The organism is Paenarthrobacter ureafaciens (assembly GCF_004028095.1).
In the GTDB taxonomy this organism is placed as follows: Bacteria; Actinomycetota; Actinomycetes; order Actinomycetales; family Micrococcaceae; genus Arthrobacter; species Arthrobacter ureafaciens.
Genome location: NZ_SBHM01000007.1, coordinates 2275903 through 2333130, shown reverse-complemented (window position 1 = coordinate 2333130; position 57228 = coordinate 2275903). Strand labels below are relative to the sequence as shown.

The following is a 57228-nucleotide window of genomic DNA, read 5'->3' as shown; positions in this document are numbered from 1 at the left end:
CACCGCGTCCTCGGGAGTGCAGGGGTTCTTGCGCTCCCCCAGAATCACTTCCACGAACGCGGCCATTTCGGAGCGGTAGGCCTGGTCGAACCGTTCGGCAAAGGTCTTGTGCGGAGTCCCCGCCGGGAAGGTGATTCCGCGCTCTCCGGAACGCAGCGCCATCTGGTCGTCCATGCCCACCACCACGGATCCTTCCGAGCCCTGCAGCTCCAGCCGGACATCATGCCCGGCCCCGTTGTAGCGGCTGGCCGACACCGTGCCTACAGTGCCGTCGTCGAACGTCACCACTGCCAAAGCGGTATCGACGTCGCCCACCTCACCGATTGCAGGGTCGCCGTTGTTGGAGCCCTTCGCGTAAACCTCCACGATTTCCCGTCCCGTCAACCAGCGGAGGATGTCGAAGTCGTGGACCGAGCAGTCCCGGAAGAGTCCGCCTGAGGTTGCGAGGAAGGACACGGGCGGCGGCGCCATGTCGCAGGTGACCGCTCGCAGGGAATGGATCCAGCCGAGTTCGCCGGCGTCATAGGCCCGCTTGGCCTCGAGGTAGCCGGAATCGAAGCGGCGCTGGTGTCCGATTTGGACCGTGCCGCCCTTTTCCCGGATGTAGTCCAGGACCGGGAGGGACTCTACCACGTTGACGGCCACCGGCTTCTCGCAGAAGACCGGAATACCGGCATCAACGCCCGCCATGATCAGATCCGGATGGGTTGCTGTCCCGGTGGCCACGACCAACCCGTCAATGCCGGCGGCGATCAAGGCTTCCACGGACGGCAAGTACTCCGCGCCGAAGTCCCGGGCCACCGATCGTGCGTGTTCCTCGGCAACGTCCGTCAGTTTGAGCCTGACGTTGACTCCTTCAGGATTGAGTTGCTCGTTCAACGCACTGATGTTCCGGGCATGCATCACACCGATGCGGCCCACACCCACCAGGCCGAGCGTTATTTCCTTCATGCCTTCTCCGGTGCTGCGTCGGCTACGTCTGCTACTTCGGCCTTGACCTCATTGAGCGCTTCGGTGTGTCCGCCGAGTTGTTCGAGTTCGTGGGCGAGTTCGGCCAGTTCGGCGCCGCCGGCCATTTGGGCCGTGAGTTCCTCGACCGTGATGTCCTTCTTCTCGTAGTAACCAATCGATTTGCCGCGCTTGAGCAGCAGGAACCGGTCGCCCACGGGGTACGCGTGGTGCGGGTTGTGGGTGATGAAGATGACGCCGAGGCCGCGGTCGCGGGCCTGCAGGATGTAGCGAAGTACGACGCCGGACTGCTTGACTCCCAGCGCGGCTGTCGGCTCGTCGAGGATCAGGACCTTTGCCCCGAAGTACACGGCGCGGGCGATCGCGACACATTGTCGTTCACCGCCCGAGAGCTGGCCAATGGGCTGCTCCACATCGCGCAGGTCGATGCCCATGTCCGCGAGTTCCTTCTTGGTGATGTCCTTCATCTTCTGGACATCCATGCGCTTGAACGGGCCTACGCCGGTTGTGAGTTCGGAACCGAGGAAGAAGTTCCGCCAAATCGGCATGAGCGACACGACGGCGAGGTCCTGGTACACGGCCGCGATCCCGGCGTCGAGGGCTTCACGGGGTGAGCCGAGCTTGCGCTCCTCGCCCATGATCTTGAAGCTGCCCTCGTCGTGCTGGTGCAGGCCGGCGATGATCTTGATCAGCGTGGACTTGCCGGCGCCGTTGTCGCCCAGGACGCAGGTGACCCTGCCGTTGTCCACGGCCATGGTGACATCCCGCAGCGCGATGATGTTGCCGTAGTGCTTTCCGACCGCTTCGAGGGAGAGCAGATGCACGGGCGTGTGGGTCAAAGGATCTTTCTCGTCTCTTAGCAGGGTTTGCTGGTCGATTCGTTGTGCGTTCATTGGTCCGGCCCCTTACTTCAGCTCTGCCCGGCGTTTGACGATGAGGTTGACGATGGTAGCCAGCAGCAGCATCAAGCCCAGGAAGAACTTGAACCAGTCCGGATTCCATTGTGCGTACACGATGCCCTTGTTGGCCATGCCGAAGATGAAGGCACCGATGGCCCCGCCGATCGCCGATCCGTAACCGCCGGTGAGGAGGCAGCCGCCGATGACCGCGGCGATGATGTAGAGGAACTCGTTGCCGACGCCTTCGCCGGATTGGACGGCGTCGAAGGCGAAGAGGTTGTGCATGCCGAGGATCCAGCCGCAGAAGCCGACGGCCATGAAGAGGCCGATCTTCGTCTTGGTCACCGGCACGCCAACTGCGCGGGCAGCGTTCGCGTCACCGCCGACGGCGAAGATCCAGTTGCCGATCCGGGTCCGGAGCAGGATCCAGGAGGCCACGGCAACCAGGACGATCCAGAAGAAGACGGTGATCTTCACTTCCACCCCGCCGATGCTGATGGACGAGGCGAAGACTGCGCGGGCAGATTCGAAGCCGTCAAGCTTGGAGATCGACGGCGAGGAAACGGAACCGCCCACAAGCCGGGTGAGTGCCAGGTTCAGGCCGGTCAGCATGAGGAAGGTCGCCAGGGTGACGATGAAGCTGGGCAGTTTGGTCTTGATGAGGATCCAGCCGTTGATGAATCCGATGGCAAGGGAAACCACCAGTGCCAGCAGGACACCGACCCAGGCGTTCATGGAGAAGTACCAGCTGAACAACGAGGCTGTCAGGGCCGAGGAAATGACGGCGACGCCGGTGGAAAGGTCGAACTCGCCGCCGATCATCAGCAGGGAAACACCGACGGCCATGATGCCGATGGTTGAGGACCCGTAGAGCACTGTGGCCAGGGCATTGGGCTGGGTGAAGGTTTGCGATACGGAGGCGAAGAAGATGAAGAGGACTACTGCGCCAACGAGGGCGCCGACCTCCGGGCGGGCGAGGAATTTCTGGAACGGGTTGCGGCGTCCTACCCGTTCGTCACCGGACGCCGGGGCTGGTGCCGGTGGCAGGGTTGCTGTGCTTGCCATGGGGATGACTCCTTGTTGTTTCAGGCTTCGCGGTTGTTCAGGCTTCGCGGTTGGTCAGGCTGCGCGGTGTGGGCCGCGCAGCCTGATGCCTGGATTAGCGGACGCCCTGCTGGGCGAACTTGAGGACGTCAGAGGCGTTGGCCTTGTCCACGATGGTGGGACCGGTCAGGACGGGCTGGCCGCCACCGATCTTGAAGCCGCCGCGCTTGGCCTGCCACAGGGCGTCAACGGACATGTAGCCCTGGAGCCAGGGCTGCTGGTCCACGGTGAAGATGACGTTGCCATCAACGATCTTCTGGGCAAGTTCAGCATTGAGGTCGAAGCTGGCTACCTTGGAGGAGCTTCCCGCATCCGTGACGGACTTCAGGAGGGTCAGCGTGATCGGAGCACCGAGGCCGATGATGACGTCTGCGTCCTTGGAAGCCTGGAGCTTGGCGGTGGCGGTGGACTGAACCGCTGTCATGTCCTTGCCGTCCACGTAGAGGATCTCAGTGGCGGGGACCTTGGCCTTCACGCCTGCGCAGCGCGCTTCCAGGCCGACGTGGCCCTGCTGCTGGATGACGCAGACCGGGTGCTTGTACCCTTCAGCGGCGAGGCGGGTGCCCACGGCTTCGCCGGCCAACTGTTCGTTGGAACCGAAGTGGGTGAATGCTCCGAGCTTGGCGGATACGGACTCACCGGCGTTGAGGCTGACTACGGGGATGCCGGCGTCGGTTGCCTTCTTCAGGACGTCCTTCAGGGCGTCAGGGGTGGCGACCGTTACTGCGATGCCGTCAACCTTCTGGTCAATGGCCTGCTGCACCAACTGGGCTTGCCGCCCGGCTTCGGGATCGCTCGTGTAAAGCAGTTCGACGTTGTCCTTGGCTGAGGCTTCCTCGGCACCCTTACGGACGATGTCCCAGAAGGTGTCACCTGCTGCGGCGTGCGTGATGAGGGCTACCTTGATGCGGTCGGTGGAGGCCACCTGGCCGGCGGCAGCTCCACCACCGGAATCGGACGGCCTGCCGCCCTGGCTCGAACAGGCGCTCAGTGCTATGAGGGGAACCACTGCTGCGGCGAGGGCCGCTTTGCGCCACGAGAATTTTGCCACCGTTATCTCCTTTGATGTCAGCTTGGGGTGTCCGGAGACTCGTATCCGAACCATCCACTACTCAGATCATGGTGACTGACCTCACACTTTGTCAATACTTTGTCCTGACATTAGGATGTTTTTACGTTTCAACCCCTCGTACCAGTCAAGGAACACGTCCCTCAAGGCCACTTCCTTGACGGCGGAAACCCGGCTGCTATGATCAGGAAAAGGCAGTATGTCCTATCAAGAGAACATGAACGGACAAATACATCCTTCCGGCAGAGGAGCCGAAACCCTGCTCCCGCCGGTCATGCACAGCCGTCCAGGAGGAAACCAGTGGCGAACCAACTCAGCCTCAGCATCGATCGTTCGTCCCCGGTGCCGCTCTACCACCAAGTTGTCCAAGGCATTGAAGCTGCCATCCACAGCGGCGTCCTGGAACCGGGCAGCCGCTTGGACAACGAGATCGACCTCGCGGCGCAGCTCAACCTGTCACGACCCACGATGCGCAAGGCCATGGACGAACTGGTCCGCGCCGGACTCCTTGTCCGCAAGCGCGGCGTGGGAACGCAGGTTGTTGCCAGTCAGGTCCGCCGTCCTCTGGAGCTCTCCAGCCTCTACGACGACCTCAGCAACAACGGCAAAAAGCCCACTACGGATGTGCTGAGCTTCGCCCACGACGAAGCGGATGCGGCCACCCTCGCCGCGCTGCAGCTGCCTGCCGGTTCCAAGGTCTACCACTTCACCCGGCTCCGCAAAGTAGGCGGCAAACCGCTGGCCCTCATGGAGAACTGGGTCCGTGATGACATCGTCACCATGGACGAAGCCCAGCTCGCCAGCGAAGGCCTCTACGCCATCCTGCGGCGCGGCGGCGTCAACTTCCGCCTCGCCTCGCAGCGGATCGGCGCCATGATCGCCAACGACTACCAGGCGCCCCTGCTGGAAACCGACGTGGGATCGGCCCTGGTCACCATGGAACGCACCGCGGTGGACGACACCGGACGCATGGTGGAAACCGGCCACCACGTCTACCGCGGCGATTCCTACAGCTTTGAAATGACCCTCGTACAGCGCTAACGCAAGGACATTAACTATGGCCAACTGGGTATACCCTCTTGGATCCGCCGCCGACGGCAAGTGGGACATCTCCCTCGGCACCTCCGATTCCAGCCTCGCCGTTGACGGCTGGGCCCACACCGGACTGAAGGTGGCGACGCTCGCCGCAGGTTCCGCCGTCGAGCTGTCCGCCGCGGGCGAGGAACGCATCGTGGTGCCGCTGAGCGGCTCCTTCACGGTGACGGTCGACGGCGAGCAGTACCGTCTTCAGGGACGGCAGTCTGTCTTCCACGGGCCAAGCGACGTTCTCTACACCGGCATCGAGAAAGCGGTCACCATCAGCTCGAACGACGGCGGCCGCGTCGCCGTCGCGACCGCACCCGCCAAAGCGTCGTACCCCACCAGGCTGATCGCCGCCGCAGAAACCGCGGTTGAACTCCGCGGCGCCGGCAACTGCTCCCGCCAGGTCCACAACTTCGGCACACCCGCAGCACTGGAAGCCGACCGCTTCATCGTCTGCGAAGTCATCACCCCCGCCGGCAACTGGTCCTCCTACCCTCCCCATAAGCACGACGAGGAAAAGGACGGCGAAACCAGCCTCGAGGAGATCTACTACTTTGAAACCCGCGTAGCTCCCGGCTCCCCCGCCCCGGAAGATACGGACGCCATCGGCTACGCCCGCGTCTACGCCTCCGACGAGCGTCCCATCGACGTCTCCGCCGAAGTCCGCACCGGCGACGTTGTCCTGGTGCCCTACGGCTGGCACGGCCCCGCCATGGCAGCACCCGGCTACGACCTCTACTACCTGAACGTCATGGCCGGCCCCGGCCGCGTCCGGGACTGGCTCATCAGCGACGACCCCCACCACGGCTGGATCCGCCAGACCTGGGAAGGCCAGGACGTGGACCCGCGGCTCCCGTTCACGGCCTGACCCCAGACAATAAGCCTGATTCCAAGCACTAAGGAAGCCCCTGTGATTCACAGGGGCTTCCTTGGTGTTCAGCGCTACTAGGCCTGGGCGATGTAATCCGTCATGGTCTTGAGCTGGTAGCGGGAGACTTCCTCGGCGTTCTCGTCCTCGGCAAACACGGAAGAAACCATCACGGTGTTCTCCTTGTCCAGGAAGCCGATCTCCTTGAGGCCACCAAAGAACTCGTTCCAGTTGACGTCCCCGTCACCGATCTTCAGGTGCTGGTGGACGCGTACGGCGTTCCCGGGCGGGTTGGTGATGTACCTCAGGCCGTGGGAGGCGTGGTGGTTCATGGTGTCGGAGATGTGCACCAGACGCAGCTTGTCACCGGCGGCACGCATGATCTCCAACGGTTTGTTGCCCATGTGGAACGTGTGCGAGGCGACGTAGACCATCCCGATGTTCGGCGAATTGACGCCGCGGATGACACGCAGAGCGGCCAGGCCGTCCTCCACGAAGTCGTCCGGGTGCGGGTCAATCAGCACGTCAAGGCCTTCGCGCTCGATGATCGGCAGGAGCTCCTCCATGGAACGGTAGAAGGCACGCTCGGATTCCTCGGCCTTCTCCGGGCGCCCGCTGAACTCGGTGTTCATGGTCTGGACGCCAAGGTCCACGGCAATCCGGATGGCCCGCTTCCAGTAGCGGACAGCGGCCTCACGGGCATCTTCGTCCGGCCCGGACCAGCGAAGCACGGGCAGGACGGAAGCGATTTCCACGCCGGCATCCTTGCACGCTGCTTTCAGCTTGCCTACCAGTTCATCGTCGGCCTTGGGGTGGTTGTAGAAGGGGATGAGGTCCGCGTGCGGCGTCATCTGCAGGTACTTGTACCCGAGGTCGGCAGCAACGCGGGGGAACTCCAGCAGGCTGTGGCTGTGGTGGAAGGGTGTGGGATCAAGTGCGATCTTCATGTTCAGTCCCCTACTTGTACAGATCCGGCTTGGCGTTCAAGTGGACCTTGACCTTCTCGCCGGACTTCTGCGCCTCAACGCCGGCCTCGCAGCAGGCGGCGGTGGCGTAGCCGTCCCATGCCGTTGGTCCGCCGATTTCGCCGCGAAGTGCCGCATCCACCCAAGCCTGCACCTCGACGTCGTACGCGGCTCCAAAACGGTCCTCGAAACCGGGCGTGACGTTGCCGCCCCACTTGCCCGCGGTCTGGACGTACGGGCCGCTGTCACCGCCGATGCTCACGATGCCGTCCTCGAAGGAAGCCTGAGTAGCCACCTGGTAGCCGAACTTGGCGTTGACATAGATTTCGACGTCGGCCAGTACACCGGATTCGGTTTCGATCAGGACCTGCTGGGGATCGTGCTGGCCGTTGGGAGCGTTGCGCGTTGGCTTGCCCAGGCGGACCTGCACGGACGTGATCTCCTCGCCGGTGAAGTAGCGGATGGCGTCGAACTCGTGGACCACGGAGTCGTTGATCAGCATCTCATTGGTGAAGCCCTCCGGCGTGCTCGGGTTCCGGTGCTGGTGGTGCAGCATCAACAGCTCCCCCAATTCGCTGTTGCGGATGATGGAACCCAAAGCCGAGTACTCGGCGTCGAAACGGCGCATGAAACCAACCTGGATGCGCTTGTGGCCCAGGACGAGCTCCGCCTGGACAACCTTCCAGGAGCTCTCGGCGTCCGGGGTCAGGGGCTTCTCGCACAGAATCGGGAAGTCTTTCTCCAGCGCCTTGTACAGGATTTCCTCGTGCAGGAACCCCGGCGTGGCGATCAGGACGGCGTTGACGTCGCCGTTGTTGAGGGCCTCGTCGGCACTGGCCAGGGCCACTGCACCGTCGATGCCTTCAATGGCGGCTTGCGCACGGGCCAGGTCAACGTCGACGACGGCGGCAACTTCAGCACCGTGGATGCGCGTGCTGAGGCGCTTGATGTGGTCAGCACCCATGCGGCCTGCGCCGATGACGGCTACGCGGAGAGTCTTTGTCACAGTTTCTGTCCTTTGGTGAGTGTGGTTTGGCTGCTACTGGACGGTGCTACTGGACACGGGTCCGGGAGCCGCAGGAGAGCAGGTAGTTGCGGGTGCGCTTGGCGATCGGCATCGGTACGTCGAAGGCTGCCGGGTACATGTCCTGTTCCACGATGCCGAAGATGGGGCGGTTCAGGCCCTCCACGGCTTCGATGACGGCACGCAGGTCCGGAAGGCCGTTCGGCGGCTCGGTCATGACGCCGGCCAGGTTTGCCGCTGCCCAGGTCATGTTCTTCTCATTGACTTCGGCCAGGACCTCGGGGTTGATCTGCTTCAGGTGCAGGTAGCCGATGCGCTCCGGGTAGTTCTTGATGAGCTCAAGGCTGGAGGCTCCGCAGTATTCGGCGTGGCCGGTGTCCAGGCACAGGTTCAAGTACTGGGGATCCGTTGCGGCAAGGAGGGTCTCGATGTCCTTCTGCGCCCCCACGTGGGAGTCGGCGTGGGAGTGGAACTGCTGGTGCAGCCCGAAGTCTTCCAGCAGGACCTTCCCCATGCGGTTGTGGCCGGCGAACAGGTCTGCCCACTGTTCGTCCGTCAGTTCGCCGTTCTCCACGGCTTCGCCCGTGACGTCGTCGCGCCACATGGCCGGGATAACCACAATGTGTTCGCCGCCCATGGCTGCAGTGAGTTCGGCTACCTTGCGGGCGGGCTCCCAGGCTTCCTCGTACTGCTTGGCGCCGCGGTGGAAAGCAGTGAAGACTGTACCGGCGCTGACCTTCAGGTCACGCTGCTTGAGTTCCTCCGCGAGGCGGGCGGGGTCGGTCGGCAGGTAGCCATAGGGACCCAGTTCGATCCACTTGTAGCCGGACTCTGCGACCTCGTCCAGGAACCGCTCCCACGGTGTTTGCTGGGGATCGTCCGCGAACCAAACACCCCAGGAATCGGGAGCGGTGCCGATGGTGAGCTTGTTCTCGACGTCAGTCATGACAACGGTGTCTTTCTTGATAGCCTCCACTGCCCCGGCTTTGGTGCCGGGCAGCGGAGGTGGGGGCTAGTTGGAGGGGAAGTTGTAGGAGGCGCCGGAGGCGTGGTGGGTTTCGGGCCAGCGGGAGGTGACGACCTTGCCGCGGGTGTAGAAGGAGACGCCTTCGGGGCCGTAGATGTGCTTGTCGCCGAACAGGGAGGCTTTCCAGCCGCCGAAGGAGTGGTAGGCCACCGGGACGGGCAGGGGCACGTTGATCCCGATCATGCCCACGGTGACCGAGCGCTGGAACTTCCGGGCCGCGGCTCCCGAGGAGGTGAAGATCGCGGTGCCGTTGCCGTACGGGTTGGAGTTGATCAGCTTGATGCCGTCCTCCAGGGTGTCCACGCGGACCACCACCAGGACGGGGCCGAAGATCTCCTCGGTGTAGGCGCTCATTTCGGTTTTGACGTGGTCGATCACGGTCGGGCCCACCCAGAAGCCGTCTTCGTGGCCCGGGACGACCAGGTCCCGGCCGTCCACCACCATCGCAGCACCGGCGGTTTCTGCTTCGGTAACGATCTTCACGATCCGTTCCTTCGAGGCCGGGGTGATCACCGGGCCCATTTCGGCGCCGGGTTCGGTGCCGTTGTTGACCTTCACGGCCAGGGCGCGTTCTTGGACCTTCTTCACCAGCAGGTCAGCGGCGTCCCCGACGGCGACGGCCACCGAGATCGCCATGCACCGCTCCCCTGCCGAGCCGAACGCGGCGGCGGCGAGGTGGTCCGCGGCGTTGTCCAGGTCAGCGTCCGGGAGCACAATGGCGTGGTTCTTCGCCCCACCAAGTGCCTGGACCCGCTTGCCGTGCCTGGTGGCGGTTTCGTGGACGTACTGGGCGATCGGGGTGGACCCGACGAAGGAGATACCGTCCACGTCCGGGTGCGTCAGCAGGCCATCAACGGTTTCCTTGCCGCCGTGCAGGACCTGGAACACACCATCAGGCAGGCCCGCTTCCTGCCACAGCTTGGCCAGCAGCAGCGACGGGGACGGGTCCCGTTCGGAGGGCTTGAGGATGAACGCGTTACCGGTCGCGATGGCCATTGGGGCCATCCACAACGGCACCATCACCGGGAAGTTGAACGGGGTAATACCGGCCACCACGCCCAACGGTTCACGGAAGGAGAACACGTCAATGCCCGTGGAAACCTGGTCCGAGTAGTCACCCTTGAGCAGCGAGGGGATGCCACAGGCGAACTCGATAACTTCCAGGCCACGGCCGATCTCGCCCTTGGCGTCGGAGAGGACCTTGCCGTGCTCGGCCGTGATCAACTCTGCCAGTTCGTCCACGTGGGCTGCGACGAGCTCACGGAACTTGAACAGCACCGCCGTGCGCTTGGCCAGGGAAATATCACCCCAGGAATCGGCCGCTTTCCGGGCTGCGGCGACCGTGGTGTTCAGGTCATTCTCGTTCGCCAGGCGCAGCTCGGCGGTGACCTGGCCCGTGGCCGGGTTGTACACCGGCTGGGTGCGGTCACCTTCACCGGCGGACTCAGCACCGTTGATGAAGTGGTTAATAGTGGTCAAAGTGGTGGTCGTCGTCGACATGCGGACTTCCTCGTCTTCTAGCTTTAGGGGCGGATGTCTGGGGTTCTAGCCGAGCAGTTTGCGCTGGCGGTTCTTGTGGTCGGTGTAGGTCTTGTAGGCCTGCTGCGTGGATTCCAGTTCGGAGACCTGCGAGACGGGCACATCCCACCAGGACTCGGAGGACGGGGCGTCCAGGAGCGGGTCGGATTCGACGTGGATCACGATCGGGCCGGTCTCCTCGGGGGCTGCCTTCGCGTCGCGGATGGCTTGTTCGAGTTCGGCGATGACCTTCTCGCCCGGTTCGATCCGGATGACCTTCGCGCCGAGGGATTCGGCGTTCGTGGCGAGGTCGATGGGCAGGTTCTCGCCGGCGTCGAAGGAGTGCTGTTCCTTGTCCAGCACCCGGTACTGGGTACCGAAACGCTGCGAACCCAGCATCTCAGAAAGGGAGCCGATGGAGGCGTAGCCGTGGTTCTGGATCAGCACCACGATCAGTTTGATGCGTTCGGCGACGGCGGTGACCAGTTCGGTGTGCATCATCAGGTAGGAGCCGTCCCCCACCATGACCACCACATCCCGCTCCGGGCCGCCTGCTGCTGCCTCGGCAAGCGCTGCACGCTTGACGCCCAAACCACCGGGGATCTCGTAGCCCATGCAGGAGTACGCGTATTCCACGTGGTACCCGAACGGGTCCCGGACCCGCCACATCTTGTGCAGGTCACCGGGCAGTGACCCGGCTGCGCAGATCACCACGTCCTGGGCGTCCATGGCCTTGTTCGTGGCACCGATGATTTCGTTCTGAGCCGGCAACGGCGTGAAGCGTGTCTCGAACGCTTCATCCACGGTCGCGTCCCAGCGCTTCTTTTCGGCGGCGACCTTCTGCTCCAGGTCAGCGCCCACGCGGTAGCCACCCAGGGCCTGGTTCAGCTTCACGAGCGCCTTGCGGGCATCGGCCACGATGGGCAGGTGCGTGCCGTGCTTGTACGCGTCGATCGCGGCGACGTTGATATTCACGAACTTCACGTCCGGGTTCTGGAACGCCGTGCGGGACGCGGTAGTGAAGTCCTCGTAGCGGGTGCCGATACCGATGATCAGGTCCGCTTCGGCAGCGATGGCATTCGCCGCCGTCGTTCCCGTGGAACCGATCGCGCCAAGGGAATGCTTGTGATCCCACGGGAGCACGCCGACACCGGCCTGCGTGTTGCCCACCGGAATACCGGTCAGCTCCGCGAACTTCGCCAGTTCCTCATTGGCGTACGCGTAGAGAACACCGCCGCCGGCAATGATCAGCGGACGCTTCGCTGCACGGATCGCTTCCACGGCGCGGCGAATGTCATCATCCTCGGCTTCGGGACGGCGGATGCGCCACTCCCGCTCGGCCAGGAATTCTTCGGGAACATCAAACGCCTCGGCCTGGACATCCTGCGGCAACGAAATAGTCACCGCACCGGTCTCGGCCGGGTCAGTCAGTACCCGCAGGCCGTGGTGGAACGCGGAGAACAACTGCTCCGGACGGTTCACCCGGTCAAAGAACTTCGACAACGGCCGGAACGCATCATTGACCGTGATGTCGTACGCGTATGGCAGCTCGAGCTGCTGCAGCACCGGGTCAGCGGCACGGGTCGCGAACGTATCAGACGGAAGCAGCAACACCGGCAGCCGGTTGGTCGTAGCCAGGGCTGCACCGGTGAGCAGGTTGGAGGACCCCGGACCGATCGAGGTACTGATCGCGAACGTCTGGCGGCGGCGCGTATGCCGGGCATAACCCACAGCCTGGTGGACCTGGGCCTGCTCGTTCCTGCCCTGGTAGTACGGCATGATGGACGGGTCAGCGGCCTGATACTGCTTCAAAGCCTGGCCCACACCGGCAACGTTGCCGTGCCCGAAAATGCCGAAGGTGCCCGGAATCAGGCGCTCACGGAAGTCCACGCCACCCACCGAATCAACGGTGTACTGCTTGGACAGGAACTCGACCACGGCCTGCGCCACGGTCATCCGACGGGTTGCTGTTCCGGTTATGGTCCGCATGGCGAGTTACTCCGATACTTTCACGGGGATACGGTCTGACGAGGTGAGCCCTGCGGCGTCACGTGCCGCGGGCGCAGTGTTGTTCAGCAGCGAGGCGGCCGTCGCGACGGCACCTGCCACATCGCCGTCGTGCGGGTACAGAAGCGTCCGCCCGACGGTGAGGCCCTGCACGCCGGGCAACGCCAGCGCGGCCTGCCACGACGCGAAGACTTCATCAGGGCTGCCGTCGGGGTCACCGCCGAGCAGCACGGTGGGCAGGGTGGTGGAGGCCATGACGCGTTCCATCCCGGCCACCACAGGCAGCTTCATCCAGGTGTAGGCGCTGGTGGAACCGAGGCCCTCGGCGATGCCGACAGACTTGATCACGGCATCGGCGCGGAGATCGTTGCGGACCTTGCCGTTGGCGTCGCGCACGGACAGGAACGGCTCCACCATGGCGATCAGCTTCCGCTCGGCCAGGGAATCGATCGCCTTCGCCGTAGCTTCCAAGGTAGCCACTGTGTCCGGATCGCCCAGGCAGATGCGGGTCAGCATCTTGCCGCCATCGGCACCGAGCGCCTCAAGGGCAGCGGCGGTGTGGCCCGTGAAACGGTCATCGAACTCATTCACCAAGCCGGCAAGGCCGCCGCGGTTCATGGAACCGAAGACGAGCTTGCCTTCGAGGGCGCCGAGCAGCAGCAGATCATCCATGATGTCCGGCGAGGCCAGGATGCCGTCAACGGCCGGGTTCGCCAAAGCGATCTGCAGACGGTCCAGAAGATCGCGGCGGTCGGCCATGGCCATCGGATCGCTGCCGACGGCGAGGGCGCCGCGGGCCGGGTGGTCGGCGGCAACAATGAAGTTCTGCACGCCGTGCTTCAGGCCGGAATGACGACGGCGGGTGGCAGCTGCGCGGGCTACGGCCTGCGGGTCCTCCAGCCGGATCCGGCTCAGGTGTTCGTAACGGCGGGGGTCATCGTTGAGGCTCAACGCACGGCTCCTTCTGCAAGTGCGGCGGATGCGCCGGGGATGGACCGGCCGCGTTCGGCCAGCAGCGAGGTGACCTCGTCCGGCGTCGGCATCGCATCCGCGCAAGAGAGGCGGGATGCGACGATCGCACCGGAAGCGTTTGCGTAGTCCAGAACCTCGGACAGAGGCCAGCCTGACAGCAAGCCGTGGCAGAAGGCTCCCCCGAAGGAGTCACCGGCGCCCAAGCCGTTGACCGTCTCCACCGGCACGGGTGCGGAAACCACGCGCTCGGTGCGGGTCTTGGCCATGACGCCTTCCGCGCCAAGCTTCACGACGGCGATCTCCACGCCGGCGGCCAGGAGGCGGTCCGCCTGCTCATCAGGAGTTCCCTCCCCTACGGCCACGGCGCATTCCTTGTCATTGCCGATCGCGACCGTCACGTGCGGGAGGATCTTGGCGACCTCGGCGCGGGCTTCCTCTTCGGATGCCCAGAACATTGGCCGGTAGTCGAGGTCCAGGATGGTGAACTGGCCCTCTTTCAGGCCGGTCCGGGGGCGTGCCTCGTGCGCCGCGATGTGGGCGCTGCGGGAGGGCTCCTGGCAGAGGCCGGTGACGGTGGACCAGAAGATCCCGGCGTCCCGGATTGCGTCCAGGTCCAGCTCTTGGGCCTTGATCTGCAGGTCCGGGGCCGTGGGGAACCGGCCGTAGAAGTACAGCGGGAATTCGTCGGTGGCCGGCTTGATGGCACAGAAGGTGGCAGGAGTCTGCCCGGCCGCCGGCGTGACAAAGGAATCGTCCACGCCGAACTTGCGCAGTTCGCGGTGCAGGAAGCTGCCGAACGGATCATCGCCGGTGCGGGTGATCACGCCGGTGCGGCGGCCGTGGCGGGCGGCAGCGACGGCCACGTTGGAGGGCGAACCTCCCAGGTACTTGCCGAAGGAGGTTACATCCTCCAGCCCGACTCCAATGTCGTTCGGGTAGATATCAACGCTGATGCGCCCGATTGTGAGCAGTTCGTGGGTCACGGTACTCGTTGACCTTTCTCTTGGAACTCTGAACCTTTGAGCGCTGGGCCCCAATGCCTTGCTACCCCTCAGTGAGCGGGGCCACATGACTACTTTGCACCAGATTTAATGTCCTGTCAAAGGTTTGTACTGACATATTTACAACGTGACACGGGACCCGATTATGTGGCCGGCACAGCCAACTCACCGGTGACATACTGGCTGCGGCCAAAGCCGAACGACCAGTCCCCTGCAGTGTTCTCCACATAGCCCACGAAGACGTCTTCACCAGCTATCCCCACCTCGCCCAAGCCCTTCGCAATCGCCGCAAAGAGGGCGCTCTTTGCATCTTGGCTGCGGCCGCCCTGGGTGAAGATCTGGATCATGACCACCCCGGAACTACGCTCAAAACCGAGACCCGCGTCCTGGGCGACGATCTGACCCTGCGGGTGCTCGGTGAGGATGTGGAAGTAGTCGCGCTCGGGGATTCCATATTCGGCCAGGATGGCGTCATGGACGGTGCGGCTGATGGTTGCCAACTCTTCGCGGGTGCGGCCTTCGTTGACGTCAATGCGTACCAAGGGCATGGAAGTGTCCTTTCCAGAAGTTTGTCCTGACATACTAACAAACATGTGGAACTTTGGGTACACCCCGGTGCCGGTCGTTCGCGGCGGTTCGCTTAAAGCACGACGGCGGCCCGCCACCTTTCGCTGGAAAGGTGACGGGCCGCCGTCGTGGGTCAGCCGTAAAGACTAGAGCGCTGCGTAAACCTCGCGCAGGAGGTTGGCGGTCTCGGACGGCGTCTTGCCGACCTTCACGCCTGCTGCTTCAAGGGCTTCCTTCTTTGCCTGTGCGGTTCCGGCGGAACCGGAGACGATGGCGCCTGCGTGGCCCATGGTCTTGCCTTCGGGAGCCGTGAAGCCTGCCACGTAGCCCACAACAGGCTTGGTGACGTTGGCCTTGATGAAGTCGGCTGCACGCTCTTCAGCGTCGCCACCGATTTCACCGATCATGACGATCGCCTTGGTCTCCGGGTCGGCTTCGAACGCAGCCAGGGCGTCGATGTGGGTGGTGCCGATGATCGGGTCACCGCCGATGCCGATCGCGGTGGAGAAACCGAGGTCGCGGAGTTCGTACATCATCTGGTAGGTCAAGGTACCGGACTTGGAAACCAGGCCGATGGGGCCCTTGCCGGTGATGTTGGCCGGGGTGATACCGACCAATGCCTCACCGGGGGTGATGATGCCGGGGCAGTTCGGTCCGATGATGCGGGTGATCTGCTTGCCGTCGGCGTCAACCTTGGACTGGGCGAGGGCCCAGAACTCGGCAGAATCCTGAACCGGAACGCCTTCGGTGATGACCACGACCAGGCCGATGCCGGCTTCGATGGCTTCAACAACGGCGTCCTTGGTGAATGCCGGCGGAACGAAGACGATGGACACGTCTGCGCCGGTTTCAGCCATGGCTTCCTTGACGGTGCCGAAGACGTTGATTTCCTTGTCGCCGTGCAGGACCGTGGTGCCGGCCTTGCGGGCGTTGACGCCGCCAACAATGTTGGTGCCGGCCTTGAGCATCAGTGCGGTGTGCTTGGTGCCTTCGCCGCCCGTGATGCCCTGAACGATGACCTTGGAGTCTTTGTTGAGGTAGATAGACATTCTCGCGTCCCTTTACTTAGCTGCGTTGGCGAGCTCGGCGGCCTTGTCGGCGCCCTCGTCCATGGTGGCGGCCAGGGTAACCAGCGGGTGGTTGGCCTCGGTCAGGATGCGGCGGCCCTCTTCGACGTTGTTGCCGTCGAGGCGAACAACCAGCGGCTTGTTCGCGGAAGAACCGAGCTCTGCCAGTGCGCCCACAATGCCCTTGGCGACTGCGTCACAAGCGGTGATGCCACCGAAGACGTTGACGAAGACGCTCTTGACCTGGGAGTCGCCCAAGATGACGTCAAGGCCGTTGGCCATGACCTCAGCGGAAGCTCCACCACCGATGTCAAGGAAGTTGGCGGGCTTCACGTTGCCGTGGTTCTCGCCGGCGTAAGCAACGACGTCGAGGGTGGACATCACAAGACCGGCACCATTGCCGATGATGCCGACTTCGCCGTCCAGCTTCACATAGTTGAGGTCCTGCGCCTTTGCCTTGGCCTCAAGCGGGTCAGCTGCTTCCTTGTCCTCCAGCTCAGCGTGGTGGACGTGGCGGAAATCTGCGTTCTCGTCCAGGGAGACCTTGCCGTCCAGGGCAACGATCTCGCCTGCACCCGTGCGGACCAAGGGGTTCACCTCGACCAGGGTGGCGTCTTCCTTCTTGAAGACGTCCCACAGCTTCAGGATCACATCGGAAACCTTGCCGCGGAGTTCTTCGGCAAAGCCTGCGGCTGCAACGATTTCGTCGGCCTTGGCCTGATCGATGCCGACTGCCGGATCAATGGCAACCTTGGCCAGGGCTTCGGGACGCTCGACGGCGAGCTGCTCGATTTCCATGCCGCCCTCAACCGAGCACATGGCCAGGTAGTTGCGGTTTGCACGGTCCAGGAGGACCGAGAAGTAGAATTCTTCGGCGATGTCGGCACCCTGGGCGATCATCACCTTGTTGACGGTGTGGCCCTTGATGTCCATGCCCAGGATGTTGGTTGCGTGCTCAAGCGCCTCATCGGCGGACTTGGCAACCTTCACGCCGCCAGCCTTGCCGCGGCCACCGACCTTAACCTGTGCCTTGACGACAGTAACGCCACCGATCTTCTCAGCAGCTGCCTTCGCTTCTTCAGGAGTGTGCGCCACGATGCCGGCGAGCACGGGTACACCGTGCGCTTCGAACATATCGCGCGCCTGATATTCAAACAGGTCCACGGTTTAGTGTCCTTCTACGTCGAAGTAGTTTCTGTCCAGCCGGAACCGCGATGACGCGAAGCCAGCTGCGGAAAGTACGCAGCGAAAATCCGAATCAACGTCCGGTCACATTGCGTAAGGTCCTCTCGGAACTTTAGCCCTTTGAGGAGTCCCGCCCCTCCCACACTACCGGTTAAGTGAGTAAGCTTACACTTCTATGGAACGTAGAAAATCCCCGTGATAACGGGGATTTTTGGCCCTCCGGAAGCCCCGGCGGTGTTCAGGAAAGTTTCTTGAGGCTCCCGCGGACCGTCTTGCCGCCGTCGGAAACCAGCTGGTAGCCCTCACGGCTGACGAAGAACGCCACCCCGCCGGAAACGTTTCCGCAGGCAACCCCGCTGTTGTAGGCCGAACAACGCAGGCCGTTGCGCTCAATGTTCTGCCCTTCGCTCAACTCCCGAAGCTGCGAGACGGGTCCGTCCTTGCTGCCTTTGGGCCCGAACTCCGCCTCCATCTGTGTTACGCCGGAGCGACACGAGCCGTACACGGCACTGTCCGGAGTCAACAAGACCGTGCCGCCGAGGTACCCCAGGCCGGTGCCGCCACAGTCATCGGCGACGTCATCCACCTCGGGCTTGGGGTACGCCGCCAGCTCGCAATGGACCACCGGAACCACGGCAAACTTGTTGTTGGCCGAGTCCGAGTAGCTGTTCGGCTCGTAGGGCACGTTGAGGTGGCCGCCCCTGGCCGACGTCATGGCACAGACGATGTTGCGGTCCGGCGTCACAAAGGCCGTGACGTCATTGCCTGCAGCCAGGGAGGTCTGCTCCGTGACCGGGACCTGCTTCAACTGCTCCAAGGGAGGCAAAGGCTCCGGCGGAACGTAGTTGGGATCCTTGGTGGAGAAGGAACACGCCGTGCTGCTCAGCAGGAGCAAGGCGGCAAGGATCCCCAATACAGTCCGTCGCATGCGACCAATTATGCCGTGGGTGTCACGCATCAAGCTTGGTCAGCGGCGCGTAACGCAGAAGCAGCCGCTTCTCGCCGACGTCGAACTTCACCTTCGCCACGGTCTTGTCCCCGGCGCCTTCGACGCCCAGCACCACGCCGTTGCCGAAGCTGGTGTGGTTGACCTTGTCCCCCACGGCCACGGAAATGACTTCCTTTTGCGGCTGCACTCGGGTGCGTGCGACGGCGGCCGGAACGTCGGCGTCGAAACCCGCCGTTGGGCTGGCGGAAGCGCCGCGCGAGCCTCCCGCACCCCAGAAAGACCCGCCGTATTGCTTGGACCCGATGGGCGCGTTGCCCCACCCTCCCACCTGGCGGCTGGTTCCTTCACGCTTCCAGTCCACCAACTCCGAAGGAATTTCCTGCAGGAACTGGCTGGCCGGGTTGTACTGGCTCTGGCCCCACATGCTGCGGACCTCGGAGCGGGTGACATACAGCCGCTGACGGGCACGCGTGAGGCCTACGTAAGCCAAGCGGCGTTCCTCGGCGAGTTCCTTCGGGTCCGTGGCCGAGCGCTGGTGCGGGAAGATTCCGTGCTCCATGCCGGTCAGGAACACCACGGGGAACTCCAGGCCCTTTGCAGTGTGCAGCGTCATGAGCGTGACAACGCCCAAGCGTTTCGCCTCGGCAACAGCGGCATCGATGTCGGCGCCGGGGGCGTCCGGGATCTGGTCGGCGTCGGCAACAAGTGAAACCTGTTCCAGGAACTCACCCAGCGTCCCTTCCGGGTTGTCCCGTTCGTATTCCCGGACAACCGCAACAAGTTCGGCGAGGTTCTCTACGCGGGACTCGTCCTGGGGATCGTTGCTGGCACGGAGTCCCGCAAGATAGCCGGTTTGTTCAAGGACGGCTTCCAACGCAGCCGACGCTCCCGAACCCGTAGCAACCTCGGCGAGGTCATCCAGGAGTTTCACGAAGCCCAACACTGCGTTCACCGAACGCGTGGCCATTCCCGGTGCCTGGTCCGCCCGGCGGGCAGCGTCCATAAAGGAAGTCCGGTCACGCTCTGCGAGGGCGGCAATGGCACCCTCCGCGCGGTCTCCGATCCCGCGCTTGGGTTCGTTCAACACGCGGCGCAAGTTGACGTCGTCGTCCGGGTTCACCAGAACACGCAAGTAAGCCAGGGCGTCCTTGATTTCCTTGCGTTCGTAGAACCGGGTGCCGCCCACAACCTTGTACGGTAAGCCCACGCGAACCAACACATCTTCGATGGACCGGGACTGCGCGTTGGTGCGGTAGAAGATGGCCACATCGCCCGGACGCAGCCCTTCCTCGTCCTGCAGCCGGTCGATCTCCTTGGCGATGAACTGGGCTTCGTCGTGTTCGTTTTCACCGACGTAGCCAATGATTTTCTCGCCGTCGCCCTCGGCCGTCCACAGCCGCTTTTCCTGCCGGTTGGGGTTCCGGGAGATCACCGCGTTGGCTGCGCTGAGGATGTTCTGGGTGGAGCGGTAGTTCTGCTCCAGCTTGATGGTCCGCGCATTCGGGTAATCGTGTTCGAACTCCACGATGTTGCGGATGTCCGCGCCACGGAAGGCATAGATGGATTGGTCGGAATCGCCCACCACCGTCAGTTCACTGGGGGCCACATCCGTGTCAGTGCCCAGACCCACGATCTCCCGCACCAAGGCGTACTGGGCGTGGTTGGTGTCCTGGTATTCATCCACCAGGACGTGCCGGAAGCGCCGCCTGTACGACTCCGCGAGCGCCGGGAATGCCCGGAACATGTAAACGGTCTGGGCAATAAGGTCATCGAAGTCCATGGCGTTTGCCTGCCGCAAACGTTGCGTGTAGCCCTTGAAGACCTCGGCGACCGCAGTTTCGAAAGGATCGTTGTAGTTGGCCGAGGACGCGAAGGAATCATCGTCCACCAGCTCGTTCTTCAACGCCGAAAGCTTGTGCTGGATTGCCTTGGGCGGGAACTTCTTGGGATCCAGGTCCAGGTTCTTGGCCACGAGCGTGATGAGCCGCAGGGAGTCCGCGGAATCGTAGATAGAGAAGTTGGAGTGCAGCCCGACGTTGGCCGCCTCACGCCGCAAAATGCGGACACAGGAGGAGTGGAAGGTGGAAATCCACATGGCCTTGGCCCGGCCGCCCACCAAGGCTTCGATACGTTCGCGCATCTCCGCGGCGGCCTTGTTGGTGAAGGTGATAGCCAGGATCTCGCCATGATGCGCCCGCTTGGTGGCGATCAAGTAGGCAATGCGGTTGCTGAGGACGCGGGTCTTGCCGGAGCCGGCACCTGCCACGATCAGCAGGGGGCTGCCGGCATGCCTCACGGCTTCTTCCTGCTGCGGGTTCAACCCCTGGAGAAGCGCATCGGCGGTCGGCATCCCGCCGTCGTGATGACCCCAGCCGCCCGAGCCGGGGGCCTCCCCCGGGCCGCTGTTGTCCGTTCCCACCCGGGCGCCTCCCGCACCACCACCGGGGCGGGAAAGCTCCGGCGCAGCCTTGACTGCGGCCCGGGGGCCTGCGTTGAAGGGTCCGTCTGCGTAGGGGTCAAACAACATATCCATGGTGCCTACCAGTCTAGGCGGTGGGTCTGACACTCCTTGGCCCGGGCCCGGTCCGTGGACGGGACCGGGCCACTGAAAGCCAGGCGAACTAAGCGAACTGCGGCACTGAAGTAAGAGCCGCGCTCAACTCCCTGACCGCCGTCGAGCCTCCCGCCACGAACCAATTCAGCCCGTTGACCTGCACCACCGCGGTGTCCCCGCCGGCAGCCCGGACAATCGCCTTGCCCGGAAGCCAGTCCCATTCGGGGCAGCTGTGTTGGAACCAGCACCCGAGTTCACCGTCGGCGACGCGGCCAAGGTCACAGGATCCTGAACCGAACATCCGCAGGGATGCTGCGGTGATGGCGGCTGCATGCCACGGCATGGCGGTCCGGGGGTCGGCGAGCCAGGTCGGATGGATGTACGTCGCCGCGCACAGTTGGCTCACTGAGGTATCACCCGAACCGGAGATCGCTTCGCCGTTAAGGGTTGCTGCGCGTTCTTCGCCGCCGAGCCAGAGCTTGTCCGTTTCGGGCTGGTAGATGGCGCCGAGGATCACGGAAGGATCCGCCACGGCATTGCCCCCGTGGTCCGAATCGTTCCGTTTGAGGGCTATGGCGGAGCACCAGTAAGTGGAGCCGTGCAGGAAGTTGTACGTGCCATCCACGGGATCGATCACCCACGTCCGGCCACTGGTCCCGGCTACCGATGCGCCCTCCTCGCCAAGGATTCCGTCATCCGGCCGGCAGCGGCGCAACTGTTCCAGCACGTAGGCTTCAGCGGCCCGGTCGGCTGCCGTGACGACGTCGGACACCGAAGTCTTGCGTTCGCCCTGCAGGCCGCCCATCCGCATCAGGAGCGCGAGCTGGCCTGCCTCGCGGACCAAAGCGCTGGCCAGTTGGTAATCGTCGAGGGATGGATCGAGTTCAGTTGCTGTGTGCCTGCCGATGGTCATGGTTCCAGCTTATGTGGCGGGATAATGAATCACATGGCCAAGACCCCAGCGCAGCGCATCAAGAAACACGGAGCAAAGGCAGTGGTTCCGGAACACTCGTTGCCGCCCGTCATTAATCCCACCACCGCCCGGACTCCCCAGAAGGCGCAGAGCAACTCGAAACTGATTGTCATCGCCGGCGTGGTGGCCAGCCTTTTCCTGTTCTGGTACCTGCACCTGCTCACCCTGAACCAGATGACCCAGTTGTCCGGTGGCCTGGCCATGCCCGACTCGCTCATCGGCGGCTTCTCGCAGGACTACATCGCCCAACTGCACGCGGCCATGGACGAGGACGCCCGCGGACAGTTGAACTACGTGCATAAGACCGCCGGGACCCTGTTTCCGCTGATTTTCGGTTTCAGCTGGCTCTTGCTCATCGGCACCAACGTTGCCCGCAAAGCATGGCGGTGGGCCATGTGGGCGGCTCCCCTGCTTTTTGCCGTGGCGCACTTGTGGTCGAACGTCGCCATCGATTCGGTATTGGCCGCGGAAGCGCCCGACGCCGGTTCGGTGGCCGTGGCGTCGGCGGTCACAGTTGCGTCGTGGGTGCTGTTCCTTCTCAGCTTGCTGTGTGGTGTGGCTGCGGTGTTCCTTGGGCGGAAGGATTCTGCTGCCGCTGCCGAAAGGCCGGACGCCACTAAAGGGCCGAAGGTTACCGGAGGGGCGGGCGCTACTGGAGGGCCGGACGCCCCAAAGTCCTGACTGCCCTGCGTTCCTTGGTGACACGGCGGGCCACCACCAGGCCCACCAATGACAAGCCCAGGATGATGGGGTACGCCATGGTGCGTTCGATTGCGCCGGCCTCTTCCACCCGCAACTGGACTGCCAGGACGTAGATCGTGGTTCCAAGGGACACCACTCCGAATAACAGGACCATCCAAGATATCTGCGTGTGCCCCCGCCACACCAGGCCCAGGACCACCAGGGCCAGCGGTCCGGCAATGAAGTACATGCCGGCGCCGGTCAGATGCAGCGCAAGGTCCGTGTCCTCAGGAACCAGGCCCACCATGGCCTGTCCGATCCCGGCAACGAGGACCAATGCACGCACCGCCCACGCCGCGATCCAAGGAAAAGCCTCGGCGGACCTGCCTGCCATGGCTGGCGTGATGGCTCGCTGCCCGTGCTCCGCTGCCACGGACAATACGGCCGAACTCAGCAACACTGCTCCCAGCACCATGGCCACTCCTTGAAGCACGAACGAGGCGTTCATCAGCCAATTCAGGGGCGAACAGACCTCGTAGCCGTTGAACGGGCCGCAGTGTGCTGCCCCTAGGTCGCTGATGACGTGTTCGCGCCGGTCGTAGCCAGGGTTGCCACGCCACGCAGCCATCGCAATCGCTTCCACCACGAAGTAATGGATGAGCGTGATCGCCGCCCAACCTCCAACAAGCTCGCGTCGCCCTGCGAGGTCCGGCAAAAGCCCCCGTTCACCGCCCCGCGGACCAGCCGCCGTCGTCATAGCGCCAAGGATAGACCCGGGCCGTGCACGACGCAGCCCTTGTGAGCATGGTTCACGCCCGTTTCTGGACCTGTGCCGCTGCCGTTCCCGCCCGGCGCGCCCGTTCCGGACCTGTGGCGCTGCTGTCCCCACCCGACGCCCCTATTCGTACGGGCGCGCACGGCGGAAAAGGGTGCGCCCCACCCGGAGGCACCCGTTCCGGACCTGTGCCGCTACCGTTCCCGCCCGGCCCGCCCCAACCGGACCTGCGAGCACCCCTACCGGGCCTGCAGGGCACGGAAACGCCGCTCCCGATGCACGCGTTGCGCGATCACCAGGCCCGCCGCAGCCAACCCGACGGTCACCGGGTACGCCATGAACCGCTCCAGCAAACCCGGCTGGGGCACATCCATGGCAGTCACTCCGCCAACAACCAGGGCCCCGACGCACACAACACCGCAAGCGGCAAGGAACCAGCTCACCGGCGTTTGCTTCACCCAGAGGAAGCCAAGCAGCAGCAACGCAAACCCGCCGCCGATGAAGAACATGAGCGCGCCGGCCAGATGCCAGGGCGAGCCGTAGTCCTCGGGAACCAGGCCCACGATGATCGTCCCCACGCCGGCAACACCCGTAAGGATCCGGATAGCCACGGCAAGGATCCACGGCTTGGCCAACACCCGCACGGAATTGGTGTGGAAGCGCCGGGCAGGAACCCCCGGTCGGGCGGCAACGCACAGCAGGCCCGCCGTTAGGAACAACGCACCCAACACCAAGGCCAGCCCCTGCACAACAAAGGACACGTTCATGAGGAGATGCAGGGGTGAACAAACGTCGCGGTCCTCGTAGACCCCGCAGGACACGGCACCGAGGTCGCTGATGAATCCGGTGGCACGGCTGTAGGGCTCCGGGCCCGCCCACGCCTCGATCACAGCGGCCTCTGCCACGAAGTACTGGACAACACTCAGTTGCGCCCAGCCACCGATCCCTGCCCGGATGCTCCGAACGTTCGGAAGGAAAGTTCCGGCCACTTCCGGCGCAGTCGCTTGTCCTTTCATGTCCGCCAGCCTAGCGGTGTTCGGGCACTGCCCCGGCAGCTTGTATGCTTGTAGTCGTGTCCGGGCCTTGGACCCCTCCGCGGAGGAATCCAGGACCAGGAAACATGCCCTCGTAGCTCAGTGGATAGAGCACGGCTCTCCTAAAGCCGGTGTCGTTGGTTCGATTCCAATCGAGGGCACTTGAAGGACCATCAGCCGCCGGAGGACTTGCTGGCCTACCTGGCCGGCGAATGGTCCGTGGAACGAACCCTTCTGGACCGCGCCACCGGCACCCGCGGAACCTTTACCGGCGTCGTGCGTTACATCAGGAACCCCGACGGCGGACTGGACTACCGCGAAGACGGAACCATGCACTGGCCCACGCACACAGGCCCCGCTTTCCGTGAGTATGTCCTGAAACCCGGCGCCGACCGGCGCACCCTGGACGTGTTCTTCCCTGATGGCCGTCCTTTCCATGTGATGAGCTTCTCCGGCCTGGCCACGGACAAGCACTGGTGCGACCCCGACGACTATCACGTCCGCTATTCCTGGCAAGGACCGGATTCCTTCAGCTTCACGTGGGACGTCCACGGCCCGGCCAAGGACCTGCTGCTGGAATCGCACTTGGAGAGAGCGCAATGAACGTGATCGTGGTCAGTGCCGTCTGTGTCTACAACCGGGCCGGCCAACTCCTGACCGTTCGCAAGCGCGGCACCGGGAAATTCATGCACCCCGGCGGGAAGCCCGAGGCCGGCGAGAACGCCGCGGAGGCGGCGTCGCGGGAGCTGCTGGAGGAAGTCGGCATCGATGTGGCGCCCGCGGACCTCGAGCCATTGGGCGTTTGGCATGCCGTGGCCGCCAATGAGGAAGCCACCACCATCGAGGCCACGGTCTTCACGGCGCCTGGCATCTGGGAGGCGCACCCGTCGGCGGAGATCGCTGAGATCCGTTGGCTCGATGTGACGGAGCCTTGGCCGGAGGACCTCGCACCGCTGCTCACGGACCACGTCCTCCCTGCCCTCGAATCCCCGAAGTAACTGGCAATAGGGGTTGTTCTGAGGGCTCAGAGCAACCCCTAATGCCAGTCAGTTGGGCTAGAACTCGCGGGCCACGGCCGTAGCTTCGGCGAACTGCGTCCGGTAGAGCTCCGCATAGCGTCCGTCCGCCGCAAGCAACTCCGTGTGCGTGCCCCGCTCCACAATCCGGCCGTCCTCAACCACCAGGATCGCATCCGCGGCGCGGATGGTGGACAAGCGATGGGCAATCACGACGGCGGTGCGCCCCTCGAGCGCTTCTCCCAAGGCCGCTTGCACGGCGGCTTCATTGGTGGAGTCGAGTGCGGCTGTTGCCTCGTCGAGGATGACGACGCGCGGCTGCTTGATCAGGAGCCGGGCGATGGTGAGGCGTTGCCTTTCGCCACCGGAGAGCCGGTACCCGCGCTCCCCCACCACAGTTTCCAGGCCATCGGGAAGGGAACGGATCATGCCTTCCAGGCGCGCCCGGCGAAGCACGTCCCACATGTCCTCTTCCGTGGCGTCCGGCCGTGCCAGACGGAGGTTGGAAGCAATGGTTTCGTGGAACAAGTGGCCGTCCTGCGTGACCATTCCCAAGGTGTCCCGCAGCGAATCGAAGCGCACATCGCGCACGTCCACGCCGTCCCGGGCTTCTGTGCCGCCAAGCCGTACTGCACCGGAGTCGACGTCGTAGAGGCGGGAGAGCAGCTGGGCGATGGTTGACTTGCCGGCGCCTGACGATCCCACCAGCGCCACCGTCTCCCCGGGCTCGACGCGGAAGCTGATGCCGTGAAGGACTTCTTCCCCGCCGCGGGTATCGAGGGTGGCCACGTCCTCAAGGGAGGCCAGGGAGACCTTTTCCGCGGAGGGGTAGGCGAAGCGGACGTCGTCGAACTCAATGGCCACGGGTCCCGGCGGAACGGTGACGGCGTCGGGCTTTTCCGTGATGAGCGGCTTCAAGTCCAGGATTTCAAACACGCGCTCAAAGCTGACCAACGCACTCATGATCTCCACGCGGGCATTGGACAGCGAGGTGAGCGGTGCGTAGAGGCGGGTCAGCAACAGGGCGAGGACCACGACGTCGCCCGCCGCCAACTGGCCGCCGATGGCCAACCAACCGCCCAGCCCGTAAACCAGTGCCAAAGCGAGGGCGGACACCAGGGTCAGCGCCGTGACGAAGGTGAACTGCAGCATCGCTGTGCGGATGCCGATGTCCCGCACGCGGCCGGCACGGGCAGCGAACTCGCGTGATTCCTCATCCGGGCGTCCGAAAAGCTTTACCAACGTAGCGCCGGGGGCTGAGAACCGCTCGGTCATCTGGGTGCCCATGGCCGCGTTGTGGGCAGCAGCCTCGCGCCGGAGATCGGCCAGCCTGGAGCCCATGCGCCGGGCGGGAATGAGGAAGATCGGCAACAGGATCATGGCAAGCACGGTGACCAGCCACGAGGTGTTGAGCATGACCGCGAGCGTCAGGACAAGCGCCACCACGTTGCTGACGACGCCGGACAGCGTGCCGGCGAACGCGGACTGTGCGCCGATCACGTCATTGTTGAGGCGGCTCACCAGCGCGCCGGTGCGGGTCCGGGTGAAGAACGCGATGGGCATTCGCTGGACATGGTCGAACACGCGGGTGCGAAGGTCCACGATGACGCCCTCGCCGATGGTGGAGGACAACCAGCGGGTCACGAGCCCAACGCCCGCTTCACCCACTGCAACCAGGGCGATCAGGACAGCAAGCCAGATCACCGTGCCGGCGCCGGCGTTGCCGATGATGGCGTCCACTACTTGCCCGGCGAGGACAGGTGTGGCGACGGCCAGCACGGCGCCCGCGATCGAGGCAAGGACGAACCCGATGAGCTTGCCCTTGTGCGGCGCGGCGAAGGCCATGACCCGTTTCAGGGTTTCCTTCGAGAACGGCTGCGAGCCGCTTTGGGCGCGGGTCAGTTTATGCAGCGAGCTCCAGGCAACGCCATCCATGCTCATGGTTACTTCTCCTGGCCTGGTGTGTGGTGCAGCTCCTGGACGCGGCCGTTATCCAGGTGCCATCGGGAGTCGAGCCGGACGTTCTCCAGCAAGCGTCGGTCGTGCGTGACCAGCAGCAAAGCGCCATCGTAACTCTCCAACGCTTCCTCAAGCTGTTCGATCGCGGGCAGGTCGAGGTGGTTGGTGGGCTCGTCGAGCACCAACAGGTTCACGCCGCGGGCCTGCAGCAGGGCCAGTCCCGCGCGCGTCCGCTCTCCCGGAGACAGGGAGTCGACAGTGCGGGACGTGTGGTCCGCCTTGAGGCCGAACTTGGCAAGGAGCGTTCGGACGTCGGCGCTGTTCCAGTCCACGAGCACCGCTTCAACAGCGTCGCCCAGCTTCTTGTCGCCGTCGAGCAGCCCGCGGGCCTGGTCAATCTCGCCCACCGCGACGGAGGCACCCATGGAAGCATCGCCGTCGTCGGGAACGCGCGTCCCCAGCAGCAACCGCAGCAGCGTGGACTTGCCGGCCCCGTTGGGGCCTGTGATGCCGATCCGTTCGCCGCCGTTGAGTTGCAGGTTCACCGGCCCCAGCGTGAAGTCGCCCTGACGTACGACGGCGTCCCGCAAGGTGGCCACGACGGCGCTGGAACGCGGCGCCTGGCCAATGCTGAACTGCAATTGCCACTCCTTGCGCGGCTCTTCCACTTCCGTGAGCCGGGCAATCCGCGACTCCATCTGGCGGACTTTCTGCGCCTGCTTCTCCGAGGATTCCGTACTGGCTGCCCTGCGGATCTTGTCGTTGTCCGGGTTCTTCTTCATCGCGTTCCGGACGCCTTGGGAGCTCCACTCACGCTGCGTGCGTGCCCGCGCCACGAGGTCTGCCTTGGTGGAGGCGTACTCCTCATACCGTTCCCGGGCATGGCGCTTGGCAATGGCCCGTTCTTCCAGGAAAGCCTCGTATCCCCCGTCGTAAACGGACACGGAGTTCTGCGCGAGGTCCAGCTCCACGATTGTGGTGACACAGCGGGCCAGGAACTCGCGGTCATGGGACACCAGCACGACGCCGCCACGCAGGCCCTGGACGAACGCCTCCAGCCGGGCGAGTCCGTCAAGGTCGAGGTCATTCGTGGGTTCGTCCAACAGGACGACGTCGAAGCGGCTCAGCAAGAGGGCGGCGAGCGCAACGCGTGCAGCCTGCCCTCCGGAGAGTCCCGTCATGACGGCCTCGGAGCCCACTTCCAGGCCGAGGTCCGCAAGGACGGCAGGGATTCTTTCTTCAAGGTCGGCAGCGCCGGATGCCATCCAACGGTCGAAGGCAACCGAGTAGGCATCATCGGCACCGGTCGCCCCGGAACCCAGAGCCTCGGCCGTGGTTTCCATGTCCGCTGTTGCCCGCGCACAACCGGTCCGGCGGGCGATGTAGGCGGCGATCGTTTCGCCTTCGGTGCGCTCGTGTTCCTGCGGCAACCAGCCCACAAAAGCGTCAGCCGGGGCAAGGCTGACCTTGCCGCCCTGGGGCTGGTCCACTCCGGACAGGAGGCGCAGCAGCGTGGACTTTCCGGCACCGTTGGCGCCCACCACGCCCACGACGTCGCCGGGAGCAACGGTGAGTGACAGCTTGGAAAAGAGCGTGCGGTGGCCGTGGCCGCCGGACAGGTCCTTGGCAACCAACGTTGCAGTCATTCGCTAAATCCTCTCGCGGCCTGCCGTCGGTGGGCAGGCATGGAAAAACCCGCCGGTCCGGACTTGGGGGGTGTACGGACCAGCGGGTTCAAGAAACAAGCATAATTCAATGTGGTGTCCGCGTAAAATCGATTCGTACTCCCACTTCCGGCAATCTTCAGTGCATGGCTGGAACCACCCTTACAGACCCGTAGAAAGTCTTTCATGCCCTTACAGTCCAAGGCGTTCCAGCGCTGGCTGCACAACGTTGCGCCCGACGCCAGCACGGCTGATGTCTGCAGGGTGTCCGGCATCAAACGCACCACTCTTGCCCAGCAGCTGGTCCGGGGAAAGGTGGCCGAGTCAACGCTGGTGAGCATCAGCCGGGCTTACGGCCTCAATCCGGTCCAGGAGCTGGCGACCTTCGACCTCTACGCGGTCCTGCACGGAGATCCGGTGCCTCCCACGCCCGCGGAGCTGGTCAGCCAGATCGCCACGATCGACCTTCTGCGTGCCGTGACCATGGTGATCGTCACCCACGAACTGGCTTTCGCCCGGCATGTGGCGGACGAAGTCATTTTCATGGACGGCGGAGTGGTGGTTGAACGCGGACCGGCGGCCGAAGTATTGAGTTCACCAACCCAGGAACGGACCAAGCTTTTCGTCAAGAGGCTGCAGCACGACGTCTAGACTCTATTGAGCGCATGAAAATTGGGGGAACAAGCTTTGAGTGATAGCCAAGCTTTGGGTGATGGCACCGAACAGGCTCGCGGAAAAGGGCGGCGGAACGTCATCATCGTTGTGGTCGTGGCTTTGGTCGCCGCGGCCTTGGGAATCGGGGCGTGGTGGTACTTTTCACGCCCCGCAGACGTCCAGCGCGCCGATGTAGTCCGTTTCGACAAGGAACGGTCGATCGTGGACAACTCCATGAACCTTTATGATCCCTTGGTTCAGGAATTCACTGCGCGGTACACCAACGTCTCCAAGGGAGATGCCCTGGAAGAGCAGGACGCCGTCCTCAAACGCGAGGCTGACCTGCTCCAACGGGAATCAGCGGCCAACATGGCCAAGCTGGACCGGATGGCTGAATCCCCCGCCCTGCAGGACCCTGCCGTTTCCGACGCTTTTGGAAAGTTCAAGGAGAAGTATGGTGCGGTGGTTGCCTACAACGACCAACGCATCATCAACACCGCCAGCATTACGCGGTCGGTGGGCGGGCCGTGCGGGCCGCTCCACACCGAACTTAACCTGCAAAGCGAAAACTACTCTGCGGAATACGTCAAAGTTGCCGATGCGTGCTTGAAAGCCATCGCGGAGGCAAAAGACGGCACTGATGCAGAGACCAACAAGCTACTGACAGCCGTTGAAGGCGTCATCAAGGGCCAGCGGGACAAGCAACAGGAAGTCCTGGACGCCGACGAGGACCTGGTGCGCATCGCCAAGCGAACACTGGCGGCTGCGGCCATGTTGGGAATCAACGAGCCCCTGAACAAGGCACGGACCGAATACGAGGCCGCAGTGAAGGAGAAATCCACCAAGGTGGTTGCTGATGCGAACGCGGCCAACCAGGAATTGGAGAAAGTCTTGAAGAGCCGGCTGGAGCAGTTTGAGGCAGCATCCGGAGACGGGGACCAGTCATGAGCAACCAGTACCCTCCTGCAGAGCCGGCTCCCGAACAAACCACCAAGCCGGGCCCCCGGAAACGGAATCGCGCCGTCCTCATCATCGGCCTCGTCATCGCCTTGCTCGTGGCCGCCGCCGGGACTGCCGTGGCCTTGACGCAATCCGCCGCCCAGCAGCGCAAGGACACCCTGCTGGAAGTTAAGGACCAACGCCTTAATGACCTGGCCGCGGCCCGCGACAAACTGCAGCCCGCCGTTAACGCATACCTGGCGGCGTACAAGAAGGCACGGAACGCACCGGCTTCCAAAGACCAGGCCGTGCAGGACAGCAAAAAGGAGCTGGATGACTTCCGGCAGGCCGCAGAGGCGGCACGCACGTCGTTGCAGTCCGTGAAGGCCGGGCTCGACTCCAGTGAAGCCGTCAACACAGCGGTGCAGCAGCTTGAAGAGTCCCATCTGGGCTACTTCGATTACATGGAGGGCCTCGTGGAGTCCTATCCCCGTTTCGAGGGCCTTTTCCGCGCGGATGATGCCGCAGGATGCAACGGCTTGTTTGTCGGCAACAAGGCCACCAACCTCCGGGAGCGCCAGCAATTGCTGGCTAAAGCGGCAGCCCCATGCCGGGAAGCGGCAAATGAACTGAGGCAGTCAGGGAACGTCGCCTACGAGGAGTTCGCCCGCACCTTCGACAAGAGGGTGGCGGGCCTGGAGAAGCATGCAGAGGCGACGGCGAAGTCCGAGGAGAGCTACGAAGAGTTCGTCCGGATCAAGGATGACTTCGTGAAGAAACTGGCCGACGCCGAAGCCCGCAACGCCCCCGCCGACGAAGTGCTGAAGATCGCCGACGACGCCCGGGAGCTCAACAGCAAGATTCGCGCCAACCGGTCGGAGTTCGACTTCGCGGCGGAGCGCTACCTTGACGGGGTCAAGGGCATGCCGGACCTCGTGGATGAGGTCTTCACCAAGAACGTCACAGAGGACGTCAAGTACTACGAAGCCGTGATTCCCCTGCGCGTGCAGCTGGTGAAGGACGTCATCGACGCCGAACTGGTGGAGTAGGCGCCGCTCCGGGTTGCTGACGCGCCAGGCTGGTTGCTGACGCGCCAGGCTGGTTGCCGAAGCGCAGGCTACTTGCCGAAGCGCAGGGTCACCAGCTGGAACGGTCGAAGGACGAGCCCGGCCACGGCAGTACCCGGATCTGCACCGCCCGCGCCTGCACTCCTGGAGGCCACGCCCGTCGCCCCCACCGTACGCTCCAGCAGGTCGGTAGCCACCACCGTCCGGGCCGGGAAGTTCGCCGTCACTGTCCCCGTGGACCTCTGGCCCAGGGATTCGTAGAGGCGCACAACCACGTCTCCGCTGCCGTCTTCAGCGAGCTTCAAGGCCTCCACCACAATCCCGGGATTGGACACCGAAACCAACGGCTCAACCGGGTTCCCGCCCCGCATCAAGCGTGGCTTGAGGTTGGTCCTGTAACCCTCTTCGACCGCGTCGGCGATGTCCGCACCGGGCCGGATGGACAGCTCCAGCACGTGCTCGCCACGGTCCGCCTCAGGGTCCGGGAACCGGGCCGAGCGCAGCAGCGAGGTACGGACCGTCGTCGTGGTCCCGCCGTCTTCCCGGATTGCGCGCGTGACGTCGTGGCCGTAGCTGGACCCGTTGCTGACGGCAACGCCATAGCCCGGTTCGCCGACGTGGATCCAGCGGTGCGCGCAGATCTCGAACTTTGCGGCGTCCCAGGAGGTGTTGGTGTGGGTGGGCCGGAAGACATGTCCGAACTGGGTCTCCGACGCGGACTGGTCCGCGCGCACGTCCAGCGGGAAGGCGATCTTGAGCATCTTCTCGCGCTCCTGCCAATCAACAATCGTGCTGATGCCCAAGGACTCCGCCCCCGCGGCGAGCGTGAGGCGCTGCGTAATGGTGGAGGCGCCAACGGTCCGCTTGACCACCACGACGGCGGATGCAGCCGTGCGCTCGAGGCCGATGGTTTCCGCTTCGGTCAGTGGCGTGACGTTGCGCCGGTAGAACTCCTCAATGTCCCAGGCGTCCCACTCGTTGGGCGTGTCCCTGAAGAGTTCCAGCAGGTTTCCTGCGTGCCCTGGGGCGATGGCGTCCCGGCCGCTGGCGTGGTCCACCAGGGAAGTCAGCAGCCCGCGATCGTCAAGCACGGCACGGATGATGCCGTTGTCCAGGACGTATCCGCCCGCCTCTTCGCTCGCCTGCACAACGCCGTCCAATGAGCCCGTCCGCGAGCTGCCGGGCTCCGATGCGCCCAATGCCGGCACTCCGAGCCTCCTGTGGGGTGCCGCGTTGAGCAGGAACTCCGTGTCGCCCGGGCCGAGGAGGGCCTGGGCAGCTTGAACGATGATTGCCTCGAGGTCGCGGGCGATCGCCAGATAGTTGCGTTCGGCGTCCTGGTGGACCCAGGCAATGGAGCTGCCGGGGAGGATGTCATGGAACTGCTGAAGGAGGACAAGCTGCCAAAGCCTCTTGAGTTCACCGGCAGGATACTCGTAGGCCTCGCCCAGGCGGACGGCCGCGGTGGTGCACCACAGTTCCGCTTCGCGCAGGAGGTGCTCGCTGTGCCTGTTGCCCTGCTTGGTCTTGGCCTGGCTGGTGTAGGTTCCCCGGTGCATCTCAAGGTACATCTCGCCCACCCACACCGGCAGTTGCGGGTACTCGGCCTCGGCCTTGACGAAGAAGTCCTTGGCGGTGCCCAGCCGGACCTTGGGAGAACCTTCCAGATCCGCAGTGCGGCGCGCCGCCGCGACCATTTCGCGGGTGGGTCCGCCTCCGCCGTCGCCGTAACCGAACGGCACCAGGGACATGGTTGCCCGGCCGTGCTCCCGGAAATTGCGTTCGGCGTGGGCAAGTTCCCTCGCATGAAGTTCGGCGTTGTAGGTGTCCACCGGGGGGAAGTGCGTGAACAGCCGCGTCCCGTCGATTCCTTCCCACGCAAAAGTGTGGTGCGGCATCCGGTTGACTTTGTTCCAGGAGATCTTCTGGGTCAGGAACCAGCGGGAACCGGCAGACTTGACGATCTGCGGAAGGGCACCGGAGTAGCCGAAGGAATCCGGCAGCCAGGCCTCCTGGCATTCCACGTTGAACTCCCGCAGGAAAAAGCTCTTGCCCTCCACGAACTGGCGCGCCATGGCTTCCCCGCCGGGCATGTTGGTATCCGATTCCACCCACATGCCGCCGACGGGCACGAACTGGCCCGCCTGCACTTTCTCGCGGATGCGGACGAAGAGCTCGGGATAGAACTCCTTCATCCACGCCATCTGCTGGGCCGATGAACAGGAAAAGACGAAGTCCGGGTTGTCGTCCATCAGCGCCACGACGTTGGAGAAGGTCCGCGCGCATTTGCGGATGGTTTCTCGGACAGGCCATAGCCACGCGGAATCGATGTGGGCATGCCCGGTGGCAAGCAGCTCATGGGCGGACGCGTAGGCAGGCCGGGCCAACACCTCCGCCAAGGCTTCCCGCCCCGCAGCAGCTGTTCCGGCCACATCGTCCGGATCCATGACGTCGAGCATCCGTTCCAACGCCCTCAGGATCTCGTGGCGCCGGGGCATCTCCATGGGGAGCTCGTGCATCAGCCCGCTCAGTGTCCAGACGTCCTGGTTGAGCTCCCAGACGGTTTCGTTCAGCTCCGCGATGGCTATGCGGCCCAAGCGGTACCGCGGTTCATCTCCGGACGTCGCCTTGTCCCCCAAGGGCGTTGGCGCGAAGGACCAGCCCTGCGCGACGTCGGGATTCGCTGCGGCCTCTACGTAGAAATCCACGGACAGACCGCTGCCAATGAGCTTCAACGGGACGTGGTAGTTGCGTGGCGAGATTGCCTTGATGATGCTTCCGTCCGCGCGCCATGCGGTGCCCTCGCACTGGAAGCCGGGAACGTCGCTGTTGAAGCCCAAATCCACGATGATTTCCACGGCCGTGTTCTCTGCCGAGCCCCACGCCTCCGGAACTTCCCCCTGCAGCCGCAGCCACTTTGTGCTCCAGGCCCTGCCCCATGCCGCACCGTGCTCTTGGGGCGTGAAGACCTGCCGAAGGGCTTCCGCGGCGGGCACGGGCTCGCCGCGGGCTTCCCAGCTGCTCAGTTCAAGCGGGATCGAACGGCCGTAGATGGCCGGGAGCAGACGCTCACGCACAAACCTGTCCAGACGTTGTTCGGTGATCCTGCGGTCGTCGTGCAATTAAAACCTCTTTAGAAAATCAGCCGGGCGGCAGGAGTGGTTGGCTGGCATCCGGGCCTTCGTGGCGAGGGCCGGCGCGGGCAACCATGATTCCATTCGATGGATAAAATCTACGTCGTTCCCAGCTGATAGCCAAGTGTCGGACAACTGGAACCGGCTCCAGCTAGGCAACGGAAGGGGCAAGGCCCTCTTCCCGGATGCGCCAACGGCCGGCGTAGGCATTAAGGCTGTGGCCCCGGCTGAAACCCACCAGGGTGATGCCGGATTCCTCGGCGAGTTCGGCAGCGAGGCTTGAGGGTGCGCTGACTGCGGAGAGCACCGGAATCCCGGCCATTGCAGCCTTCTGGACCAGCTCGAACGACGCCCTCCCGGAAACCTGCAGCACCGTGCCGGTCAAGGGCAGCCGCCCCGAGCGCAACGCCCATCCCACAACTTTGTCCACCGCGTTATGCCTCCCCACATCTTCGCGCAGGCAGAGCAGTTCGCTGGTGCCGTCGTCGTGGATCTTGAAGAGGCCGGCAGCATGCACCCCTCCCGTCTTGGAGAAGACGGCCTGTGCCTCGCGGAGCTTGTCCGGGAGGTCAGCGAGCACGCGGACGGGAACCGTGAGCGGGTCCTCCTTGGGGCTGTGCCGGGAAGACTTGCGGACGGCCTCTATCGAATCCGTTCCACATATTCCGCACGAGCTTGAGGTGTACACGTTGCGGCCCGTTGCGGGGCGTTCGACGTCGGGACGCAGTTGGGCGTCCACCACGTTGAAGGTCTGTACTCCGTCCTCGTCCTCCCCCGCGCAGAACCGCTCGGAGACCAGCTGGCCGGGTTCGGAGATGATGCCTTCGGAGACAAGGAAGCCGGCAACGAGGTCGAAGTCGTCCCCCGGCGTCCGCATGGTCACCGCGAAGGACATCTCCCCCAGCCGGATCTCCAGTGGTTCCTCCACTGCGAGGACGTCTTCCTTGAAGCGGACCGGGTGTTCCAGCGCTTGTGGTGAGCCGTCCAGGACGAACTTATGGATCTTGCGGCGTTGGGTAACGCGTCCCATGATCAGGCTCCCTTCTCCTGGTTCATGTGTCCATCATGGCAAGCCTGTTGCCTGCTGGCCACTTGGTTCCACCCGCGGGCGTCAAGCGTCGAGCGCGCTCCAGTCGACCGGCCCCTGGGGACCCTTCCGCTGGCCTCGCCCAGGCGCCTTGCGCGGCTTTTCCTCCGGCGGCTTTGGCACGGGCAGCGGCTTGCCCCATGGGAGCGCGAACGCCTGCACCAGCTCGCCGAGTTGGACTCCATGCGGCGGCACCACCATGACGCCGTCTGCGTTGGCGAGCCCCCTCATCATTCCCGGCCCTGCATGTTGGGCGGGTGAGGCCAAACCGTACACCAGTTTGAACGGCATCAACCGGGTGCGTCCGGGGTCGGCGTCGATCATGGCTCCGGAGGGCACCTCGCCGGTTTCCGGCATGCTGCCATGCCCCAAGGCGGCCAGCAGCGGTCCACCCACTGTGAACAATGCCATCATGGCGGCCAACGGGTTGCCGGGAAGGCCCAGGACGAACCGTCCATCCGGAAGCTCCGCCAAAACAGCGGGGTGCCCCGGGCGCATGGCGATGCCGTCGATCAGCAGCGTTCCGCCGAGCTCTGCGACCGCTTTCCGGAAGTGGTCGGTACCGGAGCGGCCGGTACCGCCCGTGGTGATCACGACGTCGGCCGGCGGCTCCGCGTCCACGTCCGCCAACCCCGCGGCTTCTTGGGGGACGTCCGGTTCAACGTCCTGCAGGGCGGCAAGCCAATCTTCGTAGCTGTCGCCGACCCTGACCTGATCCCCCGCTATGCCGCCAAGAAGCTCAACCACCCCGCCAAGCTGCGGACCGAAGGTGTCCCTGACCTGGCCCGGGCCGGGCATGCCCTGGTCAACCACTTCGGAACCCGTCAAGAGGAAACGGACCAGCGGCTTGCCGAGCACCTCCACCTCGTCCAGTCCGGCCAAGGCCGCCAGGGCAACATGGGCGGGATTCAGGACCGCCCCGGCCTTGATCAGGACCTCGCCCCCGGCTGCTTCCTCCGCGGCTTTGCGGATGTGCTGCCCGTTGCGGGGCTCCCCCGGTTTGGCGGCTCCGCCGAGCCCAAGTATCGGCAGGCCGTCGTCGTCCGTGGTGATGACGCCGCTCTCGCTGCGCAGCACTGCCTTGGCCCCGGGCGGAATGAGCCCGCCGGTAACGATCGGGCTGGCCTGGTGCGGGGCAAGGCGCTGCCCCGGTTCGCTCAGTATCCAGGGTCCGCTGCCGTTGACAGCCCACCCATCCATGGCGGACGAGGCATAGTGGGGCATGTCTTGGAGAGCCAATACATCCGAGGAAAGCGTCCGACCGAGCGCAGCCCTCAGGGGAACGGGGCTCGCGGGGATGGGAGCAGCAACCTCAAAGGCGCGCTGCCGGGCCTCCTGCCAGGTATGTGCCGCGTGGTGGCCCTGTTCCGGGGCCGCGGTCATTCCGATTCTGCCCCGGGCTCCGGGTATTGCTTGGCCACTTGGCGTGCCAGGCCGAGGGCTGCACTCATGGCCGCGTCGTCGTTGGCTTGCCCGATTCCCCGGGCCATTCCGGCCGCATAGCCGGCAATGAACGTGGTCAGGGGTGCAGCGGGACGCACCACGGAATGCGCCGCAACGCCAGCAACGGCGAGGACCTCGTTGACATCCACCTCGACGCCTTCAAGCTCGAATGCCTGCAGCAGCATGCGGCACCATTCCTCGAGAGTCTCTTCCTGGCTCTTCACGTCCGCCTCCTGCTGTTTGTCTATGCCCAGTACCGCGGCGTCCGCCCACGTGTCCACATCATCCGTGGAACCGCTGGGAACAGGCACCGCCATCACCTTCAGCCTAGCAAGCAGGCGGAACACTGAAGAGTTCGTTAACCCTCCCCCTTCCGAGGCCAGGGCCACTTCCCTTTCCATGGCCCGTGTGCTGTAGATCCCCAGCAACGGCTGCTTGCGCCCGTCCGGGGACACGGCGATGGCACCCTCGGTCTTCGGCGTGGCAATAAGGGCAGCCAACAACGCTTGCACACCGCGGGAGGCATGCGGCATGTCGCACGCGAGGACCAGGGTCCAAGGGGCGGGCCCCCGATCCGCCAGGGCAGCCAGTCCTACGGCAATCGCCGCAGCAGGACCGGCGAATACAGGTTCCTCCCGTGCAGTCAGCACGCCGGGCGGCAACGTGCCGGGATCGGGGCCCACCACTACGGTTGCCACAGCACCCCTGGCTGCGTCCAGGGCATGCGAAAGCAGGGTGGCGCCGTCGTAGGTCAGCGAAGGTTTGGGCACACCGCCAAGGCGGGTGGCCCTGCCACCCGCCAAGATCACTGCGTTGAACTCCATTCGCCCAGATTACCGGTGCCGCCCCGGATTACCGGTGCCGCACAGGATTACCGGTGCCGCATAGGGCGGACGCACATCAATCAGGCAGCGGATTCCGGCAAGAGGAACGGATCCCAGTCCGGCGCAGGCTTCTCGAGTTCTTTGATCTGCCACATGGTTCCGGAGGGGACGCCGGGTGTGAAACGGAGTTTCCAACCCATCTCTGCCGGCGTGTGGTCGCTCTTGGCGTTATTGCATTTCAAGCACGCCGCAACCAGGTTTTCCCAGGAATCCGCGCCGCCCCTGGATTTGGGGTGGACGTGGTCTATGGTGTGGGCTGTCTTACCGCAGTAGGCGCAGCGGTGGCCGTCGCGGCGGAGAACTCCGCGCCGGCTGACGGCCGTAATCCTGTTGTACCGCGGCCGGATGTAGCGATTGAGGAGGATCACGGACGGGCGTCCCAGAATCTCCTGCGGCCCGACGACAGGTTCGTCGCCTTCGGCCACTACGCTTGCTTTTCCGGTGAGCACAAGGACCAGCGCCCGGCGGAAGGTAACTACCGCCAGCGGTTCATATCCAGCATTCAGAACGAGTGTGCGCATGCACGTACCTCTTAACGGCCGCACCCGCCAGGGGCACGAGGGCCGGCTGCCCTCTGCATGTACGGGCTGTGGATCGACACCATAAGAGTAAGCACTTATATGCCATATCAACGAATTATCAGTGGAATTAGCTTGTGATGTCGCCCACAGGCCCCGGTCCTGCCCCTTAAGACGGAAATACCCCGCAGGTGAAACCTGCGGGGTATTTCCTCAAAGTTCGATCAGCCGTTGACCCGGATGAAGACCGGACCCGAGCCGACGTTGACGCTGAACAGAGCAGTGGTGGATCCGTTCCATCCGCCATGCACTGCCATGCCGTTGCCGACGTAGACGGCGATGTGGGCCTGTCCGGCCAGACCACCGTTGGCGTAGTAAGCGAGGTCGCCCGGCTGGGCTTCCGCTGCGCTGACCGTACGTCCAAGGGAAAGGTAACCCGCAGGCCAGTCATGGAAGTTGATACCCACGGCTGCGAGGGAGTTGGTGACCAACATGGTGCAGTCCTGGGTCACGCCGAGCTGGGCGTAGGCTGCAGCGGCAATGGCCGCACCGAGGCCACTGGAAGCAGCCGGAGCCTTTGCTGCCGGTGCAGCGTTGCTGACTGCCACGGTTGCGCCGCCAGCAGCGTTGGAAGCTGAGGCAGTGGCTTCCTGTGCGGAGCTCTTCGCTTCAGCCTTGGCCGGGGCTTTCTCCACGACGGGCGCGGGCGCCTCGACCGTGGTGACAACCGGGCTCTCGTAGGAGATGGCAACGGTGGAGTCAGCGGCGATGGTGGACTGCACGACGGACTGGATGTCCAGGGAGGTGGTTGAGGTGGACTCGCGATCCACATTGGTATCCGCCGCATTGGCAGCAACGCCACTGGTCAGGACCAAGCCCGAAGCCGCGGCGATGACGGCTGCCTGGCGGCCGACGCCACCGGCGTTCACCGAAACTGCCTTTGCAATCACGGCAAGTGAGCTGGTCTTGGGAGCCTCGGCCCGGTGCCGCGCAACCTTGTTTGCACTGGTCATGATGATCTCTTTTCGTTTCCGCGTGCTGCTGGGAAGCACGCGGGTCATGGGCAGGCCAGCACCCGGGGGGCGCGCTGGCTTACCTGGACGGTTTTTAGCGCAGGGTGAAGAAGGAGGAGGTTCCGGTAGAAGCTACCGAGTGAAGCAGCGTGCCCTGGCTGGGGTTCAGGGCGCTGACCATCATGCCGTTGCCGACGTAAATGCCAACGTGGGCACCGCCGTTCTGCATGACGAGGTCGCCGGGAGCGGGAGTGCTGGTGGGCTTCATGGCGGTCCATGCATTGACGCGGGGGATGCTGATGCCGGCCTGCGCGTAAACCCACTGGGTGAAGCCGGAGCAGTCCCAACCGTTGGGGGTGGTGCCGCCCCAGACGTACGGGTGGCCGATGCCGGTGTACGCGATTGCTGCGAGGCCCGAAGCCGCGGCGCTGGCTGCGGAATCCTTGGAGCCGGCGGACTTGGCGGTGACTGCGCCCTCGCCCTGGCCGGCATTCTGGTTGCCGTTCGCCTGGGAGCGCTGCGTGGTCTGGGAAGCGCGCTGGATCTTGGGGGCTTCCTTGGTAACCACAACGGGGCTCTCAAAGGAAACAGTGGCGGTTGGTTCCGCCGTGACGACGGCGGTAGTCACCAGCTGCTGTGCGCTGGACTCAGCCTTGGAAACGTCAGTATCCGCTGCCTGGGCAGGAAGGCCGACGCTGAGGACCAAGCCCGATGCTGCTGCAAGGACTGCGGCCTGGCGGCCGACGGTTCCGGCATTCGCTGAAACAGCCTTGGAAAGAGTGTTCAACGGGGTAACCGTCTGGGCGCGGTGGCGCGCAGAAGTAGTGCGTGATGACACGAAGGTAGCCTCTCCCAATGCCTGCGAGGTGAGCTGTCGGATTCGGATGGGAGTCATCCGGCCACACGCCGTTGGAAGCGTTTGTGACTTAACCCCAAGGCCCTCTTTCGAAGACCAAAATTGGTTCCCCCGCCCCTGCCAGACGAATTATGCGAACGGACCTTGAGTGGTGGCAGAGCTAGGCAATCCACCCAAGTGCATCGGCCCCCTAAAAAGCCGATGCGCTTTGTACGGTACAACAGTTGAACTAAAATGTCACATTCAGATCACGGGGCGTGTCAAGAATGCGAGAGACGACCATCAACTCGGGTTAGAGCCAGCCCATGGGGTCGACGACTTCGCCGTTGACCTGGACTTCGAAGTGGAGGTGGCAGCCGGTGGAAGCGCCCGTGGTGCCGCTCAAGGCAACGGTGTCTCCGCGATTCACGGTGTCGCCGACCTTGACTTTGAATGACGACAAGTGGTTGTAGGTGGTTTCCAGGCCGTTGCCATGGTCCACCACCACGCGGTTGCCTCCACCGTATTCGTGCCAACCCGCAAAGGTGACCTTGCCCGCCGCAGCAGCGTGGACTGCCGTGCCGCACTGGGCCACGAAGTCCTGGCCGCGGTGGAAATCGCCGCTGCCGCCTGTCAGCGGGCTGATGCGGTAGCCGAACGGTGATGCGGTGCTGAGGGTGTCCAACGGGCTGGCCATGGTGCCCTTGGAGGAGCTGGCCTGGATGCTTCCCACGGACTGGGCGCTCAGCAACTGCTTGAGCTTGCCGTCGGGATCCGCCTTGGTTGCCACCGCGGCGCGGCTGAAGTCGATCTTGGCGGACGCTTCCGCGGAGACCTCTGGCTGGCTCCCGCCGCCCACAGCCAGTGCGGCCTCAGTCTGCCCGGACTCGGACGTGGCCATGACGGGACTCGTTGCAGGCAGGCCGACAGTGAGCGCAAGACCGGTAGCAGCGAGTGCTACGCCGGCCTTCTGCCCTACACCACTGGCTGCTGCGAAATCGGCCACCTGGCGCATCGGGCTCTTACGGCGGCGCACCTGACGCTGGGTGTCGCGGGGCCGGATCTCCGATACTACGCGGGCTGGCCGCAGCTCAGTAGCGGGGCCGGTAGCGCGTCGACGGCCCCTGACGTTCTGCGAAGTCAAACTCTGTTCCTCTCTCAAAAGCCTGCGAAGTTAGCTGTCGGATTCGGATCAGAGAGTGCAAAGACCCGGCCCGCACGCAGCGCTCACGGCACACAGGTATCCCAGGAGGGAATTGCGTAAGTAAGGCACTGCTGCTGCGGACTTCACCCCAAGGCTGCTTCTCTAGGCAGCCGATTGTGGTTCCCCCGCCTCTGCCAGTAGATGTTTAACACCCCTGATCTGCTGGCAGAGCTCGGCTCCAGATCAGGTAACGCTTTGATATCGGCGCTAGTAGATAACTATAGGGGATTAAGGCCCGCGGTAATAAATTCGTTATCTACAGGGCGGTCGTTTTTTGCCCGCTCCCCTTATCACCTATCCGCGGAAACCGCAGGTCACACCGCCGCGCGGCGGCGTGACGTGAGATCAACCACGCCCATGGCAAGGCAAAGGCGCCCACATGGAGTGAACGCCTGCACCCGGCTGGCCTGTCGCTTGCTAGCCGACTGCCACGAATACGTGGGCAGCTACTTCCGGCGGCAGCTCGAGGGCCCCTTCAATCCCCGGCACCCGGACGGAGATATAGTCCCCCACGCGCTCCAGGGAAACGGCCGCACCCGGACGGATGCCGCCCTCGTCCAGCTGGGTCAGGAGTTCGGGCTCGACCTGGATGGGCTCGGCGAGCCGGCTCACCACAACGCGGGAGTCGTCAGCATAACCATCCATTGCCTGCAGGAGGTTGACGTCCGGGCGGAAGGGAGCTTGGACAGCGAGGCCGCCCAGGGCCTCCAGGCCGGGAATCGGGTTCCCGTACGGGGATTGCGTGGGATGCTCCAGCAGTTCATACAGCCTGCGTTCCACGCGTTCGCTCATCACGTGCTCCCAGCGGCACGCTTCGTCATGGACGTACGCCCAGTCCAGGCCTATGACGTCGGCAAGGAGGCGTTCAGCCAAGCGGTGCTTGCGCATCACTTCGGTGGCGCGCTTGCGGCCAACTTCCGTGAGCTCCAGGTGCCGGTCATTGGACACCACCACCAGGCCGTCGCGCTCCATGCGTCCGATCGTTTGGGAGACCGTAGGACCGGAGTGGCGCAACCGCTCAGCGATGCGGGCGCGGAGAGCCACGATGTTTTCTTCTTCAAGTTCCAAAATGGTCCGAAGATACATCTCAGTGGTATCGATCAGATCCGTCATCCAGCTCAGCTCTCCTCGAACGCAGTTCTTGCGTAATGTCCACCGTACCGCGTCCGTAGAGGCTGCACGTCCCCCTGCGCCACCCTGTGAACGCGTACCCCAGCCTAGCTTATTTGGAATTACTCTTGATAATTTTCGAAGGGTCACAAAGGTTCCGGGTACCTTGCCTCCACCCCCTTGACGACGGGAACGCGCGCGACCACGTTCCACGTGGCGGACTATGACACCACCGGGTACGCGCACCCGCGCCTGTTCAGGCAGAATTGGGGGTGTCGAAGGGGCAGTTGATGCCACCTGCCACCTCCCCGTCTTTGACCGATACACATTGGAGCCACGCGTGAGCGACACCAGCATCACCATTCCCGCCGACCTGCTGCCCAAGGACGGAAGGTTCGGCGCCGGACCGTCCAAGGTCCGCCCGGAGCAGATCGAAGCCCTGTCCGCTGCATCGAAGACCATCCTTGGCACCTCCCACCGCCAGGCACCGGTCAAGAACCTCGTAGGCTCCGTTCGTGAGGGCCTCAGCCAGTTCTTCCGTGCTCCTGAAGGGTACGAGGTAGTCCTCGGCGTCGGTGGCTCAACGGCGTTCTGGGATGTCGCGGCTTTCGGCCTCGTGGAAAAGAAGGCACAGCACCTGTCCTTCGGCGAGTTTGGCTCCAAGTTTGCAGCCGCCACCAACAAGGCTCCGTTCCTGGACGAGTCCTCCATCATCAAGTCCGAGCCCGGGACCCGCCCCGCTCCCGCTGCGGAAGCCGGCGTGGATGTATATGCGTGGCCGCAGAACGAGACGTCCACCGGTGTGGCTGCGCCGGTCAAGCGCGTTGCCGGCGCCGATGAGGGTTCCCTGGTGCTGGTGGACGCTACTTCCGCAGCTGGTGGCCTTGACGTGGATGTGGCTGAGTCCGACGTCTACTACTTCGCACCGCAGAAGAACTTCGCATCCGACGGCGGCCTGTGGCTCGGCCTCTTCTCCCCCGCGGCGCTTGAACGCGCTGCCCGCATCAAGGCAAGCGGCCGCTGGATTCCTGATTTCCTTGACGTGCAGACCGCCATCGATAACTCGAAGCTGAACCAGACATACAACACGCCTTCGCTTTCCACCCTGGTGACCCTGGATGCGCAGGTCCAGTGGCTCAACAGCAACGGCGGCCTTGACTTCGCCAGCAAGCGCACGGCAGATTCTGCCAGCCGCGTCTACTCGTGGGCAGAGTCCTCCGAATTCGCGACCCCTTTTGTTGCCAACCCCGAAGAGCGGTCCAACGTCATTGCCACCATCGACTTCGACGATTCGATCGATGCCGCGGCCATCGCCAAGGTGCTGCGCGCCAACGGCGTGGTTGACACCGAGCCCTACCGCAAGCTGGGCCGCAACCAGCTGCGGATCGCGACGTTCGTTGCGATCGAACCGGACGACGTCTCCGCCCTGCTCGCCAGCATTGACTACGTGGTGGGCGAGCTGAAGAAGTAGCCCCCACAAATAATCGGCGCCTGCCGGGAGAAGCTCCCTGCAGGCGCCGATTATTTTTAAAGTCTTGGCGGATCAGGCTTCCGGGGAGTCTGCAGGCTCCTGCACGGCGTCCTCGGCGTCCGCGTCGGCATCGTCCGCGTCTTCGGCCGGTTCATTCCTGGAAGCCTCGGCTTCAGCTTCTTCCGCCTGCACGGCTTCTTCCGGGACTTCTCCGGCGGTCTCCTCGACCAATGGCGTCTCGTCTTCCGGCCGGACCCGCTTGGCCCACGGGACCCACTCGGGCGCGAGGATGGAGTCCTCCGAGGGCAGCAATCCCAGCTCGCTCACGGTCACAATCTTGGAACGCGAGTTCCGGGTGACCACGGCGTACCACTGCCACCCGCCATAGCCGGGCAGCTTGGATTCGAACAGGTGGGTGACAACGCGGTCGCCCTCGGATTTGGCCCCGATGTGGGCGCCTACCTCGCCGGGCTTCGCGATACCCTCCACTGCTGTCCGGGCCACGTGGACGGCGGCAGCCAGGAACGCGTCCGGCTTACCGGTGCGCCACACCGGAACTCCGGCGCGGGGCTTCGGCGCAGCACCCTTCCGCGCGGGGACTTCCTTGGCTGCCGGGCCGGCCCCGCTCGCAGGGGTCTCCCCGTTGGCAGGAGCCTCGGCAGCGGAGGCAGCATGAGATGCGTTCCCGGCGGCCTGCGTATCCTGTGCGGATTCGGAAGTCATGGCTGTTCCTTAGGCTTCCAGCTCGTCGGCAACCTTGCGCAGTGCCGTACCGATTGCCTTCGCCTTATTGCCTTCCGGGTACTTTCCGGAGGACAACGTGCCGGAGAGGTTGTCCAGCACAGTGACCAGGTCCTGGACGAGCGGCGCGAGGTCCCGCGCGTTCATACGCTTGGCCTTGGCGATGGAGGGGGTCTTGTCCAGGATACGCAGGCCCAACGCCTGCGCCCCGCGGCGACCGTCGGCAACGCCGAACTCCACCCGGGTTCCCGCCTTAAGCTCGGTTACGCCCGCGGGCAGGGCCGTCTTGGGCAGGAATACTTCCTGGCCGTCTTCGGCCGCGAGGAATCCGAAGCCTTTGTCCTTGTCATACCACTTGACCTTGCCGGTGGGCACGTAATCAACCTTCTTCGTTCTTGCGTGGGAAACACGTCAGGCCGGCGCCGCATCCACAGGGTCCTGCGGGATCAGGGGCGACAGCCCGGTCCGTGTGGGTCTGCTCCTTCAAGGTTATCCTGCCCGGCCCCCTATTCCCGCTTTGGCGCTTCGCGCTTAGCGGAAGCGCACGGCAACCGGATACCTTTGGAGCATGACTTCCCCGGGTTACCGCCGCCCCCTGACTGTTGCTGCCGCCGTCGTCGCCTTTGTTTCGCTGGCTGCCGTGGCAGCGGTCATGGCCATTGCCTTCAACGGCGGGGCCGCACCCGTATGGGTTACCTCGACTGCACTCTACGGACTGCCGATAGCCTTCATCATGGCCGTTTTCCTGGTGGTGGACGCAGCCCGCCAGCGCCGGCGCCAATAGCCGCTGCGGCGGGACAGGCATCTGCGTGCCGCTGGCGGTAACGTTGAACTGATGTCCCTGATTCGAGCGCTCAGCAAGGAACTCGAGGCGCGCAGCGATGCCTCGCTGCGGGCTTTGTTTGCCGCGCGGCCGGACCTCATCTCCCCCATGGCGCCGGACTTTGCGGCACTCGCGGCCAGGGCCAGCGCCCGGGTCAGTGTCCAGCGGGCCTTGGAGCGACTCACCAAGCCGGAAATGCAGGTCCTCGAAACCCTCCATCTGTGTACCAACACAGACACCGGACACAGTGCCTCCGCTTCCGGCCTGAAGAAGGTCATTGCCGGGTCAACCTTGTCCGCGCTGGAACCGATCCTCGCGAAACTGCAGGAACTGGCACTGGTCCATCGGGCGGAACCACCGGCATCTGCCCACATGCCGGCAGGCTCCAGGCAGCGTTTCTATTTGCCCGTGGGCAGCCTCAAGGATGTCATCGGCATCTACCCGGCGGGCTTGGGCCGCAGCTACACGGAACTCGTCAGGCTGCAGCCGGCCTTTGCCCAGCGCGTGGTCCAGCTTGTGTCCGAACTGCACCACAGCGGCATTGACATCCATCCGGCCAGCACCCCGATGGATGCTGCGCTGTCCCTGCAGAAATGGACTGCCACGCCGGAAGGCGTCCGGGCCATCCTCGCCACTGCTCCGGAGAGGACCACTGCCCTGCTGGACAAGTTCGGCAGCTGGGCCATGGGCGCCGTACCCCAGGCGCAAAGGCGGGCCTCGGTGACGCACGAAAGTGCCGACGTCGGACCGATCGACTGGCTGCTGGCCCGCGGACTGCTGGTCCCCCTCGATGCCGGGCACGTTGAGCTGCCGCACAGCGTTGGCATCGCCCTGCGTGGCGGCGTCATTGTGAACGACTTCAGCCTGGCCCCTCCTGTGCCGGAACTGGGGCACACCAGTGGCGCCCTGCGGCGCAACGCGGCCATGGGTGCCATCGCGGAGACGCTCAGGCTGTGCAATGAACTGCTGTTCGTCGTGCGGGAGCAACCGTTGGCCACCCTTCGCAGCGGCGGCGTGGGCGTGCGCGAGCTGCGCCGGCTTGCCGAGTCGATCCGGTGCGGGGTGCACCAAACGGCTGTCCTGCTTGAGTTGTGCGCCCTGTCCGGGCTGTTGCGCCTGGATGTGGACAGCTCCACCTGGGTGCAGTCCCCGGCGCTCGAATGGCCGGGCCTGCCCCGCCAGGAGCAGTGGTTGTGGTTGGTGAATGCGTGGCTGGCCAGCGAACGCGCCCCGTCCATGGTGGGCCAGCCCATCGCAGGAAACACCGGGGGCTCCCACCACGGCGCGGCCGGCAGCACCATCAACGCATTGTCCGCCGAAGCCCAGCGTCCCGATGCCCCTGTTGTCCGGCGCAGGCTTCTGGAGATCCTGGACGAACTCACCGCCGAGGCGGCAGCGCCGGATGGAAAGGCGCCGGTGCTCGATGCCCGCGCGGTCCTCCAACGCGCGGAATGGGCGCAGCCCCGGATGGCCCGGCGGTTCAGTTCCCTGGTGCGCGGCATCCTGGAGGAAGCTACTCTCCTGGGCCTCATGGGTTCGGGGGCGTTCACGCAGCTCGGTTCGGCCATCGCGGCGGGCCGCCCCGAACATGCCATGGCCATCCTTGGCGAACACTTGCCCGCTGCGGTGAACCACATCCTGTTGCAGGCTGACCTGACAGCCGTGGCTCCCGGATATTTGGCGCCTGAGCTCAGTGAGAGGCTGCTCCGGATGTCCGACGCCGAAGGGCAAGGGCCGGCGTCGATCTACCGTTTCTCCGCCTCCTCCATCCGGAGGGCGCTCGACGCCGGAGAGGATGCGGAATCGCTGCTGGCGTTCCTTCGGGAGCACTCGGCCACCGAGGTGCCCCAGCCGCTTTCCTACCTCATCCAGGACACCGCGTCCCGGCACGGCCGGTTGCGGATCAGTTCGAGCGCGAGCTTCATCCAGAGCGACGACGAATCGGCCATCTCCGAACTGTTGCTGGAAGCCCGGACGTCGGCCCTGAGCCTGGTACGCCTCGCCCCGACTGTCCTGACCTCCTCGGCCAGCCCGCGGGAAACCGCCAGGGTCCTGCGCGAGCTGGGACTATCACCTGCCGTGCAGGACGCCGAACCCGCCGTCGTACGCCTGAAGCGGACCACCGCCGTATCCGGCAGCGCCCGACCGGTTTATACAGCGCCGCGGACGGCTCCGCCGGACGACGACGTCGAGGCTCAACTGGCGATTCTGCGACAGCACCGCAACGTCCCGGGTGACGGGACGGGCGAGGCATCAACCCAGCTGGGCCTGGAGACCCTGCAGAAAGCAATCCGGATGAAGCAGGCAGTCACCATGAACGTGGTGGACAGCCTGGGGAATTCAAATACGGAAACCGTTGTTCCAGTCTCCGTATCGGGTGGCCGGGTGCGGGTTTTCGATCCCGCGAAGGACACCGAACGGGTACTGTCCATCCACAGGATCATCGATGTGGAGCCAGCCGGTGACCGGCACCCCTAGCTGCAGCAAACGGCGGGCCCGCGGAGGCGCGCAAGATAGGAATAAAGAGTGACCGACGGTCCGCTGATCGTTCAAAGCGATAAAACCATCCTGTTGGAAGTCGACCACGAGTTGGCTACCGAAGCACGGCACGCCATCGCTGCCTTCGCAGAACTCGAACGCGCACCGGAGCACATGCACAGTTACCGGCTCACCCCCCTGGGCCTCTGGAATGCACGGGCCGCAGGACTGGACGCCGAACAGGTGCTGGACACCCTGTTGAAGTACTCCCGCTTTCCCGTACCCCACGCGCTGCTGATCGACATTGAAGAAACCATGTCCCGCTATGGCCGCCTGCGCCTGGAAAAAGACCCGCAGCACGGTCTGGTGATGCGCACGGACGACTACCCGGTGCTGGAGGAGGTCATCCGCGCCAAGAAGATTGCGCCATTGTTGGGCCCGAGGATCGACGGCGAGACCGTGGTGGTGCATTCCTCCCAGCGCGGGCAGCTGAAGCAGTTGCTCCTCAAGCTGGGCTGGCCGGCCGAGGACCTGGCCGGCTATGTGGATGGCCAGCCGCACCTGATCATGCTGGACGAGACAGACTGGCAGCTGCGCCCGTACCAGAAGGTGGCCACGGAGAACTTCTGGGCCGGCGGCAGCGGCGTCGTCGTGCTTCCCTGCGGCGCCGGCAAGACGCTGGTGGGGGCAGCGGCCATGGCCACCTCCTCGACCACCACGCTGATCCTGGTGACCAACACCGTCTCGGCCCGCCAGTGGAAGGACGAACTCCTCAAACGGACCTCCCTGACCGAGGACGAGATCGGCGAGTATTCAGGTGCCGTCAAGGAGGTCCGGCCCGTCACCATTGCCACCTACCAGGTGCTCACCACCAAACGCGGCGGGCTGTACCCCCATCTTGAACTTGTCGACGGCCATGATTGGGGACTGATCATCTATGACGAAGTCCACCTGCTGCCCGCCCCGATCTTCCGCATGACTGCCGACCTGCAAGCCCGGCGGCGACTCGGCCTGACCGCCACCCTGGTCCGTGAAGACGGTCGCGAGGGCGAGGTCTTCAGCCTTATCGGCCCCAAACGCTACGACGCTCCCTGGAAGGACATCGAAGCCCAGGGCTACATTGCCCCCGCCGATTGCGTGGAGGTCCGGGTGGACCTGCCCCGGGACGAGCGCGTGGCCTACGCGATGGCCGAGGACGCTGACAAGTACCGGTTGTGCGCCACATCGGAGACTAAGACCGCCTTGGTGGAACAGCTCGTGGAGGCACATAAAGGCGAGCAGCTACTGGTCATTGGACAGTACATCGACCAGCTGGATGAGATTTCCGAAAGGCTGGACGCTCCCCTGATCAAGGGCGAAACCAGCGTCAAGGCCCGCCAGAAACTCTTTGATGCCTTCCGGAAGGGCGAGCTCCAAACTTTGGTGGTGTCCAAGGTGGCGAATTTCTCCATCGACCTCCCGGAAGCCTCCGTCGCGATCCAGGTTTCCGGTTCCTTCGGCTCCCGGCAGGAGGAGGCGCAACGCCTGGGCCGGCTCTTGCGGCCCAAGCAGGACGGCCGGGCCGCACGCTTCTACTCGCTGGTTGCCCGCGACACGCTCGACCAGGACTTCGCCGCCAAACGGCAACGGTTCCTGGCCGAGCAGGGTTATGCCTACCGCATCATGGACGCCAAGGACGTCGGGACAGAACAGGGCCAGTAACCTTTGGGGGGCCGGGGGCCGGGGGCCGTTGGGGCGAATAACCCCCGCACCCTTGCTATTTATCTCCAGCAATTTTACGATTCCAAGTGAAGCTCTCCGCCCTTAAAAGCTGCCCTTGGTCCAGGCAGCCTGGCGGCCAGTCATCGGCAGTGGGGGTAGCCCGCAGCCAAGGGTGCCGATGGCTTGAAGGCCTTTACTGAATCTGTGAAGTTCCTGTCAGAGGGATCCCCAATGCGTAAGACCCTCATGGTCCTTGCGGCCATCGTTCTGCTTTCATCACTTGCCCAGTTGTTTTTTGCCGGCTACTTCCACTTCCAAAACACCATCGAAGCCCAACGCGAAGCGGGTGTTTACCACGTCCTGAACGGCCAGTACGTCCTCCGCTACGGCGCGCTCCTCGCCGCTATTGTGGCCGCGATCGCCCGTATGGGTTCCCGAACCATCTGGCTTGCCGCCGGAATTTTCCTGATGACCTGGGTCCAGTTGTTCATCTTCATCATTGGCGGCATGCTGACTGGCTCATCCGAGGATTTCATCACTCCGTCCGGCTCGTGGGTGGCATCGATCCATCCCATCACCGGGCTGCTGATCATCTTCATGTCCTACTGGCTGTTCAGCCGGGCACGGGCTGCTGCCCTCAACCCGCAACCGCTGCCACCCAAGGACACCTCCTCCGACGCGCCCACGTCTCCCGCTTCGGCCTGACCACCTGCTGTCTTGAACACTTCACAGCTGTTGGCTGTGGACCTGGTGCTGGCGGTCCTTGCTGCCGGTGCCTGGGCCGCGGCAGCTTGGATGACGTGGACGTCAACAGCCAGTGAAGGCCATGCCAAGCCTCGCTTGACTGGTTTGGCGCTCCTCGCGACTGCCGTCGCCCTGGTGGCAACGGCAGCCCGCTACGCTTTACTCCCTGCCTTGGCGGCGGGCAGTTGGTGGTTTGCCAGCGAACGCATAACCATCAGCTTGCCGCTGACCGCCATCCCCGCGGCTTGGGCCGCGATGGCCGGTGTTCCGTTCTTGCTGAGGAGGCGGAACACCGGCGCACACCTTTCCCCCAACGACGACTCACAGGTGCCGGCACCCCTCCCGGGGCGTGAAGCCGCCGTCCTGGCCATGGTGGCAGCCGGCGCCGGCGCTGTGGGTTCCCTCGCCCTGATGTTCGTCCTGGGACCCTTCCCCGCGCTCTGGACCCTGGTGATCCTGCTCTTCCTCGTCGCAGGGGTGGTTGTGCTGGCCAAAATGGCGCTCTTCCCGCGACACGCTGTTAGCGCACTGGGCCCGGCTCGTGGCGGCAGGCGTGCAACGGCAGCCACGGCGCTGGCCGGCCTGATGGCATGCACGGCCCTGGGAGCCGGCGTTTTCACGTGGCTGGGCAGCCGTGCCGCGGACGGCACCGGGATCATCACCGCCGTCGGACATCACGACGCCGGCGGTCCGGTTCCGGTGTCAGCCACGACGCCGGTGACTGCCTTACTGGGCGACATGCCTGCGAATGCCACCGTCCGGCGTTATGAACTCACGGCGAGGGTTGAACAGGTAACGCTGCCGTCGGGGCGGACAACGGAAGCCTGGACGTTCGGCAGCCTGCCGGGACCTACGCTGGAAGCCCAACTGGGCGAAGTAGTGGAAGTAGTACTGAACAACCGTGACGTGCAGGCCGGGGTGACGCTGCACTGGCACGGCTATGACGTGCCGAACGCCATGGACGGAGTGGCAGGCGCCACCCAGGACGCTGTCCTGCCCGGCCAGTCCATGACGTACAGGTTTGCCGCGGCGCAAGCAGGTACGTACTGGTACCACACCCATCAGGATTCAGCCGAAGGAGTCCGCAAGGGGCTCTACGGCGTATTCGTCGTGCACGATCCCGCCATGGTCCGTAGTGACGCGGACATCGTGGTGGCCGGGCACGACCTCGGCGGTCTGGGGATGCTGGGCTCCTCAGACCGTAGCAGTGTGTATAGGGCGAAGCCGGGCTCGCTGGTTCGCGTGCGGTTGATCAATACCGACTCCTTGCCACAGCGCTACCTCGTGCAAGGAACGGCGTTTACAGTGGCCGCCGTCGATGGAACCGAAGTCAACAAGCCGGGCGAAGTGTCAGGAAAGCTGCTCCGTCTCGGCGCCGGCGGCCGGTATGACCTGACCTTTGCCATGCCCGGGACTCCTGTGACCATTCGGATGGATGCTGCCGCTGACGCCGCGGTGGTCATCAACCCCGGGGGTCCCGGCGAAGTTTCGGGTGAGGTGTCGGGTGAGGTGTCGGGTGCCGCTTCCGGCGGAAGCAGCCCTTCAGCGGGGAGCAACCCGGAGAAGGCCACTCCTGGAATTTTTGCGACCACTCCCGTCCTTGATCTGTTGGGCTATGGCGAACCCGTGCCAGGAAGGGTTGATACTCCGACGTCCGACCGTGAGGAAGTAATCGTGTTGGACCGGCAATTCCGGTTTGTGGACGGGGTCCCCCGCTATGCCTTCACGGTGAACGGCGCGGCCTATCCGTTGGTGCCCTCCATGCAGGTCGCGGAGGGGGACGTCGTGAAGGTAACCATCATCAACCGCACCGCCGAACCGCACCCGATGCACCCGCACGGTCATCATGTCCTGGTACTCAGCCGGAACGGAGTGGCACCGAGCGGATCACCCTTGGTCCTGGACACCGTTGATATCCAGGGCGGAGAGGTCTGGGAAGTCCTGCTGGTGGCCAACAATCCGGGGATCTGGATGGATCACTGCCACAACCTGGACCATGCCGCCGAAGGGATGATGATGCTCATGCAGTACGAGGGGGTGTCCTCACCGTTCGTCCACGGAGGGCATGCCCACAACCGGCCGGAGTAGGCACGCTCCTCAGGCGGCGAGGTGGATGTAGGCCTGAATGTCGACGCGCTCCACTACGGCCCAGCAATCTTCCGAGCGGAGTTGGATGGAAGCGAAGCGCTCGGCTGCCTGCAGGTCCTCGAACTCCTCTACCTGGACCCGGCCAACTTCCGAGTCAAAGTAGCTCACGTGGTATTCGTACTGAACTTCCACCGGGTGTGCGGCGTTGCTGACTGGTGCTGTTTTCTTTGCCATGTTTCAAGTGTGGAATGGGGCACTGACATTTTTGGAAGCATCGACGGCGTGTTCCAAAACAACACTGTCCTGCGGCTTGTCAGGGCTGCCTGAGGAACTGCGCTGCTACGGTTCGAACGGTGTCGCTCACCACGTCCAGCACGTGGGAGGCGGTTTTCCACCGCTGCCAGTAGAGCGCCACATCGAGGGGCCGTCCCGGGGCAAGCTCCACCAGTGTGCCGTCCTTGATGTCCTGTTGGCATTGGATCTCCGGGATAAGGCCCCAGCCAAGGCCCAAGCGGATGGCATTTCCAAAGTCGTGGCTGGATGGAACGTAATGCCGGGGCCCTTTGACGTCAATCGATTCACCGGCCGGCGTACTGGCCAACGACTGCACAAAGGCCCATTGATAGGTGTCTTTCCGGTCGAAATCCACAGTGGGTGCCGTGTTAAGTTTCCCGGGGTTGACGCCGTCGGAGAACCATCGGGCAGCAAAGGCCGGTTCAGAGACCGCCAAATAACGCATGACACCCAGCGGCTCCACCCGACAACCCTGCACGGGATCCGGTGTTGCTGTCACAGCCGCCATCACCTTCCCCGAGCGCAGGAAGGAGGCGGAGTGCTGCTCATCGTCGCGGTGGAGGTCGAAGGTGACGTCAACCTCGGCAGCTACCTGTGTCAGGGCCTGCAGGAACCAGACACCCAGGGAATCGGCATTCACCACAATCGGTATGGCCAAGCGCGGACCACTTGCCCCCAAGCCCAGTTCCGCTCCGGCATCAGCCTCCAGTTGCGCCACCTGGCGGGCAAGCCGAAGCACAACCTCCCCTGCCTCCGTCGGTTGGGCCGGGTTGCTTCTCTGCAGCAGCACCCGCCCGGCGGTTTGCTCCAGGGCCTTCAACCGCTGGGAGACCGCGGAGGGGGTGATGTGAAGCGTCCTGGCGGCTGCTTCCAGCGTGCCTTCGGAAAGGACTGCGGCGAACGTCGACAACTGCTCCGAGGGAAATTTCATAAGCAGAGCTTAATCCAGTGAAGAATCTTTAGCTGTTCTTAGTCGAGCTCCGCCCATACGTTGGAGGAGTGAATTTTCCTGACACCATCAACGCGGCGGGCCTCGGCCTCGCCACCGGCCTTGCCCTCATCGTTGCCATCGGGGCACAGAATGCCTTCGTGCTGAGGCAGGGTATCCGCGGAGAACACGTCGCCGCTATCGTCACCATCTGCGCACTCTCGGACGCCGTTCTCATTGCCGCCGGGATCCTCGGTACCGGCGCCTTGATCGCGGCGGCACCCACCGCCGTCGTCATCCTTCGCTACGTGGGCGCAGCGTTCCTCGTCACGTACGGCATCATGGCGGCACGGCGGGCGCTGAACCCGCAGTCCCTGACAGCTGAGGGCAGTTCTCCAAAATCCGGAAAGAGAAGCCTCGCCGCCGCCATAACCACAGTGCTGGCACTGACATGGCTCAATCCCCACGTGTACCTGGACATCGCGCTCCTGGGCTCCATTGCCAGCGCCCAAGGTTCCGGGCAAGAGTGGTGGTTCGGGGCGGGAGCCATTCTGGGCAGCATTCTCTGGTTCGCGTCGCTGGGGTTCGGCGCCCGGTTCCTGAAGGGATTCTTCTCCCGCCCCCGTTCCTGGCAACTGCTCGACGGCGGCATCGCCGTCACCATGGTGGCTTTGGGAGCGGGACTCGCGCTGGGGAGCTAGGAGCCCTGCCCGGCACCACCTTGCACGCAGTCCGCTCCCATAAAGCATTCAGATAACTCCCAGAATCCGGGGGCATCATGGATGCATGAAAAAGAACGGCCCCGAAGCCAAGCTCCTTGTTGTTGACGACGAACCCAACATCCGTGAGCTTCTCTCCACGTCGCTGCGTTTCGCAGGTTTCGAGGTCGTTGCAGCGTCCAATGGTCGCGAAGCGCTTGCTGCTGCGGACACCCATGCCCCTGACCTCGCCGTATTGGACGTCATGCTCCCGGACATGGACGGCTTCACCGTAACCCGACGCCTCCGCGCAGCGGGCAAGCACTTCCCGGTCCTTTTCCTCACGGCCAAGGATGACACCGAGGACAAGGTCACCGGACTGACCGTCGGCGGCGACGACTACGTCACCAAGCCCTTCAGCCTGGACGAAGTGGTCGCGCGCATCCGGGCTGTCCTCCGCCGCACCCAGCCGCTTGAAGACGACGACGCCGTTATCCGCGTCGACGACCTTGAACTCGATGACGACGCCCACGAAGTCCGGCGCGGCGGCACGGTGATAGAGCTGTCCCCCACGGAATTCAAGCTGCTGCGCTACCTGATGCTCAACCCCAACCGCGTCCTCTCCAAAGCCCAGATCCTGGACCACGTGTGGGAGTACGACTTCAACGGTGATGCCTCAATCGTTGAGTCGTACATCTCCTACCTTCGCCGGAAGGTAGACATCGACCCCGACGCCCCGGCCCTCATCCAGACCAAGCGCGGCGTGGGCTACGTGCTGCGGACGGCAGAGAAGCGCTGACCTTGCTGCAACGCTGGAAAACAGCGTCCCTGAGGTCGCAACTCGTTGCCATCATCATGGGACTCCTCCTACTGGCCCTCGCGGCCACCGGGGCAGGCACGTTGACGCTCGTCAAGAGTTATCTCCAAGGCCAGGTGGACGACAAACTCAAGGCCGCCGTCGCCCTTGCCCTGGACCAGCAGTCCTTTGACAAGCTCTCCGAATACAACCCCGCGGTCCCAACGGACTACTCGCTGACGCTGTATGTACCCGGAATTGCGCCCTACCAATTTGGTGGCAGCCCCGACGACCGTCCGGCCATTTCCAGCATCACCCCGGCTGAGGCGAAGGCCCGCGGGAACACACCGTTCCAAGTCAACGGCACCGCAGGCAACAACTGGCGGGTGGTGGCCGTAGGCGTGACCGCCAACGGCAAGAACGGCGTGGTCATCATCGGCCTTCCGCTGGCACCCGTGGACAAAGTCATGGAACATGCCGTCCTGGTGGTGGTCGGTGTGGGGCTGCTGACCCTGGTGCTGGCGTTCTTCATTGCCACCTGGACTGTGGCCCGTTCCTTCCGGCCCCTGGCCAAGGTGGAGAAGACGGCCGCTGCGATTGCGGCCGGGGACCTGTCCCGCCGCGTGGAGATCGACAACATCCATACCGAAGTCGGCCGGCTGGGCGGCTCCCTCAATGCCATGCTGGCCCATATCGAGGCCTCGTTCGCGGCACGGGCAGCTTCCGAAGCACGGATGCGCCGGTTCGCGGCCGACGCTTCCCATGAGCTGCGCACGCCGCTGGTTACCATCCGCGGCTTCTCAGAGCTCTATCGCCATGGGGCCCTCACTTCGCCAGAAGACGTGGCAACCGCCATGGGCAGGATCGAAAGCGAAGCCAAACGCATGGGTTCAATGGTGGAGGACCTTCTCATGCTGGCAAGGCTGGACGAACAACGGCCGCTCAACCTCAAGCCCGTCGACCTGCAGTTGCTGGCCAACGACGCCGTGGTGGACACCAAGGCGTCGTCCGGCAACAGGACCATCAAGCTGGTGGGATTGGACGGCGCCTCCCCCGCTGCTGCTCCCGTTCAAGGGGACGAAGCCAAACTCCGCCAGGTGATTGGCAACCTCGTCGGCAATGCATTGCGCTACACCCCGGAAGGCAGCCCCATTGAACTCGCGGTAGGGGTCCGGGACGTTCCCGAGGGCAGGATGTCCGTGATCGAGATCCGCGACCACGGGCCCGGGATTCCCGATGACGAGGCCAACAAGGTCTTTGAACGCTTCTATCGGGCGGACACTTCCCGGACCCGGGAAACCGGCGGCAGCGGCCTGGGGCTGGCCATTGTGGCGGCAATTGTTGGCAGCCACGGCGGTTCCGTGCGGGTGCAGGATACCGACGGCGGCGGCGCAACACTGGTGGTCAGCCTTCCACTCCACGAGGAACCGGCCGAGGCGTTATCCACATAGCGGCGACGTGCTGTTCCACGCGTTGGGGGTAGTTCATAGGCTCTTGTCTTGTGGCCCACGCACCCACCGCAAACCGCGGAACAACCTCGTCGAAAGGCTTTATCCATGAGTGTCATCTCCGTAGACACCGAACTGCTGCAACTCAAGGCGTCCAATGTCAAGACCACCGTGGACAGGATCAGCGCCGACGTTCAGGC

General features: G+C 64.2%; 51 protein-coding genes, 1 tRNA gene, 1 pseudogene and 2 riboswitches (2 of these 55 cut by a window edge). Of the genes and pseudogenes, 19 read left to right on the top strand and 34 right to left on the bottom strand.

Annotated features, from left to right (window positions below; translation table 11 throughout):
• From AUR_RS15195 to AUR_RS15180, 4 genes are all read right to left on the bottom strand, one after another.
• A protein-coding gene (locus tag AUR_RS15195; RefSeq protein ID WP_062095444.1) for a Gfo/Idh/MocA family oxidoreductase crosses the window boundary here: on the bottom strand, positions 1-951 show its 5' portion. Its footprint begins 72 nt before the window's first position; 951 of the gene's 1023 nt are visible here — the first part of the coding sequence; the start codon lies at positions 949-951; the stop codon falls past the left edge of the window.
• Positions 948-1862, bottom strand: a complete 915-nt coding sequence (locus AUR_RS15190; RefSeq protein WP_031216895.1) for an ATP-binding cassette domain-containing protein — start codon at positions 1860-1862, stop codon at positions 948-950. The genes AUR_RS15195 and AUR_RS15190 overlap by 4 nt, the downstream gene beginning before the upstream one ends.
• Positions 1863-1874: 12 nt before the next feature.
• Complete coding sequence (locus AUR_RS15185; protein ID WP_021473618.1) at positions 1875-2933, bottom strand: ABC transporter permease; 1059 nt, start codon at positions 2931-2933, stop codon at positions 1875-1877.
• A 94-nt stretch (positions 2934-3027) separates the two neighbouring features.
• Positions 3028-4023: a substrate-binding domain-containing protein gene (locus AUR_RS15180; RefSeq protein ID WP_021473619.1), complete on the bottom strand. Its 996-nt coding sequence runs from the start codon at positions 4021-4023 to the stop codon at positions 3028-3030.
• A gap of 318 nt (positions 4024-4341) precedes the next feature.
• Here AUR_RS15180 and AUR_RS15175 point away from each other — a divergent pair, with 318 nt between their 5' ends.
• Positions 4342-5082 carry a GntR family transcriptional regulator gene (locus AUR_RS15175; RefSeq protein WP_021473620.1) on the top strand — a complete coding sequence of 247 codons (741 nt, stop codon included), beginning with the start codon at positions 4342-4344 and terminating at the stop codon, positions 5080-5082.
• A 16-nt stretch (positions 5083-5098) separates the two neighbouring features.
• The gene (gene iolB, locus AUR_RS15170) at positions 5099-5992 is read left to right on the top strand and encodes a 5-deoxy-glucuronate isomerase (protein ID WP_062095442.1); all 894 of its coding nucleotides are present in this window, start codon (positions 5099-5101) and stop codon (positions 5990-5992) included.
• Between the two features lie 77 nt (positions 5993-6069).
• Here the strand turns inward: iolB and AUR_RS15165 are convergent, their stop codons facing one another.
• From AUR_RS15165 to AUR_RS15105, 13 genes are all read right to left on the bottom strand, one after another.
• Positions 6070-6939 (bottom strand): sugar phosphate isomerase/epimerase family protein, encoded by an 870-nt coding sequence (locus AUR_RS15165; protein WP_021473622.1) that lies wholly within the window; start codon positions 6937-6939, stop codon positions 6070-6072.
• A gap of 10 nt (positions 6940-6949) precedes the next feature.
• Positions 6950-7963 (bottom strand): Gfo/Idh/MocA family protein, encoded by a 1014-nt coding sequence (locus AUR_RS15160; RefSeq protein ID WP_021473623.1) that lies wholly within the window; start codon positions 7961-7963, stop codon positions 6950-6952.
• 46 nt (positions 7964-8009) lie between these two features.
• Positions 8010-8927, bottom strand: a complete 918-nt coding sequence (locus AUR_RS15155) for a sugar phosphate isomerase/epimerase family protein (protein ID WP_062099040.1) — start codon at positions 8925-8927, stop codon at positions 8010-8012.
• A gap of 66 nt (positions 8928-8993) precedes the next feature.
• Positions 8994-10508, bottom strand: a complete 1515-nt coding sequence (locus AUR_RS15150) for a CoA-acylating methylmalonate-semialdehyde dehydrogenase (protein WP_062095440.1) — start codon at positions 10506-10508, stop codon at positions 8994-8996.
• 45 nt (positions 10509-10553) lie between these two features.
• On the bottom strand, positions 10554-12482 hold the full coding sequence (iolD, locus tag AUR_RS15145) for a 3D-(3,5/4)-trihydroxycyclohexane-1,2-dione acylhydrolase (decyclizing) (protein WP_062095438.1): 1929 nt from the start codon (positions 12480-12482) through the stop codon (positions 10554-10556).
• 39 nt (positions 12483-12521) lie between these two features.
• The gene (locus AUR_RS15140; protein ID WP_062095436.1) at positions 12522-13484 is read right to left on the bottom strand and encodes a Cgl0159 family (beta/alpha)8-fold protein; all 963 of its coding nucleotides are present in this window, start codon (positions 13482-13484) and stop codon (positions 12522-12524) included.
• Positions 13481-14488: a 5-dehydro-2-deoxygluconokinase gene (iolC, locus tag AUR_RS15135; protein WP_062095435.1), complete on the bottom strand. Its 1008-nt coding sequence runs from the start codon at positions 14486-14488 to the stop codon at positions 13481-13483. The genes AUR_RS15140 and iolC overlap by 4 nt, the downstream gene beginning before the upstream one ends.
• Positions 14489-14649: 161 nt before the next feature.
• Positions 14650-15054 carry a tautomerase family protein gene (locus AUR_RS15130; RefSeq protein ID WP_062095433.1) on the bottom strand — a complete coding sequence of 135 codons (405 nt, stop codon included), beginning with the start codon at positions 15052-15054 and terminating at the stop codon, positions 14650-14652.
• A 165-nt stretch (positions 15055-15219) separates the two neighbouring features.
• The gene (sucD, locus tag AUR_RS15125) at positions 15220-16122 is read right to left on the bottom strand and encodes a succinate--CoA ligase subunit alpha (protein ID WP_021473630.1); all 903 of its coding nucleotides are present in this window, start codon (positions 16120-16122) and stop codon (positions 15220-15222) included.
• Positions 16123-16134: 12 nt separating this feature from the next.
• A complete protein-coding gene (gene sucC / locus AUR_RS15120; protein ID WP_021473631.1) occupies positions 16135-17304 on the bottom strand; it encodes an ADP-forming succinate--CoA ligase subunit beta in 1170 nt (389 codons plus the stop codon).
• A 259-nt stretch (positions 17305-17563) separates the two neighbouring features.
• Positions 17564-18253, bottom strand: a complete 690-nt coding sequence (locus AUR_RS15115; protein WP_082694428.1) for a hypothetical protein — start codon at positions 18251-18253, stop codon at positions 17564-17566.
• Positions 18254-18275: 22 nt separating this feature from the next.
• Positions 18276-20807, bottom strand: a complete 2532-nt coding sequence (gene pcrA, locus AUR_RS15110) for a DNA helicase PcrA (RefSeq protein ID WP_062095429.1) — start codon at positions 20805-20807, stop codon at positions 18276-18278.
• Positions 20808-20895: 88 nt separating this feature from the next.
• On the bottom strand, positions 20896-21741 hold the full coding sequence (locus tag AUR_RS15105) for an inositol monophosphatase family protein (RefSeq protein WP_021473634.1): 846 nt from the start codon (positions 21739-21741) through the stop codon (positions 20896-20898).
• 33 nt (positions 21742-21774) lie between these two features.
• Here AUR_RS15105 and AUR_RS15100 point away from each other — a divergent pair, with 33 nt between their 5' ends.
• Positions 21775-22482 (top strand): hypothetical protein, encoded by a 708-nt coding sequence (locus AUR_RS15100; RefSeq protein WP_021473635.1) that lies wholly within the window; start codon positions 21775-21777, stop codon positions 22480-22482.
• Here the strand turns inward: AUR_RS15100 and AUR_RS15095 are convergent.
• Positions 22451-23239 (bottom strand): DUF998 domain-containing protein, encoded by a 789-nt coding sequence (locus tag AUR_RS15095; RefSeq protein ID WP_062095427.1) that lies wholly within the window; start codon positions 23237-23239, stop codon positions 22451-22453. The two genes, AUR_RS15100 and AUR_RS15095, sit on opposite strands and share 32 nt — an antisense overlap.
• 257 nt (positions 23240-23496) lie before the next feature.
• Positions 23497-24273, bottom strand: a complete 777-nt coding sequence (locus tag AUR_RS15090; RefSeq protein WP_021473637.1) for a DUF998 domain-containing protein — start codon at positions 24271-24273, stop codon at positions 23497-23499.
• A 106-nt stretch (positions 24274-24379) separates the two neighbouring features.
• Between AUR_RS15090 and AUR_RS15085 the strand changes: the two genes are divergently transcribed.
• The 3 genes from AUR_RS15085 (at position 24380) to AUR_RS15075 (ending at position 25289) form a co-directional block, all read left to right on the top strand.
• Positions 24380-24452 (top strand) — tRNA-Arg (locus tag AUR_RS15085).
• Between the two features lies 1 nt (position 24453).
• Positions 24454-24894 carry a DUF6314 family protein gene (locus tag AUR_RS15080; RefSeq protein ID WP_062095424.1) on the top strand — a complete coding sequence of 147 codons (441 nt, stop codon included), beginning with the start codon at positions 24454-24456 and terminating at the stop codon, positions 24892-24894.
• A complete protein-coding gene (locus AUR_RS15075; RefSeq protein ID WP_021473639.1) occupies positions 24891-25289 on the top strand; it encodes an NUDIX hydrolase in 399 nt (132 codons plus the stop codon). The genes AUR_RS15080 and AUR_RS15075 overlap by 4 nt, the downstream gene beginning before the upstream one ends.
• A gap of 57 nt (positions 25290-25346) precedes the next feature.
• On the opposite strand, the gene AUR_RS15070 is transcribed toward AUR_RS15075, so the two are convergent.
• Together AUR_RS15070 and AUR_RS15065 are read right to left on the bottom strand one after the other, a co-directional pair.
• Positions 25347-27248 (bottom strand): ABC transporter ATP-binding protein, encoded by a 1902-nt coding sequence (locus tag AUR_RS15070; RefSeq protein WP_062095423.1) that lies wholly within the window; start codon positions 27246-27248, stop codon positions 25347-25349.
• A 2-nt stretch (positions 27249-27250) separates the two neighbouring features.
• Positions 27251-28912 (bottom strand): ABC-F family ATP-binding cassette domain-containing protein, encoded by a 1662-nt coding sequence (locus AUR_RS15065; protein WP_062095421.1) that lies wholly within the window; start codon positions 28910-28912, stop codon positions 27251-27253.
• Between the two features lie 204 nt (positions 28913-29116).
• On the opposite strand from AUR_RS15065, the pseudogene AUR_RS20845 reads away from it, so the two are divergent.
• From AUR_RS20845 to AUR_RS15050, 3 genes and pseudogenes are all read left to right on the top strand, one after another.
• Positions 29117-29410: pseudogene (locus AUR_RS20845) on the top strand (hypothetical protein); the annotation flags it as partial.
• Positions 29411-29617: 207 nt separating this feature from the next.
• Positions 29618-30532: a hypothetical protein gene (locus tag AUR_RS15055; protein WP_052474344.1), complete on the top strand. Its 915-nt coding sequence runs from the start codon at positions 29618-29620 to the stop codon at positions 30530-30532.
• Positions 30529-31572, top strand: coding sequence for a hypothetical protein (locus AUR_RS15050; RefSeq protein ID WP_021473648.1), 1044 nt, complete (start codon positions 30529-30531; stop codon positions 31570-31572). The genes AUR_RS15055 and AUR_RS15050 overlap by 4 nt, the downstream gene beginning before the upstream one ends.
• 68 nt (positions 31573-31640) lie before the next feature.
• On the opposite strand, the gene AUR_RS15045 is transcribed toward AUR_RS15050, so the two are convergent.
• The 9 genes from AUR_RS15045 to AUR_RS15005 all read right to left on the bottom strand — a co-directional run bounded on the left by AUR_RS15045 (position 31641) and on the right by AUR_RS15005 (position 42821).
• A complete protein-coding gene (locus AUR_RS15045) occupies positions 31641-34712 on the bottom strand; it encodes an alpha-mannosidase (protein WP_062095415.1) in 3072 nt (1023 codons plus the stop codon).
• Positions 34713-34875: 163 nt separating this feature from the next.
• Entirely contained in the window at positions 34876-35754 is an 879-nt protein-coding gene (gene fdhD / locus AUR_RS15040; protein WP_062095414.1) for a formate dehydrogenase accessory sulfurtransferase FdhD, read from the bottom strand.
• Positions 35755-35835: 81 nt separating this feature from the next.
• Positions 35836-37194 (bottom strand): molybdopterin molybdotransferase MoeA, encoded by a 1359-nt coding sequence (locus AUR_RS15035; protein ID WP_021473651.1) that lies wholly within the window; start codon positions 37192-37194, stop codon positions 35836-35838.
• Complete coding sequence (locus AUR_RS15030; protein ID WP_021473652.1) at positions 37191-38078, bottom strand: NTP transferase domain-containing protein; 888 nt, start codon at positions 38076-38078, stop codon at positions 37191-37193. Before AUR_RS15030 ends, AUR_RS15035 begins: the two co-directional genes overlap by 4 nt.
• 80 nt (positions 38079-38158) lie before the next feature.
• On the bottom strand, positions 38159-38659 hold the full coding sequence (locus AUR_RS15025) for an HNH endonuclease (protein ID WP_062095412.1): 501 nt from the start codon (positions 38657-38659) through the stop codon (positions 38159-38161).
• A gap of 221 nt (positions 38660-38880) precedes the next feature.
• A complete protein-coding gene (locus AUR_RS15020; RefSeq protein WP_031216903.1) occupies positions 38881-39669 on the bottom strand; it encodes an NlpC/P60 family protein in 789 nt (262 codons plus the stop codon).
• Between the two features lie 94 nt (positions 39670-39763).
• Positions 39764-40507 carry a C40 family peptidase gene (locus AUR_RS15015; RefSeq protein ID WP_052474162.1) on the bottom strand — a complete coding sequence of 248 codons (744 nt, stop codon included), beginning with the start codon at positions 40505-40507 and terminating at the stop codon, positions 39764-39766.
• 4 nt (positions 40508-40511) lie between these two features.
• Positions 40512-40671: riboswitch (cyclic di-AMP (ydaO/yuaA leader) on the bottom strand.
• Between the two features lie 146 nt (positions 40672-40817).
• The gene (locus AUR_RS15010) at positions 40818-41648 is read right to left on the bottom strand and encodes a M23 family metallopeptidase (protein WP_062095410.1); all 831 of its coding nucleotides are present in this window, start codon (positions 41646-41648) and stop codon (positions 40818-40820) included.
• A 4-nt stretch (positions 41649-41652) separates the two neighbouring features.
• Positions 41653-41869, bottom strand: a riboswitch (cyclic di-AMP (ydaO/yuaA leader).
• A 256-nt stretch (positions 41870-42125) separates the two neighbouring features.
• A complete protein-coding gene (locus AUR_RS15005) occupies positions 42126-42821 on the bottom strand; it encodes an iron-dependent transcriptional repressor DtxR (RefSeq protein ID WP_128397201.1) in 696 nt (231 codons plus the stop codon).
• A 337-nt stretch (positions 42822-43158) separates the two neighbouring features.
• Here AUR_RS15005 and serC point away from each other — a divergent pair, with 337 nt between their 5' ends.
• Positions 43159-44289 (top strand): phosphoserine transaminase, encoded by a 1131-nt coding sequence (gene serC, locus AUR_RS15000; protein ID WP_021473658.1) that lies wholly within the window; start codon positions 43159-43161, stop codon positions 44287-44289.
• A gap of 72 nt (positions 44290-44361) precedes the next feature.
• Here serC and AUR_RS14995 read toward each other — a convergent pair whose 3' ends face one another.
• Positions 44362-45012, bottom strand: coding sequence for a DUF3027 domain-containing protein (locus tag AUR_RS14995; RefSeq protein WP_062095406.1), 651 nt, complete (start codon positions 45010-45012; stop codon positions 44362-44364).
• A 9-nt stretch (positions 45013-45021) separates the two neighbouring features.
• Positions 45022-45405 (bottom strand): cold-shock protein, encoded by a 384-nt coding sequence (locus tag AUR_RS14990; RefSeq protein WP_021473660.1) that lies wholly within the window; start codon positions 45403-45405, stop codon positions 45022-45024.
• A gap of 193 nt (positions 45406-45598) precedes the next feature.
• On the opposite strand from AUR_RS14990, the gene AUR_RS14985 reads away from it, so the two are divergent.
• From AUR_RS14985 to AUR_RS14965, 5 genes are all read left to right on the top strand, one after another.
• Positions 45599-45814, top strand: coding sequence for a hypothetical protein (locus tag AUR_RS14985; protein ID WP_021473661.1), 216 nt, complete (start codon positions 45599-45601; stop codon positions 45812-45814).
• A 51-nt stretch (positions 45815-45865) separates the two neighbouring features.
• Positions 45866-48331, top strand: coding sequence for a helicase-associated domain-containing protein (locus AUR_RS14980; protein ID WP_062095404.1), 2466 nt, complete (start codon positions 45866-45868; stop codon positions 48329-48331).
• Positions 48332-48379: 48 nt separating this feature from the next.
• Positions 48380-50032: a DNA repair helicase XPB gene (locus AUR_RS14975; protein WP_062095402.1), complete on the top strand. Its 1653-nt coding sequence runs from the start codon at positions 48380-48382 to the stop codon at positions 50030-50032.
• Between the two features lie 231 nt (positions 50033-50263).
• Positions 50264-50737: a hypothetical protein gene (locus AUR_RS14970; protein WP_021473664.1), complete on the top strand. Its 474-nt coding sequence runs from the start codon at positions 50264-50266 to the stop codon at positions 50735-50737.
• A 12-nt stretch (positions 50738-50749) separates the two neighbouring features.
• Positions 50750-52864: a multicopper oxidase family protein gene (locus AUR_RS14965; RefSeq protein ID WP_062095400.1), complete on the top strand. Its 2115-nt coding sequence runs from the start codon at positions 50750-50752 to the stop codon at positions 52862-52864.
• Between the two features lie 9 nt (positions 52865-52873).
• Here AUR_RS14965 and AUR_RS14960 read toward each other — a convergent pair whose 3' ends face one another.
• Together AUR_RS14960 and AUR_RS14955 are read right to left on the bottom strand one after the other, a co-directional pair.
• Entirely contained in the window at positions 52874-53098 is a 225-nt protein-coding gene (locus AUR_RS14960) for a hypothetical protein (RefSeq protein WP_021473666.1), read from the bottom strand.
• Between the two features lie 79 nt (positions 53099-53177).
• Positions 53178-54089: a LysR family transcriptional regulator ArgP gene (locus AUR_RS14955; RefSeq protein ID WP_062095398.1), complete on the bottom strand. Its 912-nt coding sequence runs from the start codon at positions 54087-54089 to the stop codon at positions 53178-53180.
• 68 nt (positions 54090-54157) lie between these two features.
• On the opposite strand from AUR_RS14955, the gene AUR_RS14950 reads away from it, so the two are divergent.
• The 4 genes from AUR_RS14950 to AUR_RS14935 form a co-directional block, all read left to right on the top strand.
• Positions 54158-54787 carry a LysE/ArgO family amino acid transporter gene (locus tag AUR_RS14950; protein WP_021473668.1) on the top strand — a complete coding sequence of 210 codons (630 nt, stop codon included), beginning with the start codon at positions 54158-54160 and terminating at the stop codon, positions 54785-54787.
• An 85-nt stretch (positions 54788-54872) separates the two neighbouring features.
• A complete protein-coding gene (locus tag AUR_RS14945) occupies positions 54873-55583 on the top strand; it encodes a response regulator transcription factor (protein WP_021473669.1) in 711 nt (236 codons plus the stop codon).
• Between the two features lie 2 nt (positions 55584-55585).
• Entirely contained in the window at positions 55586-57031 is a 1446-nt protein-coding gene (locus AUR_RS14940; protein ID WP_021473670.1) for a sensor histidine kinase, read from the top strand.
• A 105-nt stretch (positions 57032-57136) separates the two neighbouring features.
• Positions 57137-57228 carry the 5' end (the start) of a WXG100 family type VII secretion target gene (locus AUR_RS14935; RefSeq protein WP_021473671.1) on the top strand. Its footprint extends 199 nt past the window's final position, so only the first 92 of its 291 coding nucleotides appear in the window; its start codon is at positions 57137-57139; its stop codon lies off the right edge, out of view.

What these genes read in the sequence shown, in the direction of transcription:
- fdhD (WP_062095414.1), bottom strand. Translation starts at nt 35,754, where the DNA reads ATGGGACGCGTTACCCAACGCCGCAAGATCCATAAGTTCGTCCTGGAC.
- AUR_RS15115 (WP_082694428.1), bottom strand. Translation starts at nt 18,253, where the DNA reads ATGCGACGGACTGTATTGGGGATCCTTGCCGCCTTGCTCCTGCTGAGC.
- AUR_RS15075 (WP_021473639.1), top strand. Translation starts at nt 24,891, where the DNA reads ATGAACGTGATCGTGGTCAGTGCCGTCTGTGTCTACAACCGGGCCGGC.
- AUR_RS15070 (WP_062095423.1), bottom strand. Translation starts at nt 27,248, where the DNA reads ATGAGCATGGATGGCGTTGCCTGGAGCTCGCTGCATAAACTGACCCGC.
- AUR_RS14960 (WP_021473666.1), bottom strand. Translation starts at nt 53,098, where the DNA reads ATGGCAAAGAAAACAGCACCAGTCAGCAACGCCGCACACCCGGTGGAA.
- AUR_RS15035 (WP_021473651.1), bottom strand. Translation starts at nt 37,194, where the DNA reads ATGACCGCGGCCCCGGAACAGGGCCACCACGCGGCACATACCTGGCAG.
- AUR_RS15150 (WP_062095440.1), bottom strand. Translation starts at nt 10,508, where the DNA reads ATGTCGACGACGACCACCACTTTGACCACTATTAACCACTTCATCAAC.
- AUR_RS15165 (WP_021473622.1), bottom strand. Translation starts at nt 6,939, where the DNA reads ATGAAGATCGCACTTGATCCCACACCCTTCCACCACAGCCACAGCCTG.
- AUR_RS15020 (WP_031216903.1), bottom strand. Translation starts at nt 39,669, where the DNA reads ATGACCAGTGCAAACAAGGTTGCGCGGCACCGGGCCGAGGCTCCCAAG.
- pcrA (WP_062095429.1), bottom strand. Translation starts at nt 20,807, where the DNA reads ATGGATATGTTGTTTGACCCCTACGCAGACGGACCCTTCAACGCAGGC.
- AUR_RS14995 (WP_062095406.1), bottom strand. Translation starts at nt 45,012, where the DNA reads ATGACTTCCGAATCCGCACAGGATACGCAGGCCGCCGGGAACGCATCT.
- AUR_RS15065 (WP_062095421.1), bottom strand. Translation starts at nt 28,912, where the DNA reads ATGACTGCAACGTTGGTTGCCAAGGACCTGTCCGGCGGCCACGGCCAC.
- AUR_RS14945 (WP_021473669.1), top strand. Translation starts at nt 54,873, where the DNA reads ATGAAAAAGAACGGCCCCGAAGCCAAGCTCCTTGTTGTTGACGACGAA.
- AUR_RS14970 (WP_021473664.1), top strand. Translation starts at nt 50,264, where the DNA reads ATGCGTAAGACCCTCATGGTCCTTGCGGCCATCGTTCTGCTTTCATCA.
- AUR_RS15030 (WP_021473652.1), bottom strand. Translation starts at nt 38,078, where the DNA reads ATGGAGTTCAACGCAGTGATCTTGGCGGGTGGCAGGGCCACCCGCCTT.
- AUR_RS15100 (WP_021473635.1), top strand. Translation starts at nt 21,775, where the DNA reads ATGGCCAAGACCCCAGCGCAGCGCATCAAGAAACACGGAGCAAAGGCA.
- AUR_RS15130 (WP_062095433.1), bottom strand. Translation starts at nt 15,054, where the DNA reads ATGCCCTTGGTACGCATTGACGTCAACGAAGGCCGCACCCGCGAAGAG.
- AUR_RS15155 (WP_062099040.1), bottom strand. Translation starts at nt 8,927, where the DNA reads ATGACTGACGTCGAGAACAAGCTCACCATCGGCACCGCTCCCGATTCC.
- AUR_RS15105 (WP_021473634.1), bottom strand. Translation starts at nt 21,741, where the DNA reads ATGACCATCGGCAGGCACACAGCAACTGAACTCGATCCATCCCTCGAC.
- AUR_RS14980 (WP_062095404.1), top strand. Translation starts at nt 45,866, where the DNA reads ATGTCCCTGATTCGAGCGCTCAGCAAGGAACTCGAGGCGCGCAGCGAT.
- AUR_RS14955 (WP_062095398.1), bottom strand. Translation starts at nt 54,089, where the DNA reads ATGAAATTTCCCTCGGAGCAGTTGTCGACGTTCGCCGCAGTCCTTTCC.
- AUR_RS14985 (WP_021473661.1), top strand. Translation starts at nt 45,599, where the DNA reads ATGACTTCCCCGGGTTACCGCCGCCCCCTGACTGTTGCTGCCGCCGTC.
- AUR_RS15190 (WP_031216895.1), bottom strand. Translation starts at nt 1,862, where the DNA reads ATGAACGCACAACGAATCGACCAGCAAACCCTGCTAAGAGACGAGAAA.
- iolB (WP_062095442.1), top strand. Translation starts at nt 5,099, where the DNA reads ATGGCCAACTGGGTATACCCTCTTGGATCCGCCGCCGACGGCAAGTGG.
- AUR_RS15025 (WP_062095412.1), bottom strand. Translation starts at nt 38,659, where the DNA reads ATGCGCACACTCGTTCTGAATGCTGGATATGAACCGCTGGCGGTAGTT.
- AUR_RS15095 (WP_062095427.1), bottom strand. Translation starts at nt 23,239, where the DNA reads ATGACGACGGCGGCTGGTCCGCGGGGCGGTGAACGGGGGCTTTTGCCG.
- sucD (WP_021473630.1), bottom strand. Translation starts at nt 16,122, where the DNA reads ATGTCTATCTACCTCAACAAAGACTCCAAGGTCATCGTTCAGGGCATC.
- AUR_RS15090 (WP_021473637.1), bottom strand. Translation starts at nt 24,273, where the DNA reads ATGAAAGGACAAGCGACTGCGCCGGAAGTGGCCGGAACTTTCCTTCCG.
- AUR_RS15050 (WP_021473648.1), top strand. Translation starts at nt 30,529, where the DNA reads ATGAGCAACCAGTACCCTCCTGCAGAGCCGGCTCCCGAACAAACCACC.
- AUR_RS15005 (WP_128397201.1), bottom strand. Translation starts at nt 42,821, where the DNA reads ATGACGGATCTGATCGATACCACTGAGATGTATCTTCGGACCATTTTG.
- AUR_RS15185 (WP_021473618.1), bottom strand. Translation starts at nt 2,933, where the DNA reads ATGGCAAGCACAGCAACCCTGCCACCGGCACCAGCCCCGGCGTCCGGT.
- iolD (WP_062095438.1), bottom strand. Translation starts at nt 12,482, where the DNA reads ATGACCGTGGCGCAGGCCGTGGTCGAGTTCCTGTCCAAGCAGTACACC.